The sequence below is a fragment of the Shewanella sp. MTB7 genome, from assembly GCF_027571385.1.
Classification (GTDB): domain Bacteria; phylum Pseudomonadota; class Gammaproteobacteria; order Enterobacterales; family Shewanellaceae; genus Shewanella.
Map to the genome: position 1 here is coordinate 5,572,231 of NZ_CP085636.1, position 57,671 is coordinate 5,629,901.

46 protein-coding genes and 4 pseudogenes (1 of these 50 running past the window's edge) are annotated in these 57,671 nt (G+C 42.7%); 22 read left to right on the top strand and 28 right to left on the bottom strand.

From position 1 onward, the window contains the following. Positions 1-180: 180 nt before the first annotated feature. The 3 genes from HWQ47_RS24315 to HWQ47_RS24325 all read right to left on the bottom strand — a co-directional run bounded on the left by HWQ47_RS24315 (position 181) and on the right by HWQ47_RS24325 (position 2,185). Positions 181-1,482, bottom strand: a complete 1,302-nt coding sequence (locus tag HWQ47_RS24315) for a HipA domain-containing protein (protein ID WP_269968553.1) — start codon at positions 1,480-1,482, stop codon at positions 181-183. 3 nt (positions 1,483-1,485) lie between these two features. Then, a complete protein-coding gene (locus tag HWQ47_RS24320) occupies positions 1,486-1,722 on the bottom strand; it encodes a helix-turn-helix domain-containing protein (RefSeq protein WP_269968554.1) in 237 nt (78 codons plus the stop codon). 280 nt (positions 1,723-2,002) lie between these two features. After that, positions 2,003-2,185 (bottom strand): hypothetical protein, encoded by a 183-nt coding sequence (locus HWQ47_RS24325; RefSeq protein ID WP_269968555.1) that lies wholly within the window; start codon positions 2,183-2,185, stop codon positions 2,003-2,005. Between the two features lie 245 nt (positions 2,186-2,430). On the opposite strand from HWQ47_RS24325, the gene HWQ47_RS24330 reads away from it, so the two are divergent. From HWQ47_RS24330 to HWQ47_RS24350, 4 genes and pseudogenes are all read left to right on the top strand, one after another. Then, the gene (locus tag HWQ47_RS24330) at positions 2,431-3,441 is read left to right on the top strand and encodes a nuclease-related domain-containing protein (RefSeq protein WP_269968556.1); all 1,011 of its coding nucleotides are present in this window, start codon (positions 2,431-2,433) and stop codon (positions 3,439-3,441) included. A 272-nt stretch (positions 3,442-3,713) separates the two neighbouring features. Then, the gene (locus HWQ47_RS24335) at positions 3,714-4,040 is read left to right on the top strand and encodes a hypothetical protein (RefSeq protein WP_269968557.1); all 327 of its coding nucleotides are present in this window, start codon (positions 3,714-3,716) and stop codon (positions 4,038-4,040) included. A gap of 649 nt (positions 4,041-4,689) precedes the next feature. Continuing rightward, positions 4,690-4,833: pseudogene (locus HWQ47_RS24345) on the top strand (nuclease); the annotation flags it as partial. 14 nt (positions 4,834-4,847) lie between these two features. After that, positions 4,848-5,759, top strand: a complete 912-nt coding sequence (locus tag HWQ47_RS24350) for a hypothetical protein (RefSeq protein ID WP_269968558.1) — start codon at positions 4,848-4,850, stop codon at positions 5,757-5,759. 504 nt (positions 5,760-6,263) lie between these two features. Here HWQ47_RS24350 and groL read toward each other — a convergent pair. After that, positions 6,264-7,916 carry a chaperonin GroEL gene (gene groL / locus HWQ47_RS24355; protein WP_269968559.1) on the bottom strand — a complete coding sequence of 551 codons (1,653 nt, stop codon included), beginning with the start codon at positions 7,914-7,916 and terminating at the stop codon, positions 6,264-6,266. An 84-nt stretch (positions 7,917-8,000) separates the two neighbouring features. Next, entirely contained in the window at positions 8,001-8,291 is a 291-nt protein-coding gene (locus HWQ47_RS24360; RefSeq protein WP_143563013.1) for a co-chaperone GroES, read from the bottom strand. 231 nt (positions 8,292-8,522) lie between these two features. Here HWQ47_RS24360 and HWQ47_RS24365 point away from each other — a divergent pair, with 231 nt between their 5' ends. The 3 genes and pseudogenes from HWQ47_RS24365 to HWQ47_RS24375 form a co-directional block, all read left to right on the top strand. After that, a complete protein-coding gene (locus tag HWQ47_RS24365) occupies positions 8,523-9,878 on the top strand; it encodes an MATE family efflux transporter (protein ID WP_269968560.1) in 1,356 nt (451 codons plus the stop codon). 381 nt (positions 9,879-10,259) lie between these two features. After that, positions 10,260-10,448 (top strand): annotated as a pseudogene (locus HWQ47_RS24370) (pentapeptide repeat-containing protein); the annotation flags it as partial. Between the two features lie 253 nt (positions 10,449-10,701). Beyond that, positions 10,702-11,007 (top strand): annotated as a pseudogene (locus tag HWQ47_RS24375) (pentapeptide repeat-containing protein); the annotation flags it as partial. Here HWQ47_RS24375 and HWQ47_RS24380 read toward each other — a convergent pair. After that, complete coding sequence (locus tag HWQ47_RS24380; RefSeq protein ID WP_269968561.1) at positions 11,004-11,948, bottom strand: LysR family transcriptional regulator; 945 nt, start codon at positions 11,946-11,948, stop codon at positions 11,004-11,006. The pseudogene HWQ47_RS24375 and the gene HWQ47_RS24380 overlap by 4 nt on opposite strands. Positions 11,949-12,179: 231 nt before the next feature. Here HWQ47_RS24380 and HWQ47_RS24385 point away from each other — a divergent pair, with 231 nt between their 5' ends. From HWQ47_RS24385 to HWQ47_RS24395, 3 genes are all read left to right on the top strand, one after another. Then, the gene (locus HWQ47_RS24385) at positions 12,180-13,262 is read left to right on the top strand and encodes an efflux RND transporter periplasmic adaptor subunit (protein ID WP_269968562.1); all 1,083 of its coding nucleotides are present in this window, start codon (positions 12,180-12,182) and stop codon (positions 13,260-13,262) included. Positions 13,263-13,265: 3 nt separating this feature from the next. After that, positions 13,266-16,352, top strand: a complete 3,087-nt coding sequence (locus HWQ47_RS24390) for an efflux RND transporter permease subunit (RefSeq protein WP_269968563.1) — start codon at positions 13,266-13,268, stop codon at positions 16,350-16,352. A gap of 154 nt (positions 16,353-16,506) precedes the next feature. Beyond that, the gene (locus HWQ47_RS24395) at positions 16,507-16,857 is read left to right on the top strand and encodes a DUF6677 family protein (protein WP_269968564.1); all 351 of its coding nucleotides are present in this window, start codon (positions 16,507-16,509) and stop codon (positions 16,855-16,857) included. A 110-nt stretch (positions 16,858-16,967) separates the two neighbouring features. Here the strand turns inward: HWQ47_RS24395 and HWQ47_RS24400 are convergent, their stop codons facing one another. The 4 genes from HWQ47_RS24400 to HWQ47_RS24415 form a co-directional block, all read right to left on the bottom strand. After that, on the bottom strand, positions 16,968-17,273 hold the full coding sequence (locus HWQ47_RS24400) for a hypothetical protein (RefSeq protein ID WP_269968565.1): 306 nt from the start codon (positions 17,271-17,273) through the stop codon (positions 16,968-16,970). A gap of 288 nt (positions 17,274-17,561) precedes the next feature. After that, positions 17,562-19,967: a zinc-dependent metalloprotease gene (locus tag HWQ47_RS24405; protein WP_269968566.1), complete on the bottom strand. Its 2,406-nt coding sequence runs from the start codon at positions 19,965-19,967 to the stop codon at positions 17,562-17,564. A 237-nt stretch (positions 19,968-20,204) separates the two neighbouring features. Continuing rightward, a complete protein-coding gene (locus HWQ47_RS24410; RefSeq protein WP_269968567.1) occupies positions 20,205-23,912 on the bottom strand; it encodes a response regulator in 3,708 nt (1,235 codons plus the stop codon). A gap of 644 nt (positions 23,913-24,556) precedes the next feature. Continuing rightward, entirely contained in the window at positions 24,557-25,951 is a 1,395-nt protein-coding gene (locus tag HWQ47_RS24415; protein ID WP_269968568.1) for a PhoH family protein, read from the bottom strand. A 434-nt stretch (positions 25,952-26,385) separates the two neighbouring features. Here HWQ47_RS24415 and rapA point away from each other — a divergent pair, with 434 nt between their 5' ends. Beyond that, entirely contained in the window at positions 26,386-29,292 is a 2,907-nt protein-coding gene (rapA, locus tag HWQ47_RS24420; protein ID WP_269968569.1) for an RNA polymerase-associated protein RapA, read from the top strand. 493 nt (positions 29,293-29,785) lie between these two features. Next, positions 29,786-30,688: a DUF3530 family protein gene (locus HWQ47_RS24425; RefSeq protein ID WP_269968570.1), complete on the top strand. Its 903-nt coding sequence runs from the start codon at positions 29,786-29,788 to the stop codon at positions 30,686-30,688. Between the two features lie 30 nt (positions 30,689-30,718). Here HWQ47_RS24425 and HWQ47_RS24430 read toward each other — a convergent pair whose 3' ends face one another. Next, the gene (locus tag HWQ47_RS24430) at positions 30,719-31,213 is read right to left on the bottom strand and encodes a YqhA family protein (RefSeq protein WP_269968571.1); all 495 of its coding nucleotides are present in this window, start codon (positions 31,211-31,213) and stop codon (positions 30,719-30,721) included. Positions 31,214-31,360: 147 nt separating this feature from the next. Further along, the gene (locus tag HWQ47_RS24435; protein WP_269968572.1) at positions 31,361-32,182 is read right to left on the bottom strand and encodes a crotonase/enoyl-CoA hydratase family protein; all 822 of its coding nucleotides are present in this window, start codon (positions 32,180-32,182) and stop codon (positions 31,361-31,363) included. 373 nt (positions 32,183-32,555) lie between these two features. On the opposite strand from HWQ47_RS24435, the gene HWQ47_RS24440 reads away from it, so the two are divergent. Together HWQ47_RS24440 and HWQ47_RS24445 are read left to right on the top strand one after the other, a co-directional pair. Continuing rightward, positions 32,556-33,551: a response regulator gene (locus HWQ47_RS24440; RefSeq protein WP_269968573.1), complete on the top strand. Its 996-nt coding sequence runs from the start codon at positions 32,556-32,558 to the stop codon at positions 33,549-33,551. A gap of 12 nt (positions 33,552-33,563) precedes the next feature. Further along, positions 33,564-34,526 (top strand): GGDEF domain-containing protein, encoded by a 963-nt coding sequence (locus tag HWQ47_RS24445; RefSeq protein ID WP_269968574.1) that lies wholly within the window; start codon positions 33,564-33,566, stop codon positions 34,524-34,526. A gap of 81 nt (positions 34,527-34,607) precedes the next feature. Here HWQ47_RS24445 and rraB read toward each other — a convergent pair whose 3' ends face one another. From rraB to HWQ47_RS24475, 6 genes are all read right to left on the bottom strand, one after another. Then, positions 34,608-35,066 (bottom strand): ribonuclease E inhibitor RraB, encoded by a 459-nt coding sequence (gene rraB, locus HWQ47_RS24450; protein WP_269968575.1) that lies wholly within the window; start codon positions 35,064-35,066, stop codon positions 34,608-34,610. 145 nt (positions 35,067-35,211) lie between these two features. Then, on the bottom strand, positions 35,212-35,934 hold the full coding sequence (locus tag HWQ47_RS24455; RefSeq protein ID WP_269968576.1) for a 1-acylglycerol-3-phosphate O-acyltransferase: 723 nt from the start codon (positions 35,932-35,934) through the stop codon (positions 35,212-35,214). A gap of 165 nt (positions 35,935-36,099) precedes the next feature. Continuing rightward, positions 36,100-36,900 (bottom strand): metal ABC transporter permease, encoded by an 801-nt coding sequence (locus HWQ47_RS24460; RefSeq protein WP_269971851.1) that lies wholly within the window; start codon positions 36,898-36,900, stop codon positions 36,100-36,102. Positions 36,901-36,970: 70 nt separating this feature from the next. Further along, a complete protein-coding gene (locus HWQ47_RS24465; RefSeq protein ID WP_269968577.1) occupies positions 36,971-37,885 on the bottom strand; it encodes a metal ABC transporter solute-binding protein, Zn/Mn family in 915 nt (304 codons plus the stop codon). Continuing rightward, a complete protein-coding gene (locus HWQ47_RS24470; RefSeq protein WP_269968578.1) occupies positions 37,869-39,044 on the bottom strand; it encodes a hypothetical protein in 1,176 nt (391 codons plus the stop codon). Before HWQ47_RS24470 ends, HWQ47_RS24465 begins: the two co-directional genes overlap by 17 nt. A gap of 249 nt (positions 39,045-39,293) precedes the next feature. Continuing rightward, entirely contained in the window at positions 39,294-39,584 is a 291-nt protein-coding gene (locus tag HWQ47_RS24475) for an ABC-type zinc uptake system zinc chaperone (RefSeq protein ID WP_269968579.1), read from the bottom strand. Positions 39,585-39,869: 285 nt separating this feature from the next. Between HWQ47_RS24475 and HWQ47_RS24480 the strand changes: the two genes are divergently transcribed. Continuing rightward, positions 39,870-39,995: a hypothetical protein gene (locus tag HWQ47_RS24480; RefSeq protein ID WP_269968580.1), complete on the top strand. Its 126-nt coding sequence runs from the start codon at positions 39,870-39,872 to the stop codon at positions 39,993-39,995. Positions 39,996-40,169: 174 nt separating this feature from the next. Here HWQ47_RS24480 and HWQ47_RS24485 read toward each other — a convergent pair whose 3' ends face one another. Continuing rightward, positions 40,170-40,505: a hypothetical protein gene (locus HWQ47_RS24485; RefSeq protein WP_269968581.1), complete on the bottom strand. Its 336-nt coding sequence runs from the start codon at positions 40,503-40,505 to the stop codon at positions 40,170-40,172. Between the two features lie 148 nt (positions 40,506-40,653). Here HWQ47_RS24485 and HWQ47_RS24490 point away from each other — a divergent pair, with 148 nt between their 5' ends. Continuing rightward, positions 40,654-42,258, top strand: a complete 1,605-nt coding sequence (locus tag HWQ47_RS24490) for a mechanosensitive ion channel family protein (protein ID WP_269968582.1) — start codon at positions 40,654-40,656, stop codon at positions 42,256-42,258. A 119-nt stretch (positions 42,259-42,377) separates the two neighbouring features. Here the strand turns inward: HWQ47_RS24490 and HWQ47_RS24495 are convergent, their stop codons facing one another. The 4 genes from HWQ47_RS24495 to HWQ47_RS24510 all read right to left on the bottom strand — a co-directional run bounded on the left by HWQ47_RS24495 (position 42,378) and on the right by HWQ47_RS24510 (position 47,007). Beyond that, positions 42,378-44,090, bottom strand: a complete 1,713-nt coding sequence (locus tag HWQ47_RS24495; RefSeq protein WP_269968583.1) for a formate--tetrahydrofolate ligase — start codon at positions 44,088-44,090, stop codon at positions 42,378-42,380. A 252-nt stretch (positions 44,091-44,342) separates the two neighbouring features. Further along, positions 44,343-45,176 (bottom strand): MaoC family dehydratase, encoded by an 834-nt coding sequence (locus tag HWQ47_RS24500; RefSeq protein ID WP_269971852.1) that lies wholly within the window; start codon positions 45,174-45,176, stop codon positions 44,343-44,345. A gap of 214 nt (positions 45,177-45,390) precedes the next feature. Next, on the bottom strand, positions 45,391-46,020 hold the full coding sequence (locus HWQ47_RS24505) for a chemoreceptor glutamine deamidase CheD (protein ID WP_269968584.1): 630 nt from the start codon (positions 46,018-46,020) through the stop codon (positions 45,391-45,393). A 105-nt stretch (positions 46,021-46,125) separates the two neighbouring features. Beyond that, complete coding sequence (locus HWQ47_RS24510) at positions 46,126-47,007, bottom strand: TraB/GumN family protein (protein ID WP_269968585.1); 882 nt, start codon at positions 47,005-47,007, stop codon at positions 46,126-46,128. A gap of 54 nt (positions 47,008-47,061) precedes the next feature. On the opposite strand from HWQ47_RS24510, the gene HWQ47_RS24515 reads away from it, so the two are divergent. After that, on the top strand, positions 47,062-47,373 hold the full coding sequence (locus tag HWQ47_RS24515; protein WP_269968586.1) for a prephenate dehydrogenase: 312 nt from the start codon (positions 47,062-47,064) through the stop codon (positions 47,371-47,373). Positions 47,374-47,542: 169 nt separating this feature from the next. On the opposite strand, the gene HWQ47_RS24520 is transcribed toward HWQ47_RS24515, so the two are convergent. After that, the gene (locus HWQ47_RS24520; protein ID WP_269968587.1) at positions 47,543-48,067 is read right to left on the bottom strand and encodes a DUF3016 domain-containing protein; all 525 of its coding nucleotides are present in this window, start codon (positions 48,065-48,067) and stop codon (positions 47,543-47,545) included. A gap of 207 nt (positions 48,068-48,274) precedes the next feature. Then, positions 48,275-48,784: a DUF4240 domain-containing protein gene (locus tag HWQ47_RS24525; protein ID WP_269968588.1), complete on the bottom strand. Its 510-nt coding sequence runs from the start codon at positions 48,782-48,784 to the stop codon at positions 48,275-48,277. Between the two features lie 152 nt (positions 48,785-48,936). Between HWQ47_RS24525 and HWQ47_RS24530 the strand changes: the two genes are divergently transcribed. The 4 genes from HWQ47_RS24530 (at position 48,937) to HWQ47_RS24545 (ending at position 51,351) form a co-directional block, all read left to right on the top strand. Continuing rightward, complete coding sequence (locus HWQ47_RS24530; protein ID WP_269968589.1) at positions 48,937-49,326, top strand: hypothetical protein; 390 nt, start codon at positions 48,937-48,939, stop codon at positions 49,324-49,326. Between the two features lie 208 nt (positions 49,327-49,534). Beyond that, positions 49,535-49,807 carry an HU family DNA-binding protein gene (locus tag HWQ47_RS24535; protein ID WP_269968590.1) on the top strand — a complete coding sequence of 91 codons (273 nt, stop codon included), beginning with the start codon at positions 49,535-49,537 and terminating at the stop codon, positions 49,805-49,807. A gap of 289 nt (positions 49,808-50,096) precedes the next feature. Further along, complete coding sequence (locus tag HWQ47_RS24540; protein ID WP_269968591.1) at positions 50,097-50,786, top strand: TorF family putative porin; 690 nt, start codon at positions 50,097-50,099, stop codon at positions 50,784-50,786. 391 nt (positions 50,787-51,177) lie between these two features. Next, complete coding sequence (locus HWQ47_RS24545) at positions 51,178-51,351, top strand: hypothetical protein (RefSeq protein WP_269968592.1); 174 nt, start codon at positions 51,178-51,180, stop codon at positions 51,349-51,351. 180 nt (positions 51,352-51,531) lie between these two features. On the opposite strand, the gene HWQ47_RS24550 is transcribed toward HWQ47_RS24545, so the two are convergent. Both HWQ47_RS24550 and HWQ47_RS28150 read right to left on the bottom strand, forming a co-directional pair. Then, positions 51,532-52,650, bottom strand: a complete 1,119-nt coding sequence (locus tag HWQ47_RS24550) for a mandelate racemase/muconate lactonizing enzyme family protein (RefSeq protein ID WP_269968593.1) — start codon at positions 52,648-52,650, stop codon at positions 51,532-51,534. Then, a pseudogene (locus HWQ47_RS28150) lies at positions 52,650-54,211 on the bottom strand (BCCT family transporter). Before HWQ47_RS28150 ends, HWQ47_RS24550 begins: the two are co-directional and overlap by 1 nt. A gap of 129 nt (positions 54,212-54,340) precedes the next feature. Here HWQ47_RS28150 and HWQ47_RS24565 point away from each other — a divergent pair. Next, positions 54,341-55,261: a LysR substrate-binding domain-containing protein gene (locus HWQ47_RS24565; RefSeq protein WP_269968596.1), complete on the top strand. Its 921-nt coding sequence runs from the start codon at positions 54,341-54,343 to the stop codon at positions 55,259-55,261. 140 nt (positions 55,262-55,401) lie between these two features. Here HWQ47_RS24565 and HWQ47_RS24570 read toward each other — a convergent pair whose 3' ends face one another. Then, positions 55,402-57,671, bottom strand: partial view of an FdhF/YdeP family oxidoreductase gene (locus HWQ47_RS24570; protein WP_269968597.1) — the 3' portion only. It continues 16 nt past the right edge of the window; the window shows 2,270 of its 2,286 coding nt (coding positions 17-2,286); the start codon falls outside the window, past its right edge — the gene reads right to left on this strand; the stop codon is at positions 55,402-55,404.

Below are 57,671 nucleotides of genomic sequence, written 5' to 3' on the forward strand. Positions count from 1 at the left end.
AACTAAATAATCAGCTTAGAAGGGATATTATTTAGTTAGATCTGTATTCGCCCTTCTTTGCTATGTGATAGTTGCCGTACCCGGTAAACATGCCATTATCGTTGGGTGTCTATGAAAAACTGCGAACTTAGACACAGCATAACAATCCATCAAGAATCATGAGTGGCCATGTTATTTTTTCTACAATTCAATATTTTTGATTTCTGCAGCGCTAGCTAGATAGCGTTCGCACCTAGCCAGTAGCAGTGCTTTGTATGCATCGACAAAGTCTTGCTCGGCTTTATCAAGTGCAGGAAGCATTACTATAACGTTATCTATGACTTGGGTTATCTTAGTCGCCATTTGAGTTAAATTATTGATAAGTAAAGTCCTTGGCAGGCCTATATCTTCAATAAACGAGGCTAGCTGATAAGCGTAGATCTTGTTGGGATCAAATTCATCATCTATCGCCATTGCCATCTCTTGCTCAAATTCATCGTACAGCGTTACACATACCAAGTCGTACCATGGCGTAGGCACGAGACCTTCTGGCGTCATAAAGAATGAGTAGTTTTTACCGTGAGCATCAGCATTACCGCTAAGTAAATTAAATAGCGCCCACTGCAGCATATCTTGCTTAGCCGCAGCCGGATTACTGCACTGGCTCGCTAAACCAAATAGTCTTGCAAAGCTAACGCCCTCGCGGATATCTCTCACATCGTGGCCAGCACCAAAATTACGCTCATACTTTTTGTTAACGCTAAATCCGAGTGTTTGGCAGCTATCGATAATATGCCGTCTAAGCACTTTATGCTCATCAGGCAGATAGCGACGATCAAAGCGTTCAACACATAGTGCTTTATATTGACCAAAGTAGCTGATTTCTACGTTTGCCACATGCATTGATATGGCCTTAGCCAAACGCATGGTCAAAAATTCATTAATAACTAAATGTTGATGCTTTTCAAACTTTAGAATGTGTGTTGATGAAAGCGCGCCTTCAGCAAAACCAAATGCTTTACCGTTATAAAATAGGTTTAGTTTTGACTGTACACCTGCTACCGACAGCCTTGGCTTACCATCCCATACTTCCATTGGCCAACTATCAGGGTCTTCGAGGCGCTTAATGACTTCTGCATCGCTTATTGCTCTGAATGACGTCTCAGGTAGTAATGATTCTTTAAGAGAAAAGGCGATTGCACCAGCGGTGTCGAGACCAATGCCACGGACAAGTGCAAAGGTGTTCCCCCTAGACACACCTAGCGATTCAATAAGGTAATCGAGCCCCTTATTCTCAGGAAGCAAATTAACCAAGAACATTGAGATTTGATTGCTACGCCCACTGCCATCTAGAGGAATCATGGGCGATATAGGAAAACCACGTTGTTGCCAATCATTGGTATAGTTAACAGCAAATGTCTCAGTAGCGGTATCGAATGACAGCTCACCGATAATTTGCTCACCGAGATGCATATCTAAAACGAGATTTACAGAATCCGCCATGTGTTAGTACCACCCGCTAGCATTAGTCGTGCTGTTTTGCTTAGCAACAATAGCGACACCCAAACCATCAAGGATTTTAAACACGGTAGAGATATAAACGTCTTCACCTTTCTCTACTCGAATAAAAGTCTTTTTAGTGACACCGCACAACATGGCGGCCACCTCTTGAGTAAGCCCAGCTTTTTTTCTGTTTTCTTTAACCAGTAAACCCAAGGATTGTTGATTTAGCGTAGGCCCCATAACATAAGTCCCATAACGTTAGTTAAAAGTGTACTTTAGCTCTGAATGTTCGATTATCCAACAAAAAAGTGTAACGAAATACACTTTTTAACTGTTTAACGCATTAACACACTCGGAAGTATAGGTTCGTACACTTTTGTATTAACTGAGCTGCTACACGACCAAATAGTGTCACTTGTTACACTATTTAATGATTTTAGCGATTAACTCAAAAATGTAGTCTAAGAATCAAAGTACAATTAGTGATGGGTGGCGATGCGACTCTTTTGATACCGGTGAACTATCTACACTCAATTAAAAGGGTATATGAAACCACAAATCCATTAAACCAACTGTTAGGCGTGATTGATACAAGCTCCCCCCCTTGTTTGCTTACTTCATCAATTTGAGCATTCAATGCCTCTAAATCTACCTCTCCAAAACCCCAAAGTTTCCTCTGTTTAAACTCAACAACCTTTCTCATTATTACGCTCCCTGCTAATGAAACTTATCACATTTGTAGACACGCCTTGCGCGTTTATCCGCTGAAAGCACCTCTGCTATTTACCTTGTTTGAAACTACATGCTTTACACTTTTTAAACAACTTCAATGTAATGCAGAATCATGGACTTATCCTGCTACCCATTGCTTTCCATCTCAAAAAATAGGTAATATACATCTGATTTTTATCATGATTATTTAGAACGCTGAATGGATGCTGTTGATAAATGATTCTCAAGACTAAGCGACTTCAAAATACCAAAACACCACAAACTGTAGCAGGCCAAAAACAGGAGCAGAGTGTCGCCTTCTTTCTACGTCGAGCCTACAAAGACCATAAGCAAGTACTGGTCATCAATGACTTTAAGTTCACTTTTAACGATGAGACTGCCCAGATTGATCACCTGATTATTTATCCTTATGGCTTTGTGTTGATCGAATCAAAAAGCATTAAAGGTCATGTCAAAGTTAACAAACAAGGTGAATGGACTAGAAGCCATAGCAGCAAGTGGCAAGGAATGGCATCGCCCATCAAACAAGTAGAGTTACAACAGGCCTTATTAAAAGAGCTACTACGCGAACATAAAAGCGAGATATTAGGTAAGTTACTGGGTATAAAGCAGCAGGGGTTCAACATGCGCTGTTGGGATCAACTCTGCGCCATATCCAGCGATGCTGTTATCGATAGAAACACTATGTCGGCAGCAGTCTCAGACAAGCTAGTAAAGTCGGAGTTTCTAGTCGATAAGCTAGATAAACTGATGAACATCAGAAACAGATTAATGAGAGTCATAAACATTAGCGACACTCGCCCTGACTTCTCACAGAAAGAGTTAGACTCTATAGGCTCCTCACTACTCGAACACCATATCGAAAGCCAGCAGATAGGAAGCCAGCAGATAGAAGCACCTATCACACCGCCGACACTGATTGAACCAGCGACGATCCACCCCCAAACACCGCTATACCAGCATGCTGTTCAGAGCCCAAACAAAGCACCACTGAATACACCCATATTACAAAACGAATTACGCTGTAAACATTGTGGTGAACCAACCAACTACACCCCAATGCCAGGTAAATTCGGCTACTACATTAAGTGTAATCAGTGCACTAAGAACACCCCCATGAAGCAAGCTTGCCCCCAGTGCCAAAGCAAGAACACCAAGGTACAAAAACGACAAGAAACCTACACGTTGAACTGCCAAGAATGTGGCAGTGGACTGAGAGTGATTTAGTGGACTAGAGAAAGTTTACTCTGACCCTATTATCCCCAGTGATAATAGGGTGTGTCTTCCAAACTAACTAATGCTTTCCTTGGGGTTGGCATAACAAATCCTCCTCAAAAACTCTTACCTAATCTTAGTCAAGGGATATACATCTAACAATTTTGGGTGTCTTGACTATTTTTGTCGCACTTAAACATTTGCAAGTGTAAACTCAAGCGAAAACTCACTTGCGTGTACATTTGTATACCCTGTATACTAATGGAAAATTTATGGAGGTATAAATGTCTTTAACTTTGGTAAATAAAGAAACAGATCAAGAAAAGGAAATTCCTACAGGTTTTTCATGGACGACGCTATTTTTTGGTATTTTTGTTCCATTGCTTAGAGGCTATTGGCCGTACTTTTTTGGATTACTAGTACTTTGCTTTTTTGGTGGTCTAGGAGTATTAATTGCATGGCTAGTTTGTCCATTTTTAATCAATAACCATTATAAAGACCACTTAATTAAAAACGGTTGGACTACTAAACAGAAATACATTGCAGAAAAACAACGACAAGAAGAAGACAAGTTGTTGAGACAGGCTATGCTGAGTAAAGCTCTAGGTTAATCCCCAATGAATGTGCTCTCCCCTAAAGAGGGCATTTTATATAAGTACTGCATGTGAGTATAGTAATACCACATTCAACCTAGAAATGTGCCACCTACGAATAACAATTTTGAATCTTGATTATTTCATATCAACATGTCGTTCAGCATTCAAACAAAGCACCACTGAATACACCCATATTACAAAACGAATTGTGCTGTAAACATTGTGACTATTCAACAAACTCCCCCCAATGCACTAAGAACACGCCCATGAAGCAAGCCTGTCCCCCTCTCGAAATAAAGAGTCAAAGCAAGAACACCAAGGTACAAAAACGAAAAGAAACCTACACGCTAAACTGCCAAGATTGTGGCAGTGGACTGAGAGTGATTTAGTGGGCTAGAGAAAGTTTACTCTGACCCTAATTATCCTTTATTATTTTTTACAATTATGGGTGTCTTTATTATTTTTTAAGCTTAGTCACGACTTGAAAATTCATCCAGAATCATGGGTGGTAATGCTGTTTTGATGTTACCTCTCATGGCTGGCTATGTTATTTCTAGTGATAGATGGCGATGCGATGCGATTGTTTTCCCTTTCAATAAGTAGGTAATATACATCTGATTTTTGTCATAAATTTATTAAAATAACGAATGGATGCGATTGATAAATGATTCTTAAAATTAAATTACTTCAAAATGCTCAATCCCCTCAAGAAATTGCAGGTCAGCAGCAAGAGCAGAACGTCGCATTTTTTCTGTGCCGCGCCTACAAGGACAACCCAGAAGTTCTAGCCATTAATGACGTTAGCTACTTAAGAGGGTTAAGTTGAAGCCTTATATAATCAAGCTTCGTTATGTTGCGCTGCCAATAATGGTTGAAGCTGTAGGCTTAGCACTCATCTTTCTCGCCCTGTCTGCTTTCTATCAAAATAACTTAAGCACCGCCTTCGGACAAAGCACTGCCTACCATCATTACCTCGCCAATATTAAGTGGAGTGGTCCCATAGTCCTAGGGTTAATCATTATGTCTATCTATGCAATGTCATTATTTTGGTTAAAAAAGCCTTTAGCTTTTCTGGAGTTTGAAAAATCACGTCATCATAGCTCAGTTATTTTTTCAATCATGCTATTTCAATCTGGATTATTGATATTGGCCTACACAATAGGCACATACGGTACTCAAACAACATATCAAGTCGACAACTTTAATGACTGGGAACTACAGGGGAAGCCTACTTATTTTAAAGTGAAGGTTACAAACGTAGAAGGCATTAGAGATATCGATGTCCGTTACAATTACTTAAGTAAGAATACTAAAGAATATTATGTGTTCTGTACGATATTACTCGATAAAAATAAAAACCTATGGCTTGGCATAAGCGATTACTTTTTTATCAGTTCAGGAATAGAAAAGCCTAAATCTTTAATCATAGAGAAGATAATTATCGCTAATAAGAAATGCGATAACATCAAAACTATGAGTGATGCCTCTTTCAAAACCAGTAATTTTAATCTCGAGAACAATGGCTTTCTTGCGGCAGCTAAGCGTCTTGATGAATCCAGCCACTTAGATTTGAAGTATGCACAATTGCTGGTTCACTCCAAAATAAGCATGGAAGATAGTAGGTATACGCTATTCGGTATGGCGCTTATTCTTACATTGCTAGCCATGTTGTTTTTATCATATGACACCCATAACGCTCGTATAAACTGGGATAGGTATAGGGAAGCCAAATAGAAGTAAACCAAGTAATTCAGTAGCTTTAAACATTAAAAACGCACCTATGACTAGCTGAGCTTATTGGCGTCAGAGTAAGATAAACTCTATTTCTAGTACCAGCTTAAAAGTGTAGCTTGATTAGCTTACAAACCAAGAACAAAGCTGTGGATCCCGGCCTTCGCCGGGATGACGGCAAAGAAAGCCCCGATACCGTTAAGTATCGGGGCTTTCATCTATTCACCAAGAGCTCTTTTTCAAGACGTTCAGTTTTAAACTTTTAGGCTATAGACCTGCAACCCTTTTGCTAATTTTTCCCATTAAAAAACCCGACACTGTTTCCAGTCTCGGGTTTTCTCTATCTCTTTTACAAGAAGTTTTGGCTTTAAGCTTTTGAGCTACAGACCAGCAAACATATCTAACGCAGGAAAAATCATTTTAGAGCAAGGTTTCTTGCCACGACGTTTAGCTTTTCATAAACGAGTGGCAAGGTAACGCAGCTATAAAGGATTTTAACCAGTTAGATTACATCATGCCGCCCATTCCACCCATACCGCCCATACCACCGCCCATTCCGCCCATATCAGCGCCAGCTTCTTGTGGTGCATCACACACCATCGCTTCTGTCGTGATCATTAGGCCTGCAATAGATGCTGCGAACTGTAGCGCACAACGGGTTACTTTAGTTGGGTCTAGGATACCCATCTCTAGCATGTCGCCGTATGTGTCGTTACCTGCATTGTAACCGTAGTTACCAGTACCGTTTTGCTTCACGTTGTTAGCAACAACTGAACCTTCTTCACCTGCGTTAGCCGCGATTTGACGAAGCGGTGCTTCCATAGCGCGTAGTGCGATAATCACACCGTGCTTCTGGTCTTCGTTAAGCACTTCAACATCACCAATCTTGCTAGCAACACGTATCAGAGCAACACCACCACCAGCAACTACACCCTCTTCAACAGCGGCGCGAGTCGCGTGTAATGCATCTTCTACACGGGCTTTCTTCTCTTTCATTTCAACTTCAGTGGCTGCGCCAACTTTGATAACAGCTACGCCGCCAGCAAGTTTAGCCATACGCTCTTGAAGCTTCTCTTTGTCGTAATCAGATGTTGATTCATCAGCTTGAAGCTTGATCTGTGCAACACGTGATTGGATCTGCTCTTGCTCACCAGTACCGTCGATGATAGTGGTGTCGTCTTTAGTGATGATAACGCGCTTAGCGGTACCTAGATCTTCTAGGGTGGCTTTTTCAAGCTCTAGACCAATCTCTTCAGCGATAACAGTACCACCAGTCAAGATAGCGATATCTTGTAGCATAGCTTTACGACGATCACCGAAACCAGGTGCTTTAACCGCAGCCACTTTCACGATACCGCGCATGTTGTTCACAACAAGCGTCGCTAGTGCTTCACCTTCAACGTCTTCGGCAACGATAAGCAGTGGCTTACCTGTTTTAGCCAGACCTTCAAGGATAGGTAACAATTCACGAATGTTAGAGATTTTCTTATCAACAAGCAGAATAAATGGACTGTCTAGCTCTACGCTGCTGGTCTCTGGCTTGTTGATGAAGTATGGAGATAGGTAACCACGATCAAACTGCATACCTTCAACGACGTCTAGTTCGTTTTCAAGTGCTTGACCTTCTTCAACAGTGATAACGCCTGCTTTACCGACTCTTTCCATTGCTGTCGCGATGATTTCGCCGATTGACTCATCAGAGTTAGCTGAAATAGTCGCAACTTGTGCAATCGCTTTAGACTCTGAACACTCTTGAGATAGGTTTTTAAGCTCAGCAACTGCAGCGATAACCGCTTTGTCGATACCGCGCTTAAGATCCATTGGGTTCATGCCAGCAGCAACGGCTTTTAGGCCTTCAGTAACGATAGCTTGAGCAAGTACAGTTGCAGTAGTTGTACCATCACCTGCAGCGTCGTTGGCTTTAGAAGCAACTTCTTTCACCATCTGTGCGCCCATGTTTTCAAACTTGTCAGCAAGCTCGATCTCTTTAGCAACAGACACACCATCTTTAGTGATAAGTGGAGCACCGAAGCTCTTGTCTAGTACTACGTTACGACCTTTAGGTCCTAACGTTACTTTTACTGCGTTTGCGAGTACGTTAACGCCTGCAAGCATTTTTACACGTGCATCGTTACCAAATAATACGTCTTTAGCTGCCATCTTTGATTGTCCTTTAAATTCTTTTTAAAATTACCCGAGGCGTTTAAAACTCCAGATATTGGAAAAATCTCTAAACGAAGTGATTTAGCTCACTACAGCCATTAGATCAGATTCTGAAAGGATCAGAACTTCTTCACCATCAATTTTTTCTTTCTTCACGCCGTAACCTTCATTGAAGATAACGATGTCGCCCACTTTTACGTCAAGTGGCTGCACAGAACCATTTTCAAGAATTCGGCCATTGCCTACAGCAAGTACTTCACCACGAGTCGATTGCTCAGCAGCACTACCAGTAAGTACGATACCACCCGCTGACTTTGATTCAACTTCAGAACGCTTAACTATGACACGGTCATGTAATGGACGAATATTCATCTATGGATGCTCCTAATGATTTGTTTGCCCAACAAAAGGTTGGCAAGTTTTAATAAATACAGTAAAAAAATACGCTGATTTTTACTGCTTGATGTTCGATATATGGGGGTCATCTGTTTCAGAACCAAGGCCTTTACAAAAAAAAATCCATTTTTTTTAACTCGATTTTATAAATGCCGCTTCAATCCTGATAGAATTGCCCCCCCTTCAGTAATAAGACAAGACTTTCACATGAGAGACAGACACGGGTTGCTTACTCAGCCAATTGGTCGTGTACTGCTAAATATGAGCCTACCGAACCTGATTGGTATTTTGACCATTCTAGGGTTCAGTCTTGTCGACACATTTTTCATCAGTCAGTTAGGGACTGAGTCTCTCGCGGCGATTAGCTTTACTTTCCCTATTACGTTAGTCATTTCAAGTATTGCCATCGGCATAGGTGCTGGAGTGTCGACCAATTTAGGCCGGCTTATCGGCGGCGGGCAAGCACCTAAGGCTAAGGTGTTTCTGCATGACTCTTTACTGCTGACCTTCTTCTTAACCGCCTTTATATCCCTGTTGGGAAGCCTGTGTATCGAGCCACTATTTAGCTTGCTCGGTGCCAATGACTCGAGTTTGCCTCTCATCCATGACTATATGTTTATCTGGTATTTGGGGGCACCACTGTTGGTTATTCTAATGGTGGGCAATCAAGGCCTTCGCGCCACGGGGGATACTAAGTCTCCAGCTAAAATAATGATGTTAGCCGCGCTGATTAATTTGATTTTAGATCCTCTACTTATTTTTGGCATAGGGCCCTTTCCACGCTTAGAGATTCAAGGCGCGGCCATTGCCACGGTTATCTCTTGGGCAGTCGCGTTATCACTATCGAGTTATCTGTTAATACTTAAACGTCACTTAGTGGAATTTGCAGGCTTCAATATCACTCGACTTAGATATAACTGGAAAAAGCTCGCTCATATTGCTCAACCTGCCGCCATGATGAACTTAATGAACCCCCTTGCCAATGCCGTCATTATGGCTATGTTGGCGCGTATCGATCATGGTGCAGTTGCCGCCTTTGGCGCGGGCACACGCTTGGAGTCGGTACTGCTAGTTGTGGTGATGGCCCTCTCGTCTAGCTTAGTGCCGTTTATTGCACAAAATTTGGGCGCTGGCCAAACCGAGCGAGCCCGTGAAGCGTTGCTGTTATCACTTAAATTTGTACTGATTTTTCAGACCTTGCTTTATTTGCCACTGTATTTCTTTGCCGGATCAATTGCCCAGCTTTTCAGTAGCGATCCTCAGGTGATCGAGTGGTTAACCTTCTATATTATTATGTTGCCCGCCGCTTATGGCCCACTGGGCGTAGTCATTTTGTTGGCGACGTCACTCAACGCTTACCACAGACCCATGTGTTCACTGGTGCTCAATGTATGTCGTCTGTTCTTAGTGATGTTGCCATTGGCCGCATTAGGCTCCTATTTAGGGGGCGTCAAAGGCTTGCTCCTAGCACTGCCTATTACCAATACCTTCCTCGGCATTGCCTGTTATATATTGGCAACCAAAATCTCAGAGCCAGCAAAAATCGAACCATCATTGGCATAAAAACGGCTTATCCACCAACCAAAAACCGTCAACACAGCAAGGAAACCTTATGCACGCCAGTAATAGAATCTTCAGCGAAACCAGCTTCAACGAAGATGAACAATACCCAAGCAACCTCATGATGCTCGTTTCAGAGCTCCCGTAGGATAGCTGAACAAGGCAGTGATTGAGGATAATGGTTATTCCCTTGTCGATATCACTAACGCAGTGCAGGGATTCTACGGGAATTCCCGAAGGGCATGGCGAGAAGCAACATGCTTCTGTGTTATGAAATATTGAATTAGAATAACTAGTCCTACTATTTCATGCCTTGAACTCTGTCACTTCTCGACATGCTGAATCCTGCATTTTGAAGTAGTTTGGGTATATAAGATGCAATCTTTGAGGACTGCCAGTTTTAAACAGTGCAACTTGAGCATGGCCAGCTTTACTGGAGCAAAGTGCTTTGGCATTGAGCTGCGAGAGTGCAATCTGCAGGGAGCCGATTTTGGCCAAGCCAGTTTTGCCAACCATATCACCCACAAGACTTTCTTCTGCTCAGTCTATATTACCGCCTGTAATCTGGCTTATATACCCAAACTACCTGGAAACGCTCGTTTCAGAGGTCTTGCGCGAGTTCAATTCTAGGCGTATTAGTATTAGAATGGTTGCTCCCTGTTAAGCTAATACAACGACGAAGTGGGCTTGCGTAAAGCCTTCGTTGATGGGTTTTAATGCACTTTATTCTGCGTTATTGATTTTGCTAAGGGAACAACCATTACCTACAATCAATATCTTGCCTAAAGCGCATTAAATTCCCACTGAATCCTGCATTTCCAAGTAACTTGGGTATATTAACTTCGAAGGAGCCCTGCTGGAGAAGTGTGAGCTGATGGAGAAGTGTGAGCTGATGGACAATTGTTGGCGCGGTGCTAACTTATTGGGATCTTCGATGAAGGGCTCAGCTCTCAGTGGTGGAGAATTTTCCCAATCCCAGTGGGGCACCTTTGAATTATCTGGCTGTAACTTATACCGTGTCGAGCTTGATGGGCTTGACCCTCGCAATGTGAAGCTTGAAGGGGTGATGATAAACCAGTGGCAGCAGGAACAACTACTGGCACCACTTGGCCTTATCGTGACACCAGATTAAATCCAAGACTTGATAGAGCCACGTAACCGCTCCTCACGACCACAGCCTTTACCTGCATTACAGTTTTCAAGTGCGCTCATCATATGATCGATAAATCGCTGACTGGCTAAACTGATAAAACGTCTTGAGGGATAAACCAAATAGCACTTGCCGAGGTAAGGTTCCACATCTGCAAACAGCATGGTTAACTCCCCTGTCTCGACAAATTCTCGGGTCACTTCTATGGGTAAAAACGCAATTCCACGACCTTTTAAACTCGCCTCTAAACAGAGCTGAATACTGTTGAGACACAGGTTACCTTTCACACCTATAGTCATGTCATTGCCAAAGGGAACTTCATTGAAAATACGCCCATTAGGGTAACGAAACAGGATAGAATTATGCTTCTCAAGATCTTCTGGCAGCATTGGCGTCCCAGCCTTAGCCAGATATTCTGGGCTAGCGACAAAATGCAGCTTCTCTGTCAGCATTTCTCGAGCCACCATCTCATTTTCGTTAAATGAATCTTCTACCATAAAGGCAAGATCGATATTATTGCGGATCATATCTTGCTGCTCTGTGCTAACAATCAATTCGACCGTAAGCTCAGGGTTATGATCCATAAATTCGAAAATACCATTAGCAATATCAAGCAGCTCAGGAACGGGAAAAATATGAATACGTAAGTGCCCGCCGATCTCGGCTTCAGTGTCAGTTAACTCCACCATGGTCTGCTCAAGATCACCAAGAATCGACAAGGTCTTATCGTAGAAGTGACTCCCTGAAGCCGTTAATGTCATAGAGCGGCTTTGACGATGAAACAGTTTTATACTCAAATCGTCCTCAAGGGATTGCAAACGACGACTCACTGTGGATTTGGGCAGATTTAACAGATCCGCCGCTTCAACTAGGCTACCTGTTTCTACAATACGATGAAATAGGGCAATATCTTCAGTTTTCATAACGCTCTCTGGTAATGGCTCAATGGCTTCTCGCTAATTAATATGTTAGTTCAATAAAACAACTAAACTCGCCAGCAACAGACACTATGCTCACACCTAATTTTAACAAGCAAGTTTAATAGTCCCACTTTATGGAACCAATGATTCCATATCATCCCATTTTATTCAATATAAGATGCTGTTATCTTGGCAACCTTTATTACAATTTGTCACAAATACGGAATTCGGTTTATGAAACGCCTGACCAAAATACTCCCAATATTGATTAGTACCGCCATTTTGGCAGGATGCAGCACCGAATCTGCTGAGGTTACGTCTAACGTAATCAGGCCAGTGAAGTTACTTGAAATTACCGACATCAATTCCACCTCCATGCGTACCTTTCCGGCCAAAGTGGCTGCAGCCAAGCAAGCAGATCTCGCCTTTAGAGTGCCAGGACATCTGGTTGAGTTTTCGCTGGTTGAGGGACAATCGGTCAAAAAAGGTGAGTTGTTGGCGCGTATCGACGACAGAGATGCACGTAATACTTTGCTCAACCGTGAAGCTGATTATGAACTGGCAAATGCCGATTTTAAACGTAAAGGCGAGTTATTACGCCGTACGTTAATCTCACAGGCGGACTACGATCTTGCCAAGGCTCAACTTAAGTCTGCCAAGGCGGCTCTGGCCAATGCACAAGACCAATTAAGTTATACCCAGTTAAAAGCGCCATACACAGGGACTGTTGCTAAGATATCTATCGACAACTATCAGATGGTACAAGCTAACCAAGCTATCTTGTTATTACAAAAAGATCGTAACATTGATGTGGTGATTCAGGTACCTGAATCACTGGCCAGCAGCGTGACCATGTTTAACCCACACACAAACTCTCTGCCGCAGGTGCGTTTTGCAAATCAACCCACTAAAAGTTACCCCGTTAGCTTAAAAGAACATGCAACTCAGGTGACGCCTGGCACCCAAAGCTATGAGGTGGTGTTTACTTTGCCTCAACCAACACAAATTAAGATCCTTCCGGGGATGAGCGCCGAACTTACTTTAGATATCGCCATGTCCGATCAAGCAATTAAGACGGCAACCCTGCCCGTCAGCGCGATTATGAAACGAGATGTAGATGGTAAAGATATCGTCTGGCTCTATCACGATGACAAGGGAACCGTGACTCCGACTCAAGTGATTTTAGGCAAGGTGACCACTGAAGGGATTGAAATAGTCCAAGGGATTCAGGTTGGCGATAAAGTGGTTGTGGCCGGAGTGCAATACCTCTCAGTGGATCAGGCGGTAAAACCGCTACGTTGGCAGCGTGGAGTTTAATCGATGAACTTTGCCGAATATGCCATAAAACACAAGGTCGTCAGTTGGATGTTTGCCCTACTGTTGTTAGTCGGTGGCAGCATCTCGTTTCTTGGGCTGGGTCAGCTCGAATTCCCTGAGTTCACCCTCAAACAGGCACTCGTGGTTACCGCCTACCCTGGTGCCTCACCGGAACAGGTCGAAGAGGAGGTTACCCTCCCTCTGGAAGATGCGCTACAGCAACTCGATGCTATTAAACATATTACCTCGATTAACAGTGCCGGCTTATCTCAGATAGAAATAGAAGTTCACGATTATTACGGTGCAGACGAGCTACCTCAAGTGTGGGACGAGGTCCGCCGTAAGGTCAACGACAAACTAGGCGAGTTGCCTCCTGGGGTGGCGACGCCGTCTGTGATAGATGATTTTGGCGATGTGTATGGCATTTTGCTTAACGTCTCCGGCGATGGTTACACTAGCCGAGAGTTGCAAAATTATGCCGATTTTCTCAGGCGCGAACTTGTGCTTGTCGATGGCGTGAAAAAAGTCACCATTGCTGGCAAAATTATCCAGCAGGTCGTGGTCGAGATATCCCAGCAGAAACTCAATGCGTTGGGCCTAGATCAAGACTATATCTATAGCCTGATCAATAGCCAAAACGTGGTCTCCAACGCCGGCAGTATTCGCGTGGGCGATAACCGCATTCGTATCCACCCCACAGGTGAATTTAATCAAGTAGCGCAGATGGAGCGTCTACTGATCAGCACGCCAGGCAGCACAAAACTGATCTATCTTGGTGATATTGCCAGCATCTATAAAGACAACGACGAGACCCCAACCAATATTTACCATGGTAATGGCCAATCAGCCCTATCAGTAGGTATCTCATTTTCCAGCGGCGTTAACGTGGTCGATGTCGGCGTAGCCATCAATGAAAAGCTAGTACAACTCGATAACGAGCGTCCTATAGGGATACATCTCAACACTGTCTACGATCAGAGCAAGATGGTGGATCAGACCATCGCAGGCTTCTTAATCAACCTCGCCGAGTCTATTGGTATAGTGATCGTCGTGCTGTTGATATTTATGGGTGTGCGCGCTGGTCTGTTGATGGGTCTGGTATTGCTATTGACCATATTAGGCACCTTTATCATGATGAAAGTGCTCAATATTGAGCTGCAGATCATCTCTTTAGGTGCACTGATCATCGCCCTAGGTATGCTGGTCGACAACGCCATCGTGGTGACCGAAGGCATACTCATTGGCATTAAGCGCGGCCAGAGCAGACTTGAGACCTCGAAGCAAGTCGTGTCGCAGACTCAATGGCCACTACTTGGTGCCACTGTTATCGCCATTCTAGCCTTCGCGCCCATCGGCTTATCAGATACTGCCACAGGTGAATTCTGTGTTTCGTTATTTCAGGTCTTATTGATCTCCCTCTTTATTAGCTGGATCACAGCGATGACCTTAACTCCCTTCTTCTGCCATTTGATGTTTAAAGATGGCGAAGTCAGCGGTGATGAGAATGAGGATCCGTATAAGGGCTTAATTTTCCAGTTCTACCGCACTAGCTTAAATGTTGCGATGCGTTTTCGCGCCATTACTTTACTCGTCGTTATCGCGGCGCTGTTTACCTCGGTAATGGGCTTTGGCTACGTAAAAAATGTCTTCTTTCCAGCCTCAAACACGCCGATGTTCTTCGTGGATGTATGGATGCCAGAGGGCACAGATATTAAAGCAACAGAAGCTCTTCTCAGTCGAATAGAGAAGGATCTTTTACAGCAAGAGGCGAGTCATAATATTGGTTTAGTTAATCTCACCAGCGTAATAGGTCAAGGCTCACAAAGATTTGTACTCTCCTATGTACCCGAGAAAGGCTACAGTTCCTATGGTCAGTTACTGATCGAGATGACAGATCTCACCAGTTTAGATCGATATATGCGCACACTAGAGAGGGAATTAAGCCTCACGTATCCTGAAGCCGAATATCGTTTCAAATATATGGAGAATGGTCCCAGCCCCGCGGCAAAAATAGAGGCCCGCTTCTTCGGTGAAGATCCTGTGGTACTACGTCAACTTGCTACTCAAGCTAAGGCGATCTTAGATGCAGAGCCTACAGCCGTAGGCGTAAGGCATAACTGGCGTAATCAGGTTCCTCTGATCCGTCCACAACTGGCACTGGCTCAAGCCCGTGAAACCGGGATCAGCAAACAAGATCTCGATAACTCCCTCCTGGTTAATTTCAGTGGTAAGCAGATAGGTGTCTATCGTGAGAACAGCCACCTAATGCCTATCATAGCCAGAGCGCCGGCCGAAGAACGCCTCGATGCTGACAGCCTGTGGAAACTGCAGGTGTGGAGCTCAGAAAACAGTGTATTTGTTCCGGCGACTCAGGTGGTCTCAGAATTCAGTACCGAGTGGGAAAATCCGCTTATCATGCGCCGCGACAGGAAACGTATGCTGGCCGTATATGCCGATCCGATCAACGGCACAGATGAGACGGCCGATTCGGTGTTCAGAAAAGTAAGAGCCGACATCGAAGCCATTCCGCTGCCAACGGGTTATGAATTCGAGTGGGGTGGCGAATACGAGACAGCAGGAGAAGCCCAGGTTTCGGTATTTAGCTCCATTCCTATGGGCTATCTGGCGATGTTCTTAATCACAGTGCTGCTGTTTAATTCCATTCGTCAGCCTCTGGTTATCTGGTTTACGGTGCCCTTAGCCTTAATCGGAGTCGTATGTGGCTTATTGATTTTTGATGCCCCTTTCAGCTTTATGGCGCTGCTCGGTTTACTCAGTTTAACGGGCATGATTATCAAGAATGGCATCGTACTGGTGGATCAGATAAATCTGGAGTTAAGTAGCGGCAAGGATCCCTATCGGGCCGTAGTTGACTCATCAGTGAGTCGTGTTCGACCTGTGCTGATGGCTGCTATCACCACTATGCTCGGCATGGTGCCACTTTTGTCCGATGCCTTTTTTGGCTCTATGGCAATCACCATTATCTTCGGCTTAGGCTTCGCTTCAGTACTGACTTTAATCGTGCTGCCTGTGACCTATACCTTAGCGTTCCGTATCCCCTATTTGGGTAAGGAAGGAACTCAGACATAGAATTAGTCACCAGATAAACCCCAAATTGCTTCCCGGCAGTCCCGATCCAGAGATGGATCGGGTTCTCTTCTTACTATTTTCACTTAAAAACACAGCAAGCCGCAGAATTGATCTAGAATAACCACCAAATGTTCTCTAGCAAACTGGATGCTCAATGAATAAAGCAACCAAAGCCGCCCTCATCTCCGCTTTTGTCTGTCCCGGCGGCGGTCACTTTTATCTGAAACGTTATAACACCGGCACCCTACTCTCTACCGTGACCCTTGGCGCCTTGCTCTATCTGCTAACCCAAGCCGTCTCACGCGCCCAAGATATCTCAGATAAAATAGTCAGCGGGCAGATCCCGTTAGATCTCAGTGCCATCTATCCACTTATTACCCAACAACCTGCAGCCGAACAAGCGCTTTATAATAATATCGCCACCTCAGTGCTGGTCATCTCTTGGCTAGTCGGTGTCATCGATGCTTATAGGCAGGGAGCTATCGCTGATAAAGCTGAAAAATAATATTGATATTAATTAAATACAGAAAAGGGCCAAACATTGTAATGTTTGGCCCTTTTGTTAACGTGCTTTGTCATAGAATGTGTTTACATATTAATGGCTTTCAGCTTAAATCAACTGCCGTGCTTTAATGATGAAGTCTTTGAAAAATCATGTTGAGTTGAAGGTGAACTAATCTTGTAAAGTTCAGCTGGCTGATTTTTTTGAAATTGATATTCATTGCTCGCCGCTGCCGTTTTAGAAAAATCGTGTTGGCCAGATGATTGAGCTAACTGATTACCTGAAGCGGGTTTGTTTTGAGAAAAGTCATAGCTCGCTTGCGCTGCCACTGTTTTAGAAAAATCAGGCCTTTCTGCCAAAACAGATGTAGAAGCAAAGGCAAGTACTACTGATAAGGTCACGCTGGTTAACAACTTCATATAAAACTCCAATCTTATTGGCCACAAATTATTAACAACAGCTTAACGCAATTTACGGCGATGGTGAATAAACAAGTCGAACTTCATACAAAGTGTTACATTGTTAATACATTAAAATATAATATAAACATGTGATTACGATGACTTTGAACTATAAAAATAGTTCACCAAATGGGATGAGATTGGCATTTTTACGCAGAGATTATGATAGTAGTTTGAGACTACAATTTAGGCGCTAGATTGTAATCTCAAACTCCTAGACTCTAAGATCTAGGAGTGGTGCTTTCTTTAGATAGGTGATCCTGGCGGCGTGGTTAACGGCTCAGAGAGCAGTGTAAACTTAGGATCTTTCATCCCATCTTCCACACCTTGAGCTAACCAGGAAAAATGTGCCGCCTCATAGGCGCTAACACGTTTAACCTTACGCTTTAACTGCTTGAGTGTGGCGGCTAACCTGCCTGCTAACTGTGCTTTCACTTCAGGACGCGTCTGTTTGTTGTGATAGGCTGACAGCAATTCATCAATGATGACGGTGTTAACTCGCATCCAGACTCCGAGCGCTGCACCTGTCGGAATATCTTCATACAGGGTAGCCCCTAGCAACTTATCCACTAAAGCTGGCACTGAGATTTGTTCTTTATCATTCAGATAAGCTTGATTAACACGATTTAAACGCTCGGGTGTAAACAGTTGAATTAAGGTATGTCGGCTCAATACTTCAGCCATACCCAAGGGATCATTGATAACTCCGAGGCCAGAATCAAAGCTCTCACGACTGTTTTGATAGTTACCCGACTTAGGCACTAACGCCTCCTGCAAGGATTGCGATATCACTAACTGATCTGGAGATAAAGTCTTTAATAGTGCTTCTAGCGCATTGAGTTGCAGTTGTGGCGCTAGGTAGTGCCAGGCCTCACCATCTACCCCTGCACCATAACTGTAATCTGTCCCACCAATAAATTTAGCAGCAGCCTCTATCTGGTAACGAGTCAGCAGATAGATAGGCACGAAAGTATCACTCAACTCACCGATGGGCTGATCCTTAAGTAGGGCAAGATGAGAAAAATCGTTTATCGCTTGAGCGCGTACCTGTCCCAATCGAACCAATTCAGCGACGGGATCGCTGCCATTGTCCCACAAACTTGCATAGGCATTACTGGCACTCTTGGCGCGAGAATCCGCTTCGCCAATATAACGTAACCCTTTATTCTGGGCATTTTTCATCATAGCAGCAAGTTGCGTAGACTCCTCTGTGGCATCGGCATATTCAGCATAACCATATTCAACCACATATTTATCCCAAGCACCGACACCCACGCTATAGGGGGCTGAGATATCAATGTTACCATCGACTAACGCTATTTGAGGATGAGGATAATCCATCACAGAGGCGTTATTATTTGTCGATGCGGCAAAGTTATGATCAAAGCCTAACGTGTGTCCCACTTCATGAGCAGAAAGTTGGCGAATTCGATCTAAAGAGAGCTTCATTGCCGCCTCTTCTGCTGCCGCTCTGTCTTCCCATCCTGCGGTCAAACCACGCGCTATCAGATGATCCTGCCGCACACGCTGACTGCCTAAAGTGACATGACCCTTGATGATCTCGCCCGTCCTAGGATCGGTAACCGCGCTGCCATAAGACCAACCGCGTGTCGCACGATGCACCCATTGGATCATGTTGTAACGCACATCTTGTGGATCGGCATCTTCAGGTAATAGCTCAACCTTAAAACCATTGATGAAGCCCGCTTGAGTAAATGCTTCTTCCCACCAGCGAGCACCTTCAAGCAATGCACTGCGAATAGGTTCTGGCACACCGGGATCCAGATAATAGGTGATAGGGGTAATCACCTCACTAGGTGCTGTACCTGGCGTGACTTTTTGCAGACGATGACGCAAGAGGTGACGTTGGCGAATGTCTTCATTTACCTGAGTGCCGTAATCCAAATATTCATCTGAGAGGTAACCACTCATAGGGTGATAGTCCCGTGGAATGTAACCTTCATCGGGTAACTGAATAAACGAGTAACGCACTCGAACAGATAGATGATTAGCATCGGGGGTTACTTGAGCCACATCATCGCCGGCTTTTTTACTGTTAAATGAGAGAAGTACATCAACATCACTATTGCGCTCAAATGATTTAACTCCCTCAGGAATGATCAAGGATCGCTCTGCATCCAGTGTGTAATTGCCCTGTTTAGTTTCTTCAAGTCTCGATGAAATCCCGTGCAGATCATTGATAACCAGATCGTTAATCGCCACCAAGGGGCGTTTGCCATCCAGAATCTTACCGCGCCACAATACCGATTCAGCAAAGGCCTCTTTAACGGCACGAAGCTCTGCATTATTATCACTACTCGCCCGATACTGAGTGTTGAGTTGTTTCAATATAAGGTAAGGACCGTGGCGCTCAAACTGTACTAAACGGGTATAGCCTAACTGGCCACGATCGAGTCCGATGTCATTGGATCCAACACCATGGGGTAAACTGGTCAGCAGTAAAAATGGCTGGTTAAGTTTGTTCACTTCAAGATAGAGATCCCCTGAAGTATTCTCGTAGTAAAGATTAGAAAAACCTGTCGCCGCCTGGCTCTTTTTTATCAATGTGGCGGTATTGACTGGCGCGGCGATGACATTAACTACGGGCACTGACATCAGGGCAACTGCCAGCGCAATATTATAGGACTTCATTATATCTCCTTGAATAGGGTCACACAGCTCGATTATTTATTGTCGTTTTCAGCTGCATTCTTAAATAACATTATTCACTTGGATAGTGTGAAACACCACCCATTAATATGCTCCATGGTAACAGCAATCATCTCAGTCTCAAGTGCTATTATTTGCATGCTCTCTAAAACAATAGAGGGAAGATATTCCTAAGAATACTCCCCTCTATTAACGATTTAGATACTGACTTATCAGCCGCTAGCTCGCTTCATCTTTCTTCTTGATCCAATAACTTAAGGTATCGAACAACTCGCTCAATACTATCGGCTTCGTGATATGCGCATTCATGCCCGCCGCTAAGCTTTTCTCTCTGTCACCAGACATGGCATGGGCAGTCATCGCAATAACAGGAAGCTCTGACTGACTGTAATACTTACGCAACTCTCTCGTCGCTGTTAAGCCGTCCATGACGGGCATCTGAATATCCATCAACACGGCGTCATAATGTTTATCTTCAATCATATCTAAAGCAATTTGGCCATTATCAGCAACATCAACCTCATAACCCGCACTCTTTAACAGCTCTGTTGCCACTTGTTGATTAATAAAGTTGTCTTCTACTAGCAGCACGAGTCCCGAGACCTCATCCAACGCCTCTGTAATTAGCGCCGGCACTGGACTTAGCTTAGGCTTATTATCCACAAAGGCTGAGATTATCTCGTCAAACAGTGCTGATGCTTTAAACGGCTTTTGTAGCATGGCGTAGATATCAGACTTCTCGACATCCTCCTTCAATGGTTCTGCGGCATAACCCGTCATCATAATGATAATTGGCCGTTTATCCAGACGACCATCGGCCACCATGCGGTCCAGCTCCTCGATCACGGCAATACCGTCCATTTCAGGCATCATCCAGTCAAGCAACAACAGATCAACCGCACTTTTACTTAGTTTATAAATCGCCTCGGAGCCACTGGCAGCCGTATCGACTTCAAATTTAAAACCTTGCATTATGGTCGAATAAATCTGTAGTGCCGTCGGGTTATCATCCACAACCAAGGTTTTAAGATTGCCTAATTTAGCAGGAACGATCATAGGTTTAACTTCGGCTTCTTCGGCGATCCCAAAGCTAATAGTGAAACTGAAAGTGCTCCCTTCTCCCATTTCACTCTGCACTTGCATGGTGCCGCCCATCATTGACACTAAATGTTTACTGATAGAGAGGCCAAGACCTGTGCCACCGTATTTACGTGTCGTTGAACCATCAGCCTGTGAAAACGCATCAAATAGGTTCTCTTGCTGCTCCTTGCTTATTCCAATACCGGTATCGCGTACCCAAAACTTTAGCGTGATCCTATGATCCCGTTCTCCAACATCCTCACATCCCAGCTCAATCTCACCACTTTGAGTAAATTTAACCGCGTTAGAGAGCATATTGATCAGCACCTGACCCAGACGCAAAGGATCCCCTTCTAGAATTAAACCGGCTGTTACAGGTGCATAAAGCAGCAGTTCAACGCCCTTCTCTTGTGCCTTTAATGCATTGAGTTCCAAAGCATGATCAAGCACTTTATCTAATGGAAAAGAGACGCGCTCTAACTCCAACTTGCCAGCTTCGATCTTGGAGAAATCAAGAATGTCGTTGATGATCCTCAGCAGTGATTGAGCCGAGAAACCTGCTTTATCAATATAATCCTCTTGTTGAGGAGTCAGCGAGGTACGTTGTGCTAACTGCAACATGCCAATAATTGCATTCATCGGCGTGCGGATTTCATGACTCATGTTCGCCAAAAATTCACTCTTGTACAGATTTGCCGACTCTGCATCTTGTTTCGCCTCGAGCAACACCACTTCATTACTCTTATGACGGGTTATATCCTTATGGGTTCCTACCATACGTTTAGGCTGATTATTGGCAGTAAATTCAACCACTCGTCCACGGGACAGTAGCCAATGGTATTCACCACTCTTACCCTTCATGCGGAACTCTATATCGAAAGCGCCGATGGGATCAGCAAGGTACTCCTCACGATACTCCTCAACACGAAGTCGATCGTCAGGATGGATCAATGCATCTATGGTCGATACCAATGCCGGAAACTCATTACTCTTATAACCTAACATTGAGTAATAAGCCGGATTACAGATGATCTGTTCAGAGTCGAGGTACCAATCCCACAAACCATCTTCAACGGCATCCATCGCCAAATGATAACGCTCTTCAGACAATCTTAACTGCTCAGCCGACTCATACTCACGGGTCACATCGCGCCACACCGCAATCAAACCCAATAGTTCTCCACGCCGATTATAAAACGGTATCTTGAGTGTATCTAAGAGAACAGGTTTACCCGCTAACTCGACCTTCTCCTGATAACGCAGTGGTGTTCGCTCAGACAGAACTCGCTCATCTTCCGCCTTAATCCGCACCGATTGCTCTTCGGACGTGAGCTTGATGCTCTCCTGACCGATAATCTCACTCTCGGTATAACCCAACATACGTTCGGCCGACTTGTTACAGCCCAGGTATTTGCCCTCTTTATCCTTAAACACAATCGCTTCCGGAATAGAGTCAAGCAAAGACCGTAATAGTGCATACTCGCGCTCACGACGTTCGGTGGTTTCTTTAAGCCGCTCTGTTCGCCGCGCAACTAACTTATCCAGACGACGATTCTGTTCTGCTAAATGACGGGTATATTGCTGGTTCTCTTCAAAAATCCGGCTCACTAGTTGAAACCAAGGTTCCCAACCTAAGGTCATCTTCTCTGGCGGTTTTCTCGGCGTTTGTGAACAGCCCTCGAGGTGTGTCAGCAGTTGAGATGCCGGATTGACAAAGGAGCGACGAGTCTGCCAATGAACAATGGTCACCAACACCGACAGTGCCAATACCACTAAAATAAATGTCAGCTCCAACTTTTCCCAAGAGTCTTTAAACAGATCATCTTCTCTTTGAAGATATAGGAGTCGCCAAGGCACATTTTGTAAGGCGACTGAATTGATATAGTAACCGTTACGAATGATCCCCTCATGGGCATCGAACAACTCCGACTCGGGCAGCGAATGCAGTTCAGAGGGGATCTTCTGACTAATATGGTAAACACGTCCCATATCGGTACTGTCATCACCACTATGAGTGAGAATATTGTTCTTTTGATCGAGCAAAATCACAGTGCCTGGCATCTTAAAATAGAGGCGGATTTGTCTCGCCAACGATGACAAGGTCATATCTAAATTAATCGAACCGATAAACTCATCTTGCAGGTAGATAGGCACACCCAAAGTGGTTAATAGCTCTTTACTATTAGGATCGACATAGGCCGGACTCCAAAACACACTGCGTTGTGGGTTCATTGCTGGCGTGGCTAACTGAAATTGATTCTTGTTAAGCAGTTCTTCACGAAATCGTTGTTCATCTGCAGGCCAAGGATAGTAGGACATGATCCTTCGCTTTGAGATGTAGTAGATAGAGGAGGCCTTAGGTGCTGCTTCAGTCGCCACGGGGAAAGAGAGCGAGAGCTCAAATAGCATCTCTAACTCTTGATAGAATTTGTCACTGCGCCCATTGAGCGAACCGGATCCAGTGATCCGCCCCATATTAGTAAAAGGCTCACCTGTCTTGGCATAATTGGGTTCTAAGGTAAAATATTGGCCACTTTCATTGAACTTTTCATACTGGGGCAACCTATCGGTACGCACCAGTTCACCGAACCTTAAGTGATCGATAGCCACATTACGCAGACTTTTGACCGCGCGGATACTGGACTCTAACAGGAGGTCAACCTGCATAACGTGGCGCTCGACCTGTTCTTCTCTCTTATTCAGCAGCTGACTTTTTTCACGCTCTAAGTAAAACCAAGCCGTGATCAAGGCCATGATAATCACACCAATATAGGTATAAAAAACAGCCCGATTATAGTTTTTCTGTATCGGTGACTTCAGTTGAAGATCCGGCTCAGTCGCTTTCATTCTTGACCCTTGAGTAACACGAGACCACCTGGACACATCCCTGACCAGATCATAAAATTCAATACCAGTATAGTATCAGGAAGATAGCTGAATGGAACACACATTCTCTTGTTAGCGGTTAACCAAGCAGTAGGAGTAAATGAGCCGAATACAGTTTGTTTAAGCGTTAATAATTGCTTTACTTAATACCCAAACAGCTTAGGCATAAGCACTACAAACCAAATAACAATGATACAGATGTATCCCACAAAGTAAAAAGTAGGCTATCACTTTGAGATATTATACCAATCAGTATAAGAAGTTGATCTACTCAGAGTGTTTTTTGGCAAGCTAATTCAAGGCGGATGGATGACAGAATGGTTGTTCCCTTGTGAGTTCATTCAACGCAGAAATAGGCAGCCAAAAACACTCCTTACAGGCGAGTTTTAGCGGTTCTGATGCTGTGTTAACGAGCTTAACCGTAGAATAACTATGCTCTTCACTCGTTGCCTTGCCTCAGAAGCGCTAAACTCTCGCTGAGCGATCAAATCTTTATACTGATTGGTATTACTGAATTGTGTATCTCTAAGTGGCTTGAGAAATAAAAAGACCTCAACTTATAGAAAGTCAGAGGCCTAATAAAGGAAACGTTTAGCAAAAAAGAGTTACAGGTTCTCTTCAGCAAACTCAGCAAGACGAGAGCGAACCACGCCATTGAGGTAAATATTTGCACTGCCTTCGAAGTTTTTAAACCGCTCGACAATATAAGTTAGGCCAGACGTGACGGCGGTGAGATAGTTAGTATCAATCTGAGCTAAATTACCACTACAAATTAATTTAGTTCCCTCTCCCATACGTGTGATCATGGTCTTAATCTGCGATGCTGTCAGGTTTTGACACTCATCGAGGATAACCACTGAGTTCTGAATAGATCGACCCCGCATAAAGTTAATCGACTTAAACTGAATATTGGCCTTATCCATGATGTAGTTCATGCTGCCACTAGGATTAACATCATTTTTATGCAATACCTCTAAGGTGTCGGTGATCGCCGCAAGCCAAGGCGCCATCTTCTCCTCTTCGGTGCCAGGTAAAAATCCGATGGACTCAGCAATTTCAGGCGTGTTACGGGTCACGATAATCTTATCGTAGAGTCCACGTTCAACCACCATCTCAAGCGCTGCAGCTATCGCTAACAGCGTTTTACCACACCCCGCAGGACCCGTTAAAATCACCAAATCAATGTCCGGATCTAGCAGAGCCTGCATTGCCATACCTTGATAGATATTCTTAGGACGGATCCCCCAAGCATCTAGATTCAATAACCTGTCTTTACCTAGATCTAGCAGGTGCAGATCTGTGTCCGTTTTCTCTGTTACACGACCACAGAAATTGGAATCCTTATCCATCAGATATTGATTGACGTAAAAGTTCTCATCCCCGACCTCTGCAATAGGCACCGTATGCACGGTATGACGCCCTTGAGTTTCAGTGTTCACATGTTCTTTACGGTCCCAAAAGTTACCGTCGAATTGGTGAAAACCTTTGGTTAGGAAACGAATATCGTCGATAAGTTGATCCGTACGATAATCTTCAACCACTAATATACCTGCACCTTTGGCTTTTAAGCGCATATTGATATCTTTGGTCACTAAGACAACGGTACGGGGGTAGTGGATTTTTTGTAGGTGTAGCGCGGTATTGATGATGCGATTATCGTTATTATCCCCGGGAAGGGATGCTTGTGTCATCTCAAGTTGATGGTCAGGGAAGATGGCCAGAGATCCTGAAACATCACCATGATCTTCACGCCTTGGTAGCTTTACCCCTTGAACTATCTCCTCTGGGGTCGTGGTTCCTCCGAGAATATCCTCTAATGCTCTGATCGCCACTCGAGCATCTCGACTTACATCTCGTTTTCTGTCCTTAATCTGATCCAGCTCTTCCAGAACGGTCATCGGGACAACTACATCGTGCTCTTTAAATGAATAAATGGCTAAAGGTTCATGTAGTAATACATTGGTATCCAGTACAAACAACTTTCTGTCGTCTTGTTCCATGGCGCCTCCATAATTTCCATTAAACGCTTGTTGAAATACGGGTCGATATTCTCCTTGTTGTGTCAGTAAAAGATATTCATTTATCGCTTAACTATGATTCAAACCTACATTAGCCTAAGCCACTAAACAATTTAAATTTAATAAAATTAAATTGTTGGTAAAAAACTTTTCATAAAAATCCATACTCACACTATTACAGTATAGCTTCAATAACTTACTTGTGAGTTTCTTCTTTTAAACTTCGCTTACCTCTATGACAAATCAATGACAAACAGATGACAAATTGATTCCTCACGATCACGTCTGTATAATTGATCACCAACTATCGAGTCACTAGCGATGCTCATGACCAAGATTAGCGTTCGACATAAATACGCTTAATGTTATAACATACGCGCCCTTCGTGATTTACCCTGTAGATGAGAATATAAGTAATGCCCTTTTCCTTAGGTCAACGCTGGATAAGCGACACCGAATCTGAACTTGGTTTAGGTACTGTTGTTGCTGTGGAAGGCCGTATGGTCACTGTGATGTTTCCAGCAACTGATGATAACCGTATGTTCTCTCGAGCCGAAGCGCCGTTAACACGCGTTATTTTTAATCCGGGCGATAAAGCTGAGAGCCATGAAGGCTGGAGTTTGACCGTTAGTGAAGTTGAAGAGAAAGATAATCTTATTACCTATCATGGCATTCATTGTGAAACTGGTGAGCAAGTCAGCTTGCGAGAAACATTGCTGAACCACAATATTCGTTTTAACAAACCCCAAGACCGATTGTTTGCAGGTCAAATTGATCGCATGGAGCGTTTCGGCGTTCGTTACCAATGTCAGCAACTCAGAAATAAATTAGCGACATCGGATCTGCTCGGTCTACAAGGTCCGAGAGTTGGCCTTATTCCTCACCAGCAGTGGATAGCCCATGAAGTGGGTCGTCGATTTGCGCCACGAGTTTTACTCGCCGATGAAGTGGGTTTGGGCAAGACCATTGAAGCAGGCCTGATCATCCATCAACAACTGCTGACGGGTCGCGCCGAACGTGTTCTGGTTATTGTGCCAGATACGCTACGTCATCAGTGGTTAGTCGAAATGCTGCGTCGATTCAATCTAAAATTCTCAGTATTTGATGAAGATAGATGTGTCGAAGCCTATGCGGATAACGACAACCCATTCTACACCGAGCAACTTGTTATCTGCTCATTGGAGTTACTTCGTAAAAAGAGACGTTTAGATCAAGCCTTAGATGCCGATTGGGATCTGATGATTGTCGATGAAGCCCATCACCTTGAGTGGACTGAAGATGCGCCAAGCCGCGCTTATCGCATCATTGAAGCACTCTCTGAAGTCGTACCCGGCGTATTGCTATTAACCGCTACCCCGGATCAATTAGGCCATCAGAGTCATTTTGCTCGCCTGCGTTTGCTTGACCCCGATCGTTTCTATGATTACGACGCTTTCTTAAAAGAGGAAGCTAACTATGCCGATATCGCCACCACTGCAGATGCCCTAGCAGGAAATAAACCTCTACCACAAGAGCTTGTAGATAGCCTCAAAACACTTTTGTCTGAAAAAGATATCAGTGCTAGCCTTGAGCTAATTCAGGCCACTGACGGCGATGTAGACATGCAGCAAGCTGCTCGTGATGCTCTGTTACAGGATCTGCTGGACAGACACGGAACTGGACGCGTTCTTTATCGTAACAGTCGTGCTTCAGTTAAAGGCTTCCCTACCCGTATTTTCAATGGTTACCCACAGAAAGTGCCGACACAATATGTCACCGCTGCGCGTGTAGGCGCCATGATGAATGGCTATTTAGATACTGCTGGGAAAGTGAAACAAGCACTAAGCCCTGAAAAAATATACCAAGACTTTGAAAGTTCAAGTGCTAGCTGGTGGAAGTTTGATCCTCGCGTTGACTGGCTCATCGATTTCTTGAAAGAGAACCGTAGAGAGAAAGTGCTTATTATTGCCAGTCAGGCCGAAACAGCCCTTAGTCTGGAAGAGGCATTGCGCACCCGTGAAGGTATACAGGCTACCGTGTTCCACGAAGGGATGTCGATTATCGAACGAGATAAAGCTGGTGCATACTTCGCTCAGGAAACTGGCGGTGCTCAAGCCCTCATCTGCAGTGAAATTGGTTCTGAAGGCCGTAATTTCCAGTTTGCCAGTCATTTGATCCTGTTCGATCTGCCTCTAAATCCAGATCTACTCGAACAACGCATAGGTCGTCTGGATCGTATTGGACAGAATAACGATGTTTCGATCCATGTACCTTATCTAGAAAATACGGCACAAGAGTGCTTAATGCAGTGGTATCACAAAGGGCTTAATGCATTCGAACAGACCTGTCCAAGCGGCCATATTCTGTTTAACGAGTTTTCAGAATCACTTTATAATGTACTGATAAATCAAGACAAAGAAGCTTTAGATCAAATTTTAAGTGATACTCAAACTCGATATACTGAACTAAAATCAGCCATGGAGCAGGGGCGCGATAAGCTACTTGAGATTAACTCTCACGGCGGTGAACGAGCCAATAAGCTAGTACAACAGTTAGCTGCACGTGATGAGGATACCAACCTCATTGGCTCAGTGATCCGTTTATGGGACATTATCGGCGTCGATCAAGAGGACTGTGGCGAAAATGCTATCGTCCTACGTCCGAGTGAGCATATGATGTTTCCGACGTACCCAGGCCTGCCTGAAGATGGCATCACCGTCACTTTCGACAGAGAGATGGCGCTTTCCCGTGACGATATAGCTCTCATTACTCAGGAGCACCCTATTGTGCAAACGGGTCTGGATCTGATCACGTCATCGGAAACAGGCACCACGAGCGTAGCTGTGTTGAAAAACAAGTCGCTGCCAGCGGGAACTATCTTTCTCGAGTTGATTTACATGGCCGATGCATCCGCGCCTAAATCAAGCCAGCTATACCGTTATTTACCACCGACACCAGTGCGCGTTTTACTGGATAAAAATGGTAATAACTTAGCTGAAAACGTCAGTTATGACAGCTTCAATAAGCAACTCAGCGCGGTCAATCGTCATATTGCCAGTAAGCTTGTTAATGCGTCACAGAGCATTTTGCACCCACTGTTCGCTAAAGGTGAAGAGTTCGCAGCTATCGAGCTTAAAATGCTGGCCGATAGCGCTCGTATTAAGATGACTTCTCAACTTACAGGTGAGTTGGAACGTTTAGAGGCACTCAAAGCCGTTAATCCGAATATTCGTGATGAAGAGATAGAACATTTGCGACAGCAGATGAGCGAACTTAACACCTACTTGGATGGAGCGATTTTGCAGCTCGACGCTATACGCTTAATCTTGGTTAGTCACGCCTAACACTAGCTTCTAGTCCGTTTTATCTAAGCCCCTTAACTCATCGAGTTAAGGGGCTTATACCAATCAGTATAAAGATGTGATCGCTCAGCGAGAGTTTAGCGCTTCTGAGGCAAGGTCCTTAATTGCTCCTGCATTAATGACATTCACCACATCTGACCTCCAAGGATGGAGGAAATGTCTTAAGTATGTAGGGAACATACAAGACCATGTGGTTTGCAACGAGTGAGGAACATAGTTGTTCTACGTTTAAGCTCGTTAACACAGCATCGAATGCGCTAAAACCCGCCTGTAAGGAGTGTTTTTAGCTACCTACTTCTGCGTTGAATAAACTCACAAGGGAATAACCATTCTGTCATTCATTCGCCTTAAATTAGCTTACCAAAAAAACTCTGAGTAGATCACTTTCTTATACCGATTGGTATCGGTACCGACTATTACGTACTCTTGTTATACTCAACCCTATATTAACTGACTCACTATAAGAAATTCTTCGATGAAAGTAAGCCAAGCACTTCACTTCCTCTCCCAGTCCTCTTTCTTAATAGGAACCCTCCTACTCGTTGTTATTAGCACTCGCAGTTTGGCAGCAGAGCAAGTCACTAGTCATCCCAAATATAGCTACCTTGCAAGTGAAGAGGTCATCTCCATTGAAGTCGGTAAACAAAAATCTGAAGTATTAGTGCGCAGTTGGACAGGCAAGAAAAAACTCGGTGCAGCAATCCTCTTCTCCAACCCAGGCATGAATGCCGATTCAGCAGGGCTACAAGCATATTTAAGACGAGAACTGCCCCATACAGGCTGGGCGACTATCGCCATCACACCACCAAAAAGGGTTTCGACCCTAAATTTTGCCACTGCACCGGGAGATATTTCGAAACCAGGCGAGGGAAAATATAATCCAAACAATGGCGAACGCACTCCGCAATATTCGAAAGAGCAATGGATTAACATCCGAGAGAAACAAGAAACTTTCATTGCTGACACGATGAATCAACTCGATGAGATAGGGACACCCTATCCAGGGAAAAGGATACTTATCGCCACTGGTCAAGGGGCTGGGTTTGTCATCTCTATGTTAAGTAAAAATAGACTAACAAAGCCCGATGTCTTAGTCCTTATCAATCCTTTTATGAGCACGAAACATGAAAACCTTGAACTGCCTAAGTTGCTAGCAGAATTAGATATACCAGTACTTGATATCCAGTCGGCAGATGGTCATATTGCCTCCCAGGAGACCAAAGAAAATCGACGTTTACTTTCCCCTCAAAATGCCCCCTATCGCTACAGGCAGCAACGGATGCTATTAAACCTCAATCAGACTGAAGCATGGCAAACCTGTTTAGATTTAATCGAAGGGTTTGCTCACAGTATCAATAAAACCAAATTAGCTAGGTAAGCGAGCAGAATAGGGCTGCCAGCTAAACAATTACTTGTCTTTCGTTAACATCAACGAGAGAGCTACCAGTACGATAATTATCCCCATGTAGAGCAGTTCTAGCATACTCTGAGGTTTCATCTCGATAAAATAAGAGAAGAGCTTGATGATCAACATCATCAAGATAACCTTACCAAGTTTGCTCTTAAGCGAATCAATGCTGCTTATCACTAATATTTTCCCAGCCGCTTTGCTCTTTTCTGCAACCTCTAGATTATTGATAAAGAGCTCATAGAGTCCAAAAGCAAAAATCAGCAATACAGCACCAAGCAAGAAGGTATCTAAAATCTCCACCACCACCATGATCAGATCATTACGTATTTCATGACCGCCAGTAAAAATATAGACCCAAATAAGACCCAGCATATGAAGAACATCTTTCAATCCCATCACAAAGATGACAAATGCTGCGATGATACAAGCTAACACACCTAACATAACCGATAATCGGCTACTCCATAACATACGCTCGAACAGATTCCGCATTGGTAATTCCAAATTGATGACAAGTAAATTAACCTGATCTTAAAGGCAATTATAACCTTGACCACAATTAGATGGATAAAACGTGATCTACCTCATGCCACAGTAATGTTATTTCAAGTAGGCAACTAAGACCTATCGGCATCATGATCACCAACCGGACTGACGATCTCGATACTCGCTCTTACTCTCTGCTCCTTTTGCCTCCAGACTGTTTCTTTTAGCCGCAATGATTCTATTCTTCCCCATAAGTAACCTAATCTGACTAAAAGACTCACGGGATAACAACCGTCTAACACTGGCAGTCCAGCTCTTGTTGATACTCATCTTAATCGCAGCGTTCGCATCGGGTGAGGTATTGCTAATCTCGCAAGCAAGCTCTTGAGCTCGATCCATAGGGGAAGGAGAAATCTCGGTGACCAGGCCTTTATCTAATGACTCCTGCGCTGATAACACCTTAGCTGTCATGGTCAATAGCATGGCCTGATCTTTACCGACCAACTCCCTGAGTGATACTAAACCAGCCATATCAGGTACTAAGCCCCATTTAGCTTCCATAATTGACAACTTAGCTTCAGGAGACACGATACGAATATCAGCGCCCAACGCTATCTGCATTCCCCCTCCAAAACAGCAACCTTCAATAACCGCTATGACAGGGATCGGCAGGTTACGCCAACCATAGGAGACTCTTTGAGCTAAATTAGCGTTACCCGGCAACCACTTAAAAAGTAAACTAACAGCCTGAAAAGGTGAGTTCATGACACTTTTTACATCCAGACCCGAACTGAAGTTCCCTGCTGCTCCTGATAAAATGACCACTTTAATACTGCGATCTTTTTTTAGTTCTGAGATAACACCATCTAATTCTTTAAACATCTGAAAATTAAGCGCATTGCATTTATCAGGTCGTGATAAAATCACATGACCGATCCCATTTAATATTGTTAATTGAACAAGTTCCCTTGTCATACTCTCTCGCTTTCACTGGTCAGTCCAGAAAACAGGTTAACATAATTGATATGTTTAACTAATATAGATAACAAGAAAAGAAAGTTTGACTATCGTCAAAAAAATGACATTATAATTAAATCTTTGTAGTCATAGTGATAGACAATAGTGCACAAAAATCACAAACTGCTGGGAAGAGATGGTCTGTCATTACAAAATATTATATCTCTCTGAATTAAAAAACAATGACACTCACAATAGGTCATTTATGAGATTAAAATTAACTTGAACGCTAAAAAACAAATACTGCGATATTTTTCAACGATTGAACGGGCGAGTTCAGTAATAAGTGTTATCTTTGAATATATGGGCAGATTAGGATCTTAAAAGAAAAATGCCAACCCCAGTACTCATATGCGACGATTCAGCACTTGCCAGAAAGCAGATGGCCAGAACACTCCCTAAAGAGTGGGAAGTAGATATTACCTTTGCCACTAACGGTGCCGAAGGGATTGAAGCAATTAAAGCTGGTAAAGGCGAGGTGGTTTTTCTCGATCTGAATATGCCTGTCATGGATGGCTATGAGGTGCTTGAAATTATTCAAAAAGAGGACCTTCCCGCCCTTGTTATCGTCGTCTCTGGCGATATTCAAATCAAAGCTCATGAGAGAGTCAAAGCTTTGGGAGCCTTAGACTTTATCCAAAAGCCCGTCAGTGCCGACGCCATCAGCAACATTCTTCAGGAGTATGGCATCTTAACTGTCGCCATAGGTGAAGGTGTCGCCGATAGCCCAATGATCAAAGTTGATCTACGTGATGCTTGTCAAGAGATCGCCAATGTCGCCATGGGACGAGCTGCCGATCTGCTCGCAAAATTACTCGATGTGTTCGTACTATTACCCATACCTAATGTCAATGTACTCGAAGTCAGTGAGTTAACCATGACACTAAAGGCCACGGAGGAGCACAGCAAGGTATCAGCTCTCTGCCAAGGATTTATTGGTGCAGGCATCGCCGGGGAAGCCTTACTTCTGTTCCATGACTCTTCTTTTAAAGATATGGCTAAGTTAATGGGACTGGATAACCCTGAAGATACTAACACAGAGATGGAGGTGATGATCGATACTGGTAATGTATTGATTGGGGCCTTCTTGAATGGAATATCTGAACAACTGCATATGAAATTCAGTCAGAGTCATCCCGTCGTACTAGGTCGCCACTGTACGGTTAACGACCTCATTCATGACAATTCAGAGAAATGGTCTCGCACTTTAGCGATGGAAATAAACTACCGCATTGAAGATCATGATATTCAATGCGACCTTCTTCTACTGTTTACTGAAGACTCACTGCCGACGCTTAATTTTAAGCTCGGTTACTTGTTAGATTAAGTCGGATCATCTATGTCATATGACCAAAGCGCAATGAACGAACTCCACTGGCTGATCGATATGGTTCAGACCATTGAGGTTGGCTTGGTTGTCCTTGATAAGAACTTTGATATTCAGCTTTGGAATGGCTTTATGGAAAACCACAGCGGTGTCTCCCCCAACTCCATCAAGGGTGAAAACCTGTTTGAACAATTTGATTATCTTCCAGCTACTTGGCTAAAACAGAAGATGGAATCAGTATTCTTACTTAAAAATCGTGCCTTTATCAGCTGGGAACAACGCCCCTATATCTTCAAGTTTAAGAACTACCGTCCTATCACTGGTCGAGCCGACTTTATGTACCAGAATGTCACCTTGCTCCCTCTCTCTTCACTAACAGGGCAGATCACTCATATCAGTATGATCATTTACGATGTTACTGATGTGGCAATCAATAAACTGCAAATAAAAGGGGTGAATGAACGCCTAGAACATTTAAGCCAAACCGATGGCCTGACTCAGCTTAACAACCGAAGATACTGGCAACAATGCATGCAGAAAGAGTTTGATAGACATGCACGTTACGGTGATGAGACAACGCTGGTTATGTTTGATATCGACGACTTTAAAAAAGTAAATGATAACTATGGTCACAGCATCGGCGATAAAGTGATACAGCATATCTCTCACCTGTTAACGCAATCTTTGCGCGAGACTGATTGTGCAGGCCGATATGGTGGCGAAGAGTTTTCAGTGGTGCTTGCAAAAACCTCAGCAACAGATGCACTTCAATTTGCTGAACGATTAAGACATAAAATTGAAAACACACCGCTAATCTGTGAAGATCAAACAATTAGTGTCACGGTAAGTATTGGGATTTGTGATATTAAAGAGGAATTAAAAAACAGTGGTCAATGGTTAAGTTTTGCCGACGAAGCCCTGTATTCAGCTAAAGAGTCCGGACGAAATAAGTGTGTTATCTACAAACAAAAATAACGCTTTCATGTCAATAAACACCCAATAAAAATGCCCATTAAGATGGGCATTTTTATTGTTCGGATAAATCACTTATACCGATTAATGCAGTGGTTTTTTAACTTCCGCTTTGAATTGATCTTCTTCGAAGTCGTCATCTTCGTAGTCATCATCTTCAAACTCTTCTTCGCGGATCTCTTCACCATTTTCATCGATGAAATATGTTCCCCAACCGTCGTAATCCACTTTCTGTTTAGCTGCAATCAATAGAAGAGACTCACAAGCTTTATCCAGAAGTTCAACATCTAATTGATGATTTGCTATGGCATCGAAACAGTAGATCACCGAGCCATCTTCTAGCTCCATCTCTTCGGCATCACTCACTTCAAAACCAGCTTTGAATGCATCGACAGCGGCTTTTTCTAAACGATCAAAGTTGTTCGATGAAAAATGATGTTCAATTGTATACTCAGCACTCGTGTTAGAACCATCATCTAAGATAGCCGTAACAATCTCCTGATTTTCTTGCCTCTGCGCTTTAAGTAAACGATCAATTGACATAGATAACTCCAAATAAAAAAATCTGCAAAGATTATACACGATAAATAACTTTAAACTTAAAGATAGCGAGACAAAAAAGCCTCCAAAACTGGAGGCTATATTTAATCGCTATCGCTCAAAAGCAATAAGATCACTGGACGATGAATTACTTTACCATCAAAGCTGAAGCTTCTTGATCCAACTGAGTTAAACGAGTCGACATCATAGAATGAATACGCTTCGACAGCTCTTTTACCTGAGATTTAGCCAAACCTTTAGTTTCAATGGGCTCCATCATCTCAATGATAACCACACCATTATTCCAACGATTAAGTTTTATATGACTTTGATTAGAAGCCAGTACCGGCACCATAGCTACACCGGCTTCAATTGCGGTATGAAACGCACCTGATTTAAATGGCAATAGTCCCTTACCCCGAGAGCGAGTTCCTTCCGGAAATATCCAAATAGACAAGCACTTATCTTTGATTTTCTTGGCGGTTTGCGCCATCGTTTCAAAGGCTCTATTGCGATTTTTCCTATCAATAAGAATATTGCCAGACAACCAGTATATTTGGCCAAAAAATGGAACCCAAGCCAAGCTCTTCTTACCTAAACTGACCGTTCCCTTAGGTACAGCAGCCGTATGAGTAAACATATCGTAATTATTCTGGTGATTTGCCAGAAAAATACAAGGTTCCGTCGTTGCCACACTTGGCTTACGAACAATCACCTTAATACCTAATACAGGGGCTGCATAAGAGAAAATTTTAGCGAACATGTGTACATTGTCACGATGTCTAGGTCTTAATAAACAAACAAGACCGCCAAAAACAAATGCTAGCAGTAACATAACGGCTAAAACTAACGTTCTGAAGATTAAAAGCACAACTTACTCCCTTAGTACCAATGGCGACAGTATAGCCAGCAAGATGATACGACTCAATAAAATGTTGCTTCACCAACTTAAATTATTAGCTTAGTGATACACTTGTAGCCTGAACACATCTACCCAAGCAATGAGGGAGTTTAGTAGAACAACATTAACTCTATTTTAATTCTGGGTTAATTTACCTTTCTTTACGCCACCATTAAATCTCATTAATTTGCTAAGCACCAACCTGCTCATGATTGCACTCACTGCCAACGTCGTCACAATTGCAGCACCACTTGGGAGGTCAAAACAAGCTGAAAGAATAAGCCCGAGTATGTAACCAACCAGACCAACTAAATATGCTACGGGTAACCTGTATTTTTTCCTGCATTTATTGACGGCTAATGCTGGCAATATCAAAGTACTGAACACCAGATAAACACCTACCAACTCAACTGAAAGCGTGATGACTAGCGCAAACATGATATAGAAACCTCTACCATCAAGCAGTGCGGGTTTCAGGTAGATCAAACTCAAGATACACACAGAAACAACAGCAGGCAGTGTCAGTTGCGACCAATTGACCCATAGGATCTGGCCCGACATCAACTGCTTCAACATCTCAGCACCATGGGGATCATTAGAGAGCATCAACATAGCAGCGACTGCCGCTAAAACATAAAAGCACCCGATAATGGCTTCTAGTTCATCAGCCATTATTTTCGACAGCCAAGCAATAAAACCTGCGCCAGCAAGCGCAAACAGTGCGGGCATCCACACATTAGAAAATGGCAGATGCTCAATGTCATGATTAAGGTGAGCCACAATAGCACCTAAAGCAGCGACTTGGGCAATCGCCAGATCAATAAAAATGATGCCGCGTTTTAGTACCTGTTGACCAAGCACTACATGAGTAGACAAGACAAGAACACCAGCAATAAAAGCAGGAAATAAAATGGAGAGTAAATCAGTATCAAACATCATTAATACTCTTTAGTAGATAGAAATAAGTATTGCCCCGACTAGAGACAATACTGTCGCGAAGAGTCTATTAGCTGGTTTGATACTGAAGCAACAGATCAATAACATTATCGTATAGGCTAAACAGATCTTGGCTCTGATCATTTCCTCCTACAGACATAGGTAAGATCTGTACGGGTAAGTTCGCACGCTCACCTAACCACTCTGCCCCTCGCTCGCTCTGATAAGACGCCACAATGATCGCCATAATGTCACCGGTTTCAGCACGCTTAAGCAAGCTTGCCAGATGACTACTACTTGGCGGTAAACCCGGTTTAGGCTCAAGATCTCCAACCTGCTCTATTCCAATCCAATCAAACAGATAACGGAAGCTAGAGTGATATGCAATCACCTTTTTCCCCTTTAACGGTGCAGCTTTAGCTTGCCATTGAGGGATTGCTTGAGCCCATTTACCACTAAATTCGCTTAAGGCGGTTTGATATCGCTCAGGTGAAGCTGGATCGAGTGAGATAAGTTTAGCGGTCAAGGCCTCTGCCACCTTTAAAATCCTCTGTGGAGAAAAATGCAGATGTGGATTCCCCTGAGCATGTACGTCACCCATGCTACGATCGACTGACTCAAGTTTATCTAAGGTATTTACATGCTCAGCAGCAAAAAATAATCCTTGATCGGTTGAACGCACCTTGGCATTAGACGATTTCATCTGCAGCATCGGCAGCCAACCAACTTCGAGGTCTGCACCGGCGCAAATAACAAGATCTGCTTGGCGCATCTTCGCGATTAAACTAGGTCTTGCCTGAACTTGATGTGGGTCTTGCATCGCGGTCGTAGCCGAATATATTTTAGCGTCAGGCGCTAACTCTTTCGCCAATGCCGCATATTCAGGCTCACAAGCAAAAATGTTGAATTCGGCATTAGCCAAGCTTGAATAGCCTACGGTTAACGCAAGCGCCACTATTTTAGCGAGATTAGAATTGATGCGCACCGTGAGCCCCCAAAGTCATAACATACTGAAGTGTGATGACGTTATCGTCTTTAATACCGTCAAAATTGGTTCCTTGCTGATTGGTATATTGCAGTCGAACCGTTGAAAAATGGCTGTGATGCCAAGCTAAACTCACTTCAGCTTCTTGCAGTTTCTGAGGGTCGAAGTGATCACCGTGCAGCTCTTGAGTATCAACTTCGCCATAACGTAAACCCGCAGACCAATTGGGTGATAGTTGATACACACCACTTAAATACCAGCCAAGTTGATCATCAGTCGCCGGAGCCAACAAATGTTCACGCTCGTCTAACGGAGTAAAATCTGTGACCTTAAAATACTCACCACTCAAGGTAAAATGCTGATATTTATAGTTACCATTTGGCGCCCACTTATAGACAAAATCAGCAATATAGGTATTTTCACCTGTGTATTGTGCACTGTGGCTATGTTCATGTCCGTCACTCTCCTCTTCGTGTTCTGTATGCTCATCAGCAGTCATTCGGCCATTTTGGTTACGCATATAGCTTAACCCTGCCTGCCAAGAGCCATTAGCACCCACGTCGCCACCAAACTTGGAATAAGCTGTGTAAACACCAATCTCTTTATATTCACGTTCATTATGCTCATCGGCCGCACGCATACTGTCGCCTTTAAAGGCTTCAATCCCCATAGCCCAATAGAGATCCGTTGGCGCCACATAATTCAAACGCACACCGTCATCAAAATAATGACTGCCTAAAAAAGCCCGATAAACCGCTGGCCTGTCAGCAAAAGCGTCGGTATGAACATGTTGGTTATTGAGGTAACCCACATCAGATAAGAAGCGACCTGCTCGCAGCGAGAATCCAGCAGGCATGGCCAATGTTTGAATGAATGCCTCTTCGATACCCAGTTCAGTTTCACCTTCATGTATTTCAACAACGGCGGTTAATTTGCCGTAAAACATGTCGTCGATATTCGCGCTCAGTGCCACTTCTGTATGGCCCAGGCCAAAACCTTCGACGCGCTCCGCCATTGGACGTTCGGTATTTTGATAATAACCATCAAGTACGGCACTGATAGCCGGATTTGTCAGGGTGGGCTTTTCTGCAAAAGCAGAAGTAGAAATCAGCGCACAGGCCGCAGCCACGTGTGATACGCGGAAATTAGTCACTTTCATTTTTTTCTCCAAAATACAGCGGTTCACAGCTACTTATAGTAACTGTGAACAAAATCAAAAACTTAAAAAAGATAAAAACTTGATTTAGGTGATTTATTTAATATCAATCTACGCAGTGATGTTGAATATTTAGATCTATAATGCCAACGGCTTAAATCAAAAATAGCAGTAATTCAGATAGAATTACCCTCTGTTTGATTTAGTTACAGTTAAATAGATCTTAGAAAACAAAATCACTGAAAATTGATATTAAGCTGCAACAGGTGGGGCGCGACTACGGAAAAAACTGGTGTGCTGAGAGGTTTGCTCATCGATGACAACAAGACTCACTTCATAAGTCTGAAGATTAACCGTCAGGTCAAAATGATGAGTGGGCAGTAACTTATTTAGCTGATGTTTATGAAAGCAGAGCGTACAGTGGGTTTGGGCTCCACCATCATTGATGTGTTCGACACTATGGGCTGAAGCGGCAAACGACAGGCAGATCAATAGGGCTGAAAGCCATATTGCTATACCTCGTCTAACGCTATTTTTGACCATAGAAAGACACCAAATAAAACCAAATAAAACCAAATAAAACCAAATAAAACCAAATAAAATCGTGCTCAATTTGATACAAACAATAGACTAAGTCAAGTTACAGTTATAATTTAGATAGCTAATATTCAAATTTAGTTATTATGCCTATGAAAATAAGACTTGAGTCACCTTATAAATCGAATAAATTAATACTGACTTAAGGCATTATGGATAAGATTGTGATATTAAAACTGTCGGTTAATACTGATTGAAACCGAACCAACTCGCTTAGATGGGGTAATTAACATGTTAGATTTTTTACGTGCGAACGGTAAAATGCTCTTTTGGACCACCTTATTTTTTATCGCTATTGGCGGTGGAATTTATTATGTAGATACAGCCCTTGAGGCACAAGTTCAGGTTATCGAGTAATTTCGATTGAGAATGTTATATTCATAATTTTTAACTATATCCTTGATAACCACAGCCTAAATGTTATCAAGCATCGGTTACTAGTTTACCTGTAAATACTTCTGTAACACAGTGAATATGGCATTGCCATGTACCTATGAACGTCCATTGTCCAATGCCATAAATAGTACCTTATTAACGATATTTCTGCCTCTGCTCACTATCATCAACTTCCACTTTTTCAGGAGCTTCGATGACCTTCAAATGATCCATCATATGACTAACTAACATAAGCATTGTCGCTATAATAGCAACTGGCGTCGTTATGTTGCGCATTTCAGGTGTGAAATAGCCATAAGTTAACGCCACAATCCCTAGGTAAAAACCTAACATTTTAAGCCGAGAGAGTATCGGACTTTTACCTAACCAAGCATCACAGTGGGGACACTGAATCTGCGCATTAAAACCACTTTCACGTTGATTTTTAACATCATTCACGCCAAAAAACTTACTACAATGGGTGCACAACACAGCATAACTCTCTAAAATATCGACGAAGATAAAGCCAGAGTTTAACAGAATCCACCACAGAAAGTTTATTTACCCTATTCAATAACTAAATTTACACCGAGGTTGAGTGGGGATAGAATAGCGAAAATTTTATACTAGGAATTGATCTATGTATCGCATGATCGCCATGATAATGCTCGCTATCATCGGACTTAGCGGCTTACCAGCACAAGCAGATTCATCCAATATCTCTAACCAACTCACATCACTGCAAACCTCTATTCAGCATGATGTGGCTCAATTGAGCAAAACCCAAGGTGAACTGGCTAATTTCACTGAATATAGAATTAAACAAAATACCGAACTGTTACATGAACAACTCAAAGAGTTGATGGCTAAGTCAAATCTAGATAAGGAGATGCTCAAGCCTTTTATTGAAAGTCACCTCATCTTTATTGGTAAAGTTGATGCCTATTTTAAAAATAAAATCAGTAAGCTGCAAAACCAACTAGGTAAAGGCGATGATAATAGAATCATGATGCAGCTTGCCGTATTGGAAACTGAACGTGATCAACAATTGCAAGCCTATTTAGAGGTACTCGAGTGGGCAAATACTTTAGGTCTTAATACAGGTGATAAAACCGCACTGTTGACAAAAAGCCTTATTGCCCGAGCGAATGGCTTTAATAGCTTTGTTCAGTTCACACAAGACAAATTAAAACTGGCTGTTAAAGAAGTGAGTCTTGCAGGTAAAGATGTCACCGCAGAGCAAACGCTCAATGTCACCGACCTTAAAGAACGCTTATCTTACGCCAGTGCGAGCTTAGGTGTTGCTATTCATCTCCTTGATACCTTAGGTCAGAATACTTCAGATATGAAAGAGACTTTATTTAAAAGCTCAGGTGATATTACTCAAGATGTATTGAATATGGATGTTGCCAGCAGTCTATTCGAACAATGGCTTACCTCAGTGCAGAATTACTTGATTGAAAATGGTCCGGGTATTGTTTTCAAACTGTTTATTTTTGTCTTGATCTTATTCGCTGCAAAGCTGATAAGTAAAGCGGTTCGGAAATTGGTAAAAAAAGCGGTCAGTAACTCTAAACTGAAGGTGAGCATACTTCTGCAAGAGTTCTTTATCTCGCTATCAGGCAAGGCCACCTTCACTTTAGGCGTCTTAATAGCCCTTTCTCAATTGGGAATAGAATTAGCACCTCTTCTAGCAGGCTTCGGTGTTGCTGGTGTGATTATCGGTTTTGCACTGCAAGATACCCTATCTAACTTTGCCTCGGGTATGATGATCTTAATCTATCGGCCTTACGATGTTGGCGATCTAATTAATGCCGCAGGTGTAACCGGTAAAGTCAGCCATATGAGCTTAGTCTCAACCACTATTAAGACTCTGGACAATCAAAGACTCATTATCCCCAACAACAAAATTTGGGGCGATACCATCAATAACATTACCGTCGAACATCAGCGACGTGTGGATATGACCTTCGGTATCGGCTACAGCGATGATATTGAAAAGACAGAAAGGGTATTGGCAGAGATCATTATGGCTCACCCTAAAGTGCTTAAGAGTCCTGAACCGACTATCAAGCTACATACCTTAGGTGAATCATCGGTCGATTTCGTTGTTCGTCCATGGGCTAAGCCTGAAGATTATTGGGATGTATATTGGGATATTACGCGCACAGTGAAAATGCGCTTCGACGCTGAAAACATCAGTATTCCTTTCCCACAACGCGATATTCATGTTTATCAGAAGTAATATATAAACAATTAATATCATATAGTTAACACAACTAAGACCAACAAAAAGGGGCGGATATCGTATTCAGCCCCTTTGCTTTTTCACATACCAAAAACTCAAGTTACTAGGAACTTCTTTTATGCTAAGCCAACAATTTCATCTTTATCGTTGATATCAACATTCAGGTAACCCGGTTTGATTCCCAAGCCTGGCATAGTCATTACCTTGCCTACTAACGCAGTTATAAAGCCAGCACCCGCATTAATTTTTAACTGCATAATGGGCAATTCAAATCCCTTAGGTACACCTTTAACAGCAGGATCATGGCTTATTGAAAGCGGGGTTTTAGCGATACAAACAGCTAAATTATCCAGTCCCATGGCTTTAATCTGCTCAAGTTGCAAATTAGCCTCTTCAGATAGTACTATCCCCCTAGCCCCATATCCTGACTCGGCGATGGTGAGTAATTTAGCTTCAATACTGATATTGGTTTGATAGAGAAAATGAAAATTTGAATCTTGCTCTGTCGCAGCAACAACCTTGCGGGCCAAAGTCTCCGTTCCACTGGCTCCCAGACTAAAAGCATCACTAATTTCACAAGCAAAAGCGCCAGCCTGCATCACTTCACTTTTAAGCCAATCTAACTCTTCCTGTGTATCCGAAGGAAAACGATTAAGGGCGACGACTACAGGGATCCCATATTGACTCACATTATCCATGTGCCATTTTAAATTTAAAAAACCCGCTTCAAGGCGCGTCTGATCTGGCAGGGTAATATCAGCTTCAGAATCAACTCCAGAATTAGCTTTTAGCGCTTTTAACGTCGCGACAAGTACCGCTGCATCGGGTGCTTTACCAGACTCTCGAACCTTAATATTACAGAATTTCTCAAAGCCCATATCTGAGCCAAACCCGCCTTCGGTAACGACAATATCCGCCAATTTAAGTGCGATTCTATCGGCAATAATCGAGGAGTTACCATGGGCAATATTGGCAAAGGGACCCGCATGGATCAAACAAGGATCCCCCGTCAGAGTCTGCATCAATGTAGGTTCGATAGCGTCACTCATGATGACGGTCATGGCACCTGCAACTCCTAACTTATCTGCTGTAATTGGCAGGTTGTTTTTATCTAAAGCCAACACTAAACGACCAATACGTTTACGCATATCTTTTAAATCACGACTCAATGCCAGAATAGCCATCAACTCAGAGGCTGCGGTAATATCAAAACCTGAGGTATGAACCGGGCCATTTAGTTCGCCAAGTCCCACAGTGATAGTACGTAGACTACGTTCATTATGATCAACGACTCTACGCCAAAGGATCTGTTCTGGATCAATATTTAACGGGGATAATCCTGACTGTAGAGTAAACTCTTCAACCGACAATCTCGACTCATGGAAGAGTCGGGCATCAATAGCTGCAGCAGCTAAATTATGGGCACTGCTCACCGCATGAATATCCCCCGTGAGATGAAGGTTCATCTCCTCCATAGGGATAACTTGAGAATAACCACCGCCAGCCGCGCCACCTTTAATACCAAAAACTGGCCCCATACTTGGTTGACGTATACAGGCACAAGCTTTCTTACCGATGGCATTCAACCCTTGTGTCAAACCAATGCTAGTGACTGTCTTCCCCTCTCCAAAAGGAGTCGGTGTTACAGCAGTAACAATCACCAATTTGCCGTCTAAATTGTCCTGAATTCGATCAAGTATAGACAGCTTTACTTTAGCCTTAGCCTCACCATACAGTGACAGTTCTGCGGTTTCGATACCGAATTTTGTTGCAATATCGCTTATATGTTGAGGTTTAGCCTGACGAGAGATTTCAATATCAGTGAGCATTCTGTGGCTCCTTTAAAATAGAGAAGAATAGGGTAACAAATCTGTAGTAGCGGCGAATTTTAGGCGATTCGATGAAAGAGACAAACAGCTAAAACTAAATTGTGATGATTAATTAAGCTTTTATGAATCTAAATCAAATAAATGTGATCTAGCATCTCGTTATACCGATTGATATTAGATAATGACACGTCGCTAAAAACACAAAGGCGCCACTGGCTGGCACCTTCTCGATTCAAAAGAACAGGGTTGTTTTTATAGAAAACTGACTTTCCCTGACAGGTGCGGACGTCGGCCACGGGCATCTCTTAGCTCAAATACAACATTACCTTCACTATTTTCAGCAACAAAAGTCACATCAGACGGCATAAACAGCGGGAGTTTAAAGGCAACATCCACTTTACAAGGCCGCTGGTCAATTTGCGGTATCATCTGAGCAATACATCGTGCTTTTGACCACATACCATGAGCGAGAACACGATCGAAACCAAATCGCTTAGAAAAGACAGGATGAAGATGAATTAGGTTGTAATCACCTGATGCTTTAGCGTATTTACGACCGAGATTATCAGCTAAAGACCAAGACTCTGGCGACTCCCAAGCCATAGCGTTCGCTTTAGGTGGACGGACCCGACGTGCAGTACTTTCGACACGATATAGATAAGTAGACAATGATTCCCACACTAAGACACCATTGACCTTAGCTTGAGAAGCTAATTCAAACTCAAGTCCCGCATCGGTTAACTGGCTACCGATCAAGACACACTCTAAAGTAAACTTTTCATCGACATTTAGCTGCCTATGCTGAGTAATACTATTTTTTAAATGAATCATCCCGAGCAGAGGAAATGTGATCGCTTTATGAGTAAAGATAAAGGCATGAAGACGAAATACCATGACATACAGGTAGGTCAAAGGTAATGTCTTACCGTCAAACTCAAACCCACAAACAGATGCGTAGTCGCTAACATTTTTTGCCAACAAGCCAACGTTCTGAGTACTAACTTGGATCCGAGGCAGCGGTTGCTCATCCCATCCAGGCTTACGCTCAAAGAAGATCTTACGATACAAGGACAATAACGAAGGCATCGCTTTTAGCTCAACCAAATGCTCTTTTTCAACGCTCATCGAACCGTTCAAATTTCAACTCACCACACAGATATTAAGCCAGCGAGTATACCCAAAATGAGTATGTTTGTCCTAAATTTGAACTAATACTTTTATATCAATAAGGTAGAGAAAAAATAGTAACCCAATAGAACAATAAGTGACGCCACTCCCTTTAAAGCTAACCAATATCAGGCTAATCGAAGAGCTCGACAACACACTTTGACTGCTCTTTAATAATCCCTTTAAGGTAAGTTCTTTCCTCTGTTGCCACCCGTTGAATAACGCTAACAGGTAAGCGTTTGAGTAAGACCTTACCGCTATTGGGGTGAAACAAAACTTTACGAGGCCAGGAGCCACCGAGATCTTCAACCTCAACATCGATTCCCTCCATATGAAGGTAGTTTTTTACAAAATCGATATTCGACTGCCCAACATTAAGCACTGTTTCTTTGCTCATCTGAGCCCCACCAAAAATTTTAGCTTTTAATCTCTTACGTTGCCCACCTAAAGTCAGTATTCCGTTAATCAGCTGTTCCATTGCAAAATTGCCATAACGGCATGAGTAACTCATCAATTCATGCCAGTCTTCATTTAGCTCTCTCTCGGGCAACAAAAAGTGATTTAATCCTCCAATGCCAAGCAGAGGATCCCATATACAAGCAGCGACACAAGAGCCCAGTCGAGTGAAAACATACTCATCTTGAGTCGAGATATAAAACAAACCAGGATCGACACGTGCAACGACTTTATTGTGTTTCCTATCCCATTTTCTAGGGATCTCTTCAAAGCCTTTAGTTGGTGATGGAATAACCAGAGCTGTCATTCAGCCTCCTTGCTGGTGAGCTAAGTGATTATAGAAAGTATAGATAAATTACAAACCTGCACCAGAAAGTATAGTCAAGATAACGCTTGGTCACCCAGCTTTACCTCATTGACAAGAATGTTTCCAACAATCATTCACTTCAGCCCCCTTGTTAATCAGCTCCTTGACAATACTTTTAGGACCTACCACATGTCCGGCACCCACCATAATAAACATAGGTTGAGGCGTACTTTCAGCTTCCATCAATTCACGCATTCTCGTTGCCATATTCAAGTTTCGTTGCCACAAGAACTTCTCGACCATCAAGAGGTCATCACCGTCGATCATTTGTCCCTCCATCAACTCATTTAAATGCATTTCATCGCCGTTTCGCCACGCATTCACTAAGGAGTGCATCTCATCATCAGGAGCTTCAATCGCTTCTCTTACCATTTTCCATTGAGTCTCATCATTAAACGATGACATCAATTGAAATTGAAATTCTGTACTTTCCAGCTCTAAAAGAGGCCGACCTCTATTTTTTGAAATAAATCTCTGTTCAATACCATAGGGAGCGGTATAGCCTAACTTTTCAAAGCGAGCCAGACTCAACTGCATCGATTGTAACCAAGGAGCAAACCCTTTCATGGCCGCACACATTTTCCCACGTGTATCACAATAATGATCAAGCTGTGCTTGTGTCTTCATGTCTGCTGACACAGACTTCAATCCATACTGATTGATCAAGGCACTGATATCGGCATTATCAGTATCGGCCTCAACCACCAAAGATGCGGCAGAATCAAATAATGACTCAATTTGAGTAGCCATAGGATAAAAGTCGGCTTTACCCACATGAATTGAGCCAAGTAAATATGCCGTATTCCCTTTATATTCAATTTGATAAAACGGAGGGTTATCCTCAGGAGCTGCCTGCACTGAAAAGGTACAAGCTAAGCAAGCTCCCCAGACTAACGTAAGTATTCCACTTAACTTACTTGTTGCCATCTTCTTCGCCCCTTATAATCTCGACAATTAAAATTTATGAAATGAGAGGCAGTTATGCCACACACACGTGTTATTGAACAACTTAAAGATAATTTACAAGCCGCTTATCGTAAATCTATCGATGCCGATGGCAAACTCGATGAACTTAAAAAATCGGGTCATGTAAAGTTCAATACCATTTTTACCCAAGATGAAGGATTTTCAACTCGAAGTAATCGCTTTAAACCTTATGTTGAAGAGCTGGCCATCGAGCTTGAAAAAATGCCAACTGATGCACAAGCATTACCAGCAGCTCTAGAGCAATTTGTAAGAAAACTTGGTGTGTTAATACAGACTTTACAAGCTTTTAAAGATCAAGCTAAATAAATTCACCCAAAAAATAAGTAAAGTCATCTTGCTGTCACTCTAGGGTTTATTTGCTTTGATCAACAGAAGTGAGCCTCTCCGTAGTTAGCGCTAGGGAAAGTACTTAAAAAAAACAGGCTAAAAAAGCGCTCAGCTCTTTTTAGCCTGTTAGCTAATATGTTGTGAACAATTAAAGCTTTGGCGCTACTGTTTTTTTCAACCAATCAACCAACAATTTAGATTCATACCGAGTCGGTTTATCATTAATACGACCAACTGAATGCATAAATCCTAAATCCGTTAACTTTTCAGCGCCAGCCATAATCGTCTTACCGTCCTGAGTCACTGTATAAGTAAAGGTAATACGCGGAGGATAGATATCTTTCACCACGCGCATATCATGACTGCTTGCGCCAAATGTAGGCCTAACATCTCCTGCAAGATCGAGATTAGTGACTTGCAGTTCAAGTTTTTGATTAGGCTTTAATACTTTAACGGCCTCTTTATTTAGGTTCTTGGTCAAGGTTTCAAAAGTACGCATCTCGTAACGTGATTGGATATCTCCCACAGCTTTAACATCACGAAAACTCTTAGGATCTTTCCACTCTATTTTAACCATTCCATTTTCAGTGACTGGGTTTTCAACAACATCGGTAGCCGCAAACACGGCACCAGAACTCATGATCCCCACTAATAATAAATATGTTACCTTCATATGAACCTCCAAAGATTATCGGACACAAAACGACTGCCTTAAAGTTTACGATTAATAACCTGAATACCCACTTAATGCAAAACAATTAGTGCCTAGCCACTTGTCTAGTTCAATAAACTGACAGAATGATAAAAACAAGAAGTAGACGTATTCAAAAACAAAAAGCGAGCTGTTCTCGCATTTTGTTTTAATGGCTAAATGACTTAATTAGAAAGGGAAACGTTGGCTCAATTGAGGATAGGTACTTTTCAATAACTTCTTCTTAGTTGAGAACTTCTTTCCTTGAGGGGTCGCCATACCAGAGGGAACAAAAGGCAACTCCTCACCGCTTCTATCCTCAAATATTTGTCCTGCAATAAGATCATACTCATCGAGAAAAGGATAAGCATAACCATCTTTTTCAGGCCACTGTGACAATGTGCCTAACACATCAGGAGCTTCGATTGCTTTGTCATACCACTCTTTGCCTAATGAGATCAAAAAGCAGCGAAACTCAGCGAAGGCATATTCAGAGTCACAGCCAGTGATAATATAGGCAGCACCCCACATCGACCAAAAGTAAGAGCGACGCATTTGCTGACCAAATATTTTATCAAACTCGACTAACTCATCATCACTAAATGGTTCAAGCTTAGCTCTTAAATTATCGGCTAAACTGATCTGATCTTGCTCCGGTGTTGCTCTCGTTACCAGTAGCCAAAACTCTGCTTCGGTCATATCTATCCCATCAATGTAAACTCGCCCCTATTCTAACTAATTCACTTCACCAGAGCAGTAAAATTATCCCTCTTAAGCCAGACAAACTAACTTTGACACAATCGGTTGATTTTTTTACACTCCCCCCAATATTTAGCCTGACGAGTTATGCAATGAAAAAACCTACATTAGCCCTCAGCCTCATCATGATCCTGTATGCAGCGCTTGCGGTCGTTGCAACATGGCGGGCCATCAATATCCAAGTGTTCGATCTCTTTTCATTTGGTGTTGTGCCGGTTTTATTTGGTTTACTCTTAAGAACTAGCTGGGCGGGTATCGCTTTTAAAGTCTATTTAGCGATCCAAACCTTAGGGCTAACAGCACTCGCTGGCACTGCCATTATCGCCTACCAAATATCTCCGCAAGATGTAAAAGTGGTATTCAACAATATTGAGATACCGGTGTCTTTAATCGCAATCACTGCTAGCCTAGCTTTAATATTTCAATTTTGGGTCGCTTTTTCTAAATCCACCAAGAGATACTTAGCACTCACCTCAGAATAAAACGTCTATAAAGTTCGCGAACTTAGCTCTGATATTGGCTAACAATCAGCCAGAGAACACTTTCTGCACAGATTTTAGCCTTAAAGAGGCAAGAAGCGGCTTAAAGCTCTTTTAATATCAGATATCTTATGGCATGTTAGTGACTGCAATTACTACAAATACTGTGTGATTGGTATAATTTAATCTACGGAAAGAAGAGACTATTCAAATGAATAAGACTGAACTTGTTGCAAAAATGGCTGAGCGTGCAGAACTGACTAAAACAGAAGCTGCTCGTGCACTAAAATCTTTTGAAGAGACGGTTACAGAAGCGATGAAAAACGGTGATAAGATTTCTATCGTTGGATTTGGTTCTTTCGAAACGTCTAATCGCGCTGCACGTACTGGCCGTAACCCACAAACGGGTAAAGAGATTCAAATCCCTGCCGCCACAGTACCAAAGTTTAAAGCGGGTAAAACACTGAAAGACAGCGTTAACTAAACACGCCTTTCACCGTTTTAAATAAAAACCTCCTGATGGAGGTTTTTTTGTGTCATTTTCTTTAATAACGCTCCCTTCTCTCAATCTTCAAATTTATTGGTTGCACCAGTTAAGTGCGACTTTGCATCAATATTAACCAAAATACAGCATAAGTATCTATTACCAAATACAACTTACTGATATTAATTAATAAAAACATTGGCACATTACTCGCTTATCTATTCTTAATATCTACTGCAGTAAATTCATAAGCCGCAGAGGTATGATTATAAATAATGGGGAATTAAAGATGAGATTAGCACTAACAAGTACACTATTGGCTTCAAGCATACTAACCAGCTTTGGTGCATATGCCGACGTTACCGCAAATATAGGTGCAACGTCTAACTACCTTTGGCGAGGCGTAAGTCAGACCCAAGATGCTGTTGCTGTGCAAGGAGGGATAGACTATGAGCATGACAATGGTTTTTACCTAGGAACTTGGGCTTCAAATGTAGATTTTGGCGATGCCACCAGTTATGAGTTAGATTTTTACACTGGCTATACTGGCAGTATCGGTGAAGAGTTTGGGTATGATATAGGTTACCTTTACTATGCTTATCCTGACAGCGATTCAAATATCGATTTTGGCGAGCTCAAAGCCACTGTGAGTTGGAAATGGTTTAACTTGAGCTACTCACATGTCGTCAATGCAGACAGCGATGTAGCAAGTGAGCCATTAGACAATAAAGACATGGGCTACTTTGACGCAGGAGTGAGCATCCCTCTCTCTGATACGCTATCAATTGCACTGCATTATGGATATTCTACCGATGATATCGTGACCGCTTGGTTTGCAACCAGCCACTACTCTGATTATTCAGTATCTCTTAATAAAGAAACCAGTGTAGGAGACATTAACTTTATGATCAGTGATACCGATCTGAATGGTGATGATCCCAAAATAGTTATTGGATACAGTTATAGTTTCGGCTTATAAACATTTTATTCTTTCAATATCACAAAACTTGAAACTGTGACATACAACAGGGTGAGCCTTGACCTAACAAGCGAGTGCTCACGCTAAGCAATCACAATAACCATTTGAATTTTAATTATTTAATTGAACTATAAAATAAAAAACAGCAACAAGATTAATTTATACATCATCTATAAGAATTGTTAGCTAGATCCCACTTTTTCTCAGTGGAGCCTGATATCTTCCTCATCAGCGCTTACTAATATGCAGTTTACATTCCCGTTACCATCTTAGTGAATATTTAAAACCTAAAGCGTGAACAAATAACCAATCCCGACATGATTTCAAATGTCATTTTTACCTATTAGCAAATGAAAGATGCCAAAGGTATTTAACAAGTAAGGAGTTCGTTATGGCTCAAATGATTGATCTTGCGCCCGACGATGCAGAAATAGAAGCCATCGCTCAACCGTCTAGCAGAAGAGAGATGGATGATATAGTACACCGACGTGCAATAAAGAAGCGTTTAGAAGATCTTCTAGCAGATGCTGAACTACAACGTGCCATGGGTGGAGATTTTTACTAATCCACCTTTTGATGACTGAATCTAGGCAGTGACCTAGATTCAGACATAATATCAAGAATCACTTATCAGATAAATTCCCAAACAACTCACCGTTCTCTTTTATCATTAACATTTTTATCAGATAAAAAAATACCCCGGAGTGATCACTCTGAGGCATTGTTATTGGTAAAACCTAATTATCTAACTCACTCGATAACGATTAATAACCTCATCATCTAGCTCTATTCCTAAGCCCGGAGCATCAGACACATACACGTAACCATTATCAAAAGGTAAGCGGTTTTTGACTAAGTCGGTAAATAGCGGACTATCACTCTGTGAATACTCCATTAACGTGCCATGTTCGCATGCAGCTAAGAAATGCACTGACGCTGCCAGTAAAATACCAGTACTAAAACCGTGTGGCACTAACTGGGTACCGTGCATTTGTGCAATATCATAAATCTTTTTCATTTCGGTAATACCACCACAACGGGTGATATCTGGCTGCACAATATCCACATTTGATTTTTGTAAGAAATCACTGAACTCATAACGTGTTGTTAGTGACTCTCCGCCCGCCAGCTTTTGTGGTATTTGACCCGCAAGCTTAGCGTAACTATTCATATTGTCAGCCAGTACTGGCTCTTCAACCCAGTTTAAATTAAACTTCTCTAAGCGTTTGCACATAGCCATCGCATGGCCACAGGTGCCCCACCTAGAAGCAAGATCAATTTGCACTTCAATATCATCACCAACTGCTTCACGCACATGACGGACGATTTCATAATCTGTGTCAGGGTCGGTACCAAATACACCACCACCAAACTTAATACTAGTGAAACCTTGCGCAACTAATGACTGAGCGATGGCGCGGTTATCTTCAGGTTTATCCGCTGGAATAAAGGTACCGTATGCTTGAATTTTATCGCGATACTTACCACCAAGTAACGTGTGTACAGGTACATTATAAAATTGACCAGCAATATCCCACAGCGCGATATCAATCGCACTAATAGCATGAATGCCTGCACCGCGACGGCCCATATAGTTTGAAGCCCAATACATCTTGTTCCACAGTCTTTCAATTTCTAATGGATTTTCACCCAATAATAATGCCTTAAGACCGTAGCAATATAAGTTCGAGTTCGGTGTTTCAATACAGGCTTTAACCACTTCAGGTGAAGAATCAGCCTCACCAATACCCACTAGACCTGTATCCGTAATTACTTTAACGATAACCGCATCTTCACCCCAAGTGCAGATTTCATCCACTGCTGGTACGCGTAAGTGGATCACTTCTATATCGATAATTTTCATTATTTTGCCTCATCAAAATTGTGCGTGGTTAAGAATTTCTTCAACCCAAAAATACAAATAACTAGAACAATGGTAAATGGCGCAGCAGTTAATGTAACCGCGATCTTTAGGGTCGATAACGATGCATTGATATACAGCATGGCTAACGGTAGTAAACTTAACATGATGCACCAGAATAGACGTAACGAACGAGTTGGATCTTGACCTTGGGACAAGTCTTTAGTGGTTACCGCAGCAACCGTAAATGCGGTAGCATCAAGATGCGAAGCAAGAAACACCATCATTAACACAAAATAGAAAACAGATAATATTGAGCCAAATGGTAAGTTACTAATTAACTCTGCCACCGCATAATCACCGCTTACCGTATTTAATATTTCAGGCACGTTAATGACGCCGGTATTAAACATATCCACAGCGTAACCACTTAAACTGCCAAAGAAGAACCAACAACCACCACAACCACCTGCAATCAGACCTAAAATGACTTCACGAATGGTACGACCCTTAGAGATTCGGGTAATAAAGATTGCCACACCTGGCGTGTAAGTTAACCAATAGAGCCAATAGAATACGGTCCAATCTTTATTGAATGTTCCTTCATTCGTGGCGTCAGTAAACAAACTCATCTCAACAAAATTACCTATGGTTAAGCCCACTGTATTGACGAAGAAGTCGATAATGAATCCGGTATCACCGAGTATCAGTACAATTAAACCAAACACAAATGTCATGCCACATGCCATATGGGCAATTTTTTGTAGACCTTCGCTAATACCAATATATGAGCTTAAGGTGAACGTTAACGTCACCAAACCAAGCAGTAATACTTTGAAAGAAATACATTCTCAAAACCAAACAGTGAAGACAAACCTGTGGATACGGTACCAATGGTAATGGTTGTGGTTAGAATTAAACCGCCAAAAGTCGAAAAAAGGAAAATTAAATCAAGCACTCGACCAGTAATACGACTTGCCATTCCGCCATCTTTTAAGCCTGTAATCGATGACACTAATGATGATAAATTTAAACCCTTGCTGCGATTAACATGGAAGTGATAAGCCATGGTAATAGACGCTAATGCATAAATAGCCCAAGGTGTGATCCCCCAATGGAAAAAGACATAGGACAAACTATGACGCAACGCTTGATTACTTTCAGCGGTGATATTTAAACCGATTGAATTATAGTAATAAGCCCACTCCATAAATGCCCAATACATGGTGGCCGAGCCTAAACCTGCACAGATAAACATGAATATCCAACTCATGTTTGAATACTCAGGATCACCTTCACCTAATTTGATCGTGCCATATTTACTTGCGGCAATAAAAAGCACAATACACACACACGCAAATCCAAGTAGTTGGACAAATGAACCAATACTATTGGTCAAACTTGCGAACATACCGACAGCAGCTTCTTGTGAGCTTTCTGGATACAACATTAATAATACAATTAATGAGAAAACGAACAGTAAGCTAACGCTGATCAAGAATAGATCATTCTTTGATGACGGTGGCGATATTGACAAACTAGTGTCTGTAGCTTGTATGGTCATTATTGTGCTCCACAAATTTAAAGATAAGCATTCGTTATAATTAGAGTGCTATACGAATTGGCGTGGATTTTTTACGATTACTTAAGTAGGATCAAGCAACCATTCTTTATACCTCCATAATGAATCATTATGCGCAGTTCAAAAAAAGAGCACTCATTATTGCGTACCCCTCATTTCGCATGGCTTTTAGCCTTTAAGTCCGTAGCAGAAAAGCAAAGTTTCACGTTAGCAAGTCGTGAACTTCATCTTACCCAACCTGCGGTAAGTCAACAGGTGGCAAAACTCGAAAGCCTCTTTAACGTTAAACTTTTTTTTAGAGATTCAAAAAAGGTCGTGTTAACTGAAGCTGGTGAGCAATTATTGTCGCAAATTGAGACACCATTTAATCGACTGATGAAAGTCGTGGAAACGTTTCAAAAAGTCAGCGACTCATGCTTACTTAATATCGAAACTGAACCTGTTTTCAGTCGAGTGCTAATCAGCCCTGAGCTCCCTAAATTTCTGGAAGAGAATCCACAAATATTATTTAGACAAGTACTCACCACCCATCATCTTGATTTTTTATCAGAAACTGAAGTAGCCATCAAATGGGGCGATGGTAAATGGGATGGGGTTGATGCCCAATTTCTCTGTGGACTTGAATACGTACCTGTTTGCTCGCCAGAATATAAAGCAAAAATGAACATATCGAGCTTAGAAGATTTAAATCGTACGACTTTGATCCACGAACGTGACTACAACGATTGGAAACACTGGTTGAAGTATTACCCTGTTGCAGGACTTAATCTCGATCAAGGTCATGTAATAGGTGAGTCGGATGTGGTCATGTCGATGGCAGTTTCTGGTATCGGGGTGGCATTATGTGGCTATGATTTAATTAAAGAACATCTGCAATCAAAAAAGTTGATTATGCTGTTTCCGGATCTCAAAGTTAGGCACCACAAAGCCTATTATATTTTAACTCGCCGCCATCATGAACTTTCTGCACAATCCAAATTATTTATTGCTTTCTTACATCAAATTGTATTAAAAAACGCTCGGATTTATTAATGAAATAAGTTCGGTTAAGCCCATCATCCTAACACCTGGAAATGCATTAGCTATTTTCAACTCTCGTAATCGCGGTGCAGTAAACAAGATGCCATTAACTCACGGTTAATGATCATGAGAACCTGAGTATCGAAAGACTACTATTTGAATATTTCAACAGCGATCGATTTAGAGGTTGGCGTCCAACTTAAATCACCAACACTTTCTAAAGGCACCAGTGGATTTGTTTCCGGATAATACGCTGCAACATTGCCTCGTGGAATGTCGTATTCAATCAAGGTAAAATCCGAAACTTGACGGAGCTTGCTATCAGGCCAAAGTGAGTTAATGTTAACGCAATCTAGATGTGCTAGCCCTAAAAGAGCTATATCTTCAGCATTCATCATTAACACTCTACGCTGGCCATAAACGCCTCTGTACCTGTCATCCAAACCATAGATAGTTGTATTATATTGATCATGGGAACGCAAAGTCTGCAGCACAAAAACAGGTTTATCGGTTAATCCATAAATAGACTGAGGCACGATTGAATCTGGTAATTCATGGGTCATAAACTCCGCTTTCTGACTCTCTGTATTCCATATATGTCGAGCTGCTGGATTGCCTAAATAGAAGCCTCCTGCTTGTTGGATTTGATGATTAAAGTTATCAAACCTAGGGATCACTTCAGCAATTTTATCGCGAATATTGTCATAGTCGGCAATCATCTCAGACCAATCAACTAACGCCTCACCTAACGTCGCTTTAGCGATACCTGCAATGATTGCAGGCTCAGATAACATCTGCCCCAACTCACTCTCTACCACTCCAGCAGAGCCGTGCACCATGCTAAATGAATCTTCAACGGTCACCTTCTGAGCCCCACTTGCCTGCATATCAATATCTGTTCGCCCAAGACAAGGTAAAATCAGCGCCTGTTTACCTGTCACCAAATGCGTTCGATTCAACTTAGTCGCTATATGCACCGTTAAACCACAGCGGCTTAGGGCTTCCTCCGTCAATTGTGTATCTGGGGCTGCCGCAGCAAAATTGCCACCTAATCCGATAAAAACTTTACTCTCACCAGACAACATAGCGTGGATCGCCTGCACCACATTATGCCCGGGCTCTACAGGAGGAGAAAAACCAAACACTCGCTCAAGACTTGCCAAAAAAGCCTTATTGGGCTTTTCGTTGATCCCCATCGTTCTGTCACCCTGTACATTACTGTGGCCACGAACAGGGCACAAACCAGCTCCAGGTTTGCCTAGTTGTCCTCGCAATAACTGTAAATTGGTCAGTTCCTGAATAGTCTGCACTGAGTGTTTATGTTGTGTGAGCCCCATGGCCCAAGTACAAATAACACGATCAGCGTTAAGGTGAGCTTTAGCTGCTTGCTCAAGTTGTCCCTGAGTCAGTCCCGACTGCTCAATGATTTTACTCCAACGAGTGTTCTCAACCTCCTCAAGGTAACGCTCAATTCCCTGACTATGTTCAGAGATAAACCCATCATCAAATACGCCAGCTCCTCCGGTGGTTTTATTATCCTTATCCATCGCCACCATCGCTTTGACCATGCCTCTGATCGCCGCCATATCGCCACCCAACTTAGGGGTGAAATAGACACTGCTGATGGGCGTTGAGCCGTGAGTTACCATCTCAACCTTATCCTGAGGATTAGCAAAACGCTCTAAGCCACGCTCTTTTAAGGTGTTAAACGTAATGATCTGAGCGCCGCGCCGAGATGCTTGATACAAGGTGTCTAGCATTCTTGGATGATTACTACCTGGGTTTTGACCAAATACAAAAATAGCATCAGCATACTCAAAATCATCTAAGGTAACCGTGCCTTTCCCTACTCCAATGGAGGCGGTCAATGCCACACCCGTTGCCTCATGACACATGTTAGAGCAGTCAGGGAAATTATTGCTACCGTACATTCTGACAAATAGCTGATACAGAAAAGCAGCCTCATTACTGGTGCGGCCAGAGGTATAAAACTCAGCCTGATTTGGATTGGCTAGTCCATTTAACGTGCCAGCAATGAGCTCAAAAGCATCTGCCCATGAGATTGATTCATATCTGTCGGTATCCGAGTTATATGTTAGTGGCTCAGATAATCGTCCTTGTGACTCTAAAAAGTAACCGTCCTGCAATTTAAGTTCACTGACACTGTGATGCTGAAAAAACTCAGCGGTCACTCGTTTACTGGTCGCCTCCCAGTTCACCGCTTTAGCGCCATTTTCACAAAACTTAAAGTGCCCCTGCTCACGGTTTTCACCCCATGCACATCCAGGGCAATCAAAACCATGATCTTGATTGGTTTTGAGTAAATTTCTAATATTATTGGCAAGGTTCTCACTTTTAATAAGGTGCTTTGCCGTGCTGGCTAAGGCTCCCCACCCACCGGCAGCTTGAGCATATTTAGCGA

Bases quoted from the DNA above. Each gene is read 5' to 3' on its own strand.
- HWQ47_RS24480 (WP_269968580.1), top strand. From the start codon at position 39,870: ATGTTAGATTTTTTACGTGCGAACGGTAAAATGCTCTTTTGGACCACC.
- HWQ47_RS24315 (WP_269968553.1), bottom strand. From the start codon at position 1,482: ATGGCGGATTCTGTAAATCTCGTTTTAGATATGCATCTCGGTGAGCAA.
- HWQ47_RS24490 (WP_269968582.1), top strand. From the start codon at position 40,654: ATGTATCGCATGATCGCCATGATAATGCTCGCTATCATCGGACTTAGC.
- HWQ47_RS24430 (WP_269968571.1), bottom strand. From the start codon at position 31,213: ATGCGGAATCTGTTCGAGCGTATGTTATGGAGTAGCCGATTATCGGTT.
- HWQ47_RS24525 (WP_269968588.1), bottom strand. From the start codon at position 48,784: ATGACCGAAGCAGAGTTTTGGCTACTGGTAACGAGAGCAACACCGGAG.
- HWQ47_RS24400 (WP_269968565.1), bottom strand. From the start codon at position 17,273: ATGAAGTTGTTAACCAGCGTGACCTTATCAGTAGTACTTGCCTTTGCT.
- HWQ47_RS24325 (WP_269968555.1), bottom strand. From the start codon at position 2,185: ATGAGAAAGGTTGTTGAGTTTAAACAGAGGAAACTTTGGGGTTTTGGA.
- HWQ47_RS24520 (WP_269968587.1), bottom strand. From the start codon at position 48,067: ATGAAGGTAACATATTTATTATTAGTGGGGATCATGAGTTCTGGTGCC.
- HWQ47_RS24510 (WP_269968585.1), bottom strand. From the start codon at position 47,007: ATGGCAACAAGTAAGTTAAGTGGAATACTTACGTTAGTCTGGGGAGCT.
- HWQ47_RS24535 (WP_269968590.1), top strand. From the start codon at position 49,535: ATGAATAAGACTGAACTTGTTGCAAAAATGGCTGAGCGTGCAGAACTG.
- HWQ47_RS24565 (WP_269968596.1), top strand. From the start codon at position 54,341: ATGCGCAGTTCAAAAAAAGAGCACTCATTATTGCGTACCCCTCATTTC.
- HWQ47_RS24515 (WP_269968586.1), top strand. From the start codon at position 47,062: ATGCCACACACACGTGTTATTGAACAACTTAAAGATAATTTACAAGCC.
- HWQ47_RS24385 (WP_269968562.1), top strand. From the start codon at position 12,180: ATGAAACGCCTGACCAAAATACTCCCAATATTGATTAGTACCGCCATT.
- HWQ47_RS24500 (WP_269971852.1), bottom strand. From the start codon at position 45,176: ATGCCTTCGTTATTGTCCTTGTATCGTAAGATCTTCTTTGAGCGTAAG.
- HWQ47_RS24470 (WP_269968578.1), bottom strand. From the start codon at position 39,044: ATGAAAGTGACTAATTTCCGCGTATCACACGTGGCTGCGGCCTGTGCG.
- HWQ47_RS24545 (WP_269968592.1), top strand. From the start codon at position 51,178: ATGGCTCAAATGATTGATCTTGCGCCCGACGATGCAGAAATAGAAGCC.
- HWQ47_RS24330 (WP_269968556.1), top strand. From the start codon at position 2,431: ATGATTCTCAAGACTAAGCGACTTCAAAATACCAAAACACCACAAACT.
- HWQ47_RS24460 (WP_269971851.1), bottom strand. From the start codon at position 36,900: ATGTTTGATACTGATTTACTCTCCATTTTATTTCCTGCTTTTATTGCT.
- HWQ47_RS24395 (WP_269968564.1), top strand. From the start codon at position 16,507: ATGAATAAAGCAACCAAAGCCGCCCTCATCTCCGCTTTTGTCTGTCCC.
- HWQ47_RS24505 (WP_269968584.1), bottom strand. From the start codon at position 46,020: ATGACAGCTCTGGTTATTCCATCACCAACTAAAGGCTTTGAAGAGATC.
- HWQ47_RS24390 (WP_269968563.1), top strand. From the start codon at position 13,266: ATGAACTTTGCCGAATATGCCATAAAACACAAGGTCGTCAGTTGGATG.
- HWQ47_RS24475 (WP_269968579.1), bottom strand. From the start codon at position 39,584: ATGGTCAAAAATAGCGTTAGACGAGGTATAGCAATATGGCTTTCAGCC.
- HWQ47_RS24335 (WP_269968557.1), top strand. From the start codon at position 3,714: ATGTCTTTAACTTTGGTAAATAAAGAAACAGATCAAGAAAAGGAAATT.
- HWQ47_RS24360 (WP_143563013.1), bottom strand. From the start codon at position 8,291: ATGAATATTCGTCCATTACATGACCGTGTCATAGTTAAGCGTTCTGAA.
- HWQ47_RS24410 (WP_269968567.1), bottom strand. From the start codon at position 23,912: ATGAAAGCGACTGAGCCGGATCTTCAACTGAAGTCACCGATACAGAAA.
- HWQ47_RS24435 (WP_269968572.1), bottom strand. From the start codon at position 32,182: ATGACAAGGGAACTTGTTCAATTAACAATATTAAATGGGATCGGTCAT.
- HWQ47_RS24495 (WP_269968583.1), bottom strand. From the start codon at position 44,090: ATGCTCACTGATATTGAAATCTCTCGTCAGGCTAAACCTCAACATATA.
- HWQ47_RS24530 (WP_269968589.1), top strand. From the start codon at position 48,937: ATGAAAAAACCTACATTAGCCCTCAGCCTCATCATGATCCTGTATGCA.
- rapA (WP_269968569.1), top strand. From the start codon at position 26,386: ATGCCCTTTTCCTTAGGTCAACGCTGGATAAGCGACACCGAATCTGAA.
- HWQ47_RS24440 (WP_269968573.1), top strand. From the start codon at position 32,556: ATGCCAACCCCAGTACTCATATGCGACGATTCAGCACTTGCCAGAAAG.
- HWQ47_RS24365 (WP_269968560.1), top strand. From the start codon at position 8,523: ATGAGAGACAGACACGGGTTGCTTACTCAGCCAATTGGTCGTGTACTG.
- HWQ47_RS24540 (WP_269968591.1), top strand. From the start codon at position 50,097: ATGAGATTAGCACTAACAAGTACACTATTGGCTTCAAGCATACTAACC.
- HWQ47_RS24550 (WP_269968593.1), bottom strand. From the start codon at position 52,650: ATGAAAATTATCGATATAGAAGTGATCCACTTACGCGTACCAGCAGTG.
- groL (WP_269968559.1), bottom strand. From the start codon at position 7,916: ATGGCAGCTAAAGACGTATTATTTGGTAACGATGCACGTGTAAAAATG.
- HWQ47_RS24415 (WP_269968568.1), bottom strand. From the start codon at position 25,951: ATGGAACAAGACGACAGAAAGTTGTTTGTACTGGATACCAATGTATTA.
- HWQ47_RS24445 (WP_269968574.1), top strand. From the start codon at position 33,564: ATGTCATATGACCAAAGCGCAATGAACGAACTCCACTGGCTGATCGAT.
- HWQ47_RS24425 (WP_269968570.1), top strand. From the start codon at position 29,786: ATGAAAGTAAGCCAAGCACTTCACTTCCTCTCCCAGTCCTCTTTCTTA.
- HWQ47_RS24320 (WP_269968554.1), bottom strand. From the start codon at position 1,722: ATGGGGCCTACGCTAAATCAACAATCCTTGGGTTTACTGGTTAAAGAA.
- rraB (WP_269968575.1), bottom strand. From the start codon at position 35,066: ATGTCAATTGATCGTTTACTTAAAGCGCAGAGGCAAGAAAATCAGGAG.
- HWQ47_RS24380 (WP_269968561.1), bottom strand. From the start codon at position 11,948: ATGAAAACTGAAGATATTGCCCTATTTCATCGTATTGTAGAAACAGGT.
- HWQ47_RS24405 (WP_269968566.1), bottom strand. From the start codon at position 19,967: ATGAAGTCCTATAATATTGCGCTGGCAGTTGCCCTGATGTCAGTGCCC.